Source organism: Geomicrobium sediminis (assembly GCF_016908595.1).
In the GTDB taxonomy this organism is placed as follows: domain Bacteria; phylum Bacillota; class Bacilli; order Bacillales; family Marinococcaceae; genus Geomicrobium_A; species Geomicrobium_A sediminis.
The window spans coordinates 56,178-113,848 of sequence record NZ_JAFBEC010000008.1 but is presented as its reverse complement, the minus strand read 5'-3'; the positions used below and the strand labels follow the sequence as shown (position 1 = coordinate 113,848).

The following is a 57,671-nucleotide window of genomic DNA, read 5'->3' as shown; positions in this document are numbered from 1 at the left end:
CTTCAAAAGAGAACAAGCAAATTCAGTTACCGCAATAAGGAGCTACGTTATGCGCAAAAAGGTTGGCATTCTTGGAGGTACATTTGATCCTCCACATTACGGCCATCTTGTCTTAGCAGAACAAGTCCTAGATCAAACGGAAGTCAATGAAATTTGGTTTATGCCGACAAACGTACCGCCACACAAGAAAAATGAAGGAATGGCTACAAAAGAACAGCGACTTAAGATGGCTGAGCTTGCAATTAAAGACCAGGAGCGTTTTTTTGTGAGTGATGTTGAGTTTGAACGTTCAGGTCCTTCTTACACGATTAATACGATTGCAAAACTTCAACGTGCTTATCCAGATGATACGTTTTTCTTTATTATTGGCGGGGATATGGTCAATCAACTAGAAGATTGGTATAAGATTGAACAATTAAAGAAGCTCGTGACGTTTATCGTTGCAGAACGACCCAATGATCCTCTATCACATGAACAAAAGATGAACCCTGCGTTCATTTATGTGTCGATCCCTCAATTGGATTTGTCATCATCAACGATTCGCGAGCGGGTTAAATTGAATCAGAGCATTCGTTACTTGTTGCCAGAAAACGTTCGAGTGTTTGTAAAGGAGCATGGCCTTTATGAATAACGAAGAGATTCGAAAAATAGTCGCAGACGTTTTACCAGAACAAAGATATAAACATACGCTTGGTGTCGCTGAAACGGCAATAGAGTTAGGTGCTAGATTTGCACCAACGTTATGTGAAGCTTCTTTAGAACGTGCGAGCTTAGTGCATGACTATAAAAAGCCTTTCGGTAGAGTAGAGCTTACAGAGCTATTACAGCAGTATGAACCGAATGAGGATTTTTCCAGCTACGGTGGTGTCTTATTACACGGTCCTGTAGCTGCGTATTTATTAAAGGAAGATTTTGGGATTGAGGATGAGGAAATCTTTCATGCCGTCTACTACCATACGACTGGCAGAGCGAAGATGTCCTTGTTTGAGAAGATTATCTTCCTAGCTGATTTTATCGAGCCAGGACGTCATTTCCCTGGTGTGCATGAAGTACGTAAATTAGCAGAAAAAGACCTTGATTTAGCTGTCTTAGAAAGCTTACGTAGCACGATTCATCATTTGTCAGCAAAGCATGTATTAATTCATCCATTAACATTATCCGCATATAACGATCAAGTGAGAACAGCAAAGTAAAGGAGCGTTTACGAACGTATGAATAATAAAGAATTGTTAAAGGTTGCTGTCCAAGCAGCGGACGGCAAAAACGCACAGAACCTCATGGCATTGGACATGAAAGGAATTTCCATCCTTGCCGACTATTTTATCATTGGTCACGGAGGGTCAGTAAAGCAAGTCCAGGCGATCGCCAATGAAGTGAAATCGATGGCTGAAAAAGCTGGTGCTGAAGTGAAGCGTATGGAAGGATATCAAGAAGGTCGTTGGGTACTCGTTGATCTTGGTGATGTTGTTGCGCACATTTTCCATGAGGAAGACCGCTTATACTACAACATTGAAAAACTATGGGGCGAAGCTGATCAAGTCGAGATTAGTCAAATGCTCGCATAAGGAGTGGTCACCGGTGTACCGTGAAGGTGCGAGTTATTATGATTTTCTAATGAATGAAGCGCCATATGAGCGTTGGAAAATGTGGGTCGATGAGCGATTACACATGACAAACAAAAAGGGACCGCAGTCGATTCTAGACGTTGGCTGTGGCACTGGAACATTTATGTCACTTATAATGCGTGATGGTCACGATGCGACTGGGGTAGATGTGTCAGAAGACATGTTAGCCATTGCTGATTCGAAGATTCGTCGTGAGACGGATCAAGTGCCGCAATTATCTTGTCAGAACATGACTGAGCTCTCATTGCCACAAACCTATGATGTCATTACGGTTTTATGTGATTCTTTGAATTACGTGATTGAAGAGCAAGACGTACAACAGGCGTTAATGAAGTTTTTTGAGCATCTTAATCACGATGGAATGTTATTGTTTGATGTTCATTCCATTCAAAAAATGACAGAAGAGTTTCCTGGTTTTTCTTATGGTGATAACGATCCTGCACAAAGTTTAATTTGGAACAGTTACGCCATTGAAGATGTTCATGGGGCTGTAGAGCATGAACTATCATTTTTTGAAGAAACCTCATCAGGACTATACAAACGTTATGATGAACTTCATACACAACGGAGCTTCGCTATTGATACATATGTATCTTGGTTAGAAGAAGCTGGATTTACAGAAATTAGTGTCGTTAAAGACTTCACACATGAACGTGCAAGTGATCAAGATGAGCGGATCTTTTTCATAGCTAAAAAACAAATTGATCAATAAAATGAGGCTGTAGTATACTTTTACCAAGTAACTACAGTCTTTTCCTCGTATGTCCCTTCCTTATTCTTTATTCCAACTGTTACTCACAATTTGTATCTGGAGGTGATTTCATTCGAACGTTTAAAAGAGAATTGGAAATGGTTTGTTGCTATACCGAGCGTAATTGTTATAATTGGTAGTGTTTTGTTGTGGCAATCTTTATCTGAACCGGCTGTTCAAAGTAATGACGAGGAGATGCTCTTCACATCTTTAGAACAAATTGAGGGAAAAGAAGAGCTGGAACCTGAAGAAGATCCGATGTTGCCTACAACATTATTTGTGGATGTGAAAGGAGAAGTAACTAAACCTGGCGTCTATGAACTACAACACGATGACCGCGTAGTTGATGCTATATACATTGCCGGAGGGCTTTCGGAAAATGGAAGCGATCTTGTGATTAATTATGCGCAAAAGCTTGTTGACGAAATGGTTATTTACGTTCCTCACATTGACGATGATCTTGAACAAGGAGAAATTTGGGAAGCAAATGTAGGACAATCTGAAGAATCAACGCGAGTAAACCTGAACCAAAGCAATGAAGTAGAGTTGCAAACATTACCAGGAATCGGACCGTCGAAAGCAGCTGCAATTATTTCGTATCGCGAAGAAAATGGACCGTTTCAAACGATTGAAGAATTAACAAATGTTCCTGGATTTGGAAGTAAAACGTTAACAAATCTAGAATTGTTAATAGAAGTGTAATAATTATTTGACGAATCCATAAATAGTCATTGTTTTTCGAGATTTACTATATTACAATCAGAACATCGCATTGAAGGGGGATATAGATATGAAAAAGTTTAAGCGATCTTTCGTACCACTTGCTATTGCAAGTATTGCACTTGTTGCATGTAGTTCAGATCCAACTGAAGGAGAAAATGAAGGTGCTGAAACTGATTCTACTTCGACTGAAGATTCAGAAGAGGATGAAGAAGATGGAGAGGCTACAGGTGGAGAAGGTGGTAACTTTGTTTTGGCGATGCCCGCTGACGCCGTTACTCTAGACCCACACCAAATTACAGATGTACCATCTCACATCGTAACGCTTAATTTGTACGAAAATTTAATCATGTTCGATGAGGATATGGAACTTCAACCAGTCCTTGCTGAATCATATGAGCAAATTGATGACTTGACGTGGGAATTTTACTTACGAGAAGGAATCACGTTCCATGATGGAGCAGAATTTAATGCAGATGCCGTTGTCACAAATTTCGATCGATTTTTAGATCCTGAGACTGCATCACCACGTGCATCATTATTTGAACCTGTTGAATCTGTAGAGGCGGTTGATGAATTTACCGTACAAATTACAACAGATGAGCCTTTTGCACCGTTAATCCCTCACTTAGCCCACGGTTCTGCGGGAATTATTAGCCCAGACTCTATCGAAGCTGATGAGAACATTACGGTAAATCCTGTAGGGACAGGTCCTTTCGAGCTTGAGAATTGGGAGCAAGGAAATGAAATTGTACTTGCCCGCTATGAAGACTATTGGGGTGATAGTGCGATCTTGGATAATGTCACACTCAAAGTCGTTCCTGAGCAATCAACAAGAATGGCAATGATCGAGCAAGGCGAAGCTCATTTTATGCAACAAATTGAACCAGCGAATGTTGGTAGAATTGAATCGTTAGACAACGTTGAAGTTGTTACGCAAGAAGGTTTTGGGATTGACTATATTGGCTTTAATACGTCGGTAGAACCATTTGATGATCCACTCGTTCGTCAAGCGCTTTCGATGGCACTTGATAGTGAAGCAATTGTTGAAGGGTTATATGAAGGGTATGGACAGGTTGCAACGAATCCGTTAAATGACATCGTAAACGGTGCAAGTGCAGACGTTGAAGGTCTTACGTATGATCCTGAGCAAGCAGCAGAACTACTAGCAGAGGCAGGTTATGAAGATGGATTCTCTGCTACGTTAATTACAAATGATGCAAACCCGATGCGTGTTCAAATTGCAGAGCTCGCGCAAGACCAGTTTGGTGAGTTAGGCATTGATATTTCAATTGAGCAAATGGAGTGGGGCGCGTATTTAGACCGCGTTGATAGTGGTGATACTGAAATGTTTATTCTCGGATGGTCAATTTCATCTGGAGATGCTGATAATGGACTACACCCATTGTTCCACTCAGATAACGTAGGTGCCAATGGAAACCAGACGTTCTTCGAAAACGATGAACTTGATGAGCTTTTAGACGCTGCTCGTGAAGAGATGGATGAAGATGCTAGACAAGAACTCTATCAACAAGCACAACAAATTCTAGCTGATGAAGCGCCAATGATCTATACGTTGCACACTGACTATGTAGTTGGGGTTGCCGACTCTGTGAATGACTTTATTCACTACCCGAACGGTCAATTCCCATTCTGGCAAATTTCGATTAGTGAAGAAGCTGGAGACAGCTCGTATTAATAAAAACTTTCCTTTTGGATCTAGTTCATTCTAGGTCCTTAAGGTACTTATTGGAGTGAAGTAGAATGAGCGAAACATGGAAGCTTGAAACGAAGGCGATTCATTCTGGTCAAGAGATTGATCAATCAACTGGTGCAAGAGCAGTTCCGATCTATCAAACGACATCTTACGGTTTTGACAACGCTGACCATGCTGCAAACTTATTTTCACTACAAGAGAACGGAAACATCTATACGAGGATCATGAACCCGACACAAGCCGTATTTGAGGATCGGATTGCCGATCTTGAAGGTGGCATCGCCGCTTTAGCGACGGCAAGTGGAAGTTCAGCGATTCATCTTGCCATCTTGAACATTTGCCGTAGTGGCGATGAAGTGGTGGCATCAAGCTCTTTATACGGTGGAACATACAATTTATTTAAGCATACGTTGCCTGAAATGGGCATTAATGTACGCTTTGTTGACATTGATGACCCTAACGAATATAAAGCTGCAATCACTGATAAAACAAAAGCTGTGTATGGCGAGCTAATCGGAAACCCAGATGGCAAAATCTTAGACATCGAGGCCGTTGCTAACGTAGCTCATGAAGCAGGCCTCCCGCTTATCGTGGATGCGACACTTGCTACCCCGTACTTATGCCGACCCATTGAACACGGGGCAGACATTGTTGTTCACTCAGCAACAAAGTTTATCGGTGGTCATGGAACGTCCATTGCAGGTGTGATCGTAGATAGTGGTCGTTTTGATTGGACGAATGGGAACTTCCCGATGTTTACTGAGCCCGACCCGAGTTATCACGGTGTCGTCTTTAGTGAGGCAGTAGGAGAGCTTGCGTATATTATTCGAGCGAGAGTGCGTCTGCTACGTGATCTGGGACCTGCAATTTCACCACAAAATGCATTTTTGATGTTGCAAGGCCTTGAAACGTTGCATTTACGAATGGAACGACACGTTGAAAACGCAAAGAAAGTTACAGAGTATTTGGAGAAGCATCCATCCGTAGATTGGGTGAGTTATGCGGGCTCTGCAAATCATGAAAGCTACTCATTAGCTGAGAAGTATTTCTCTTACGGTCCTGGTGCTGTTCTTACGTTTGGAATAAAAGGTGGGCATGAAGCTGGTAAAGCGTTCATCAATCAAGTGAAACTACACTCACACGTTGCGAATGTAGGCGATGCAAAGTCGCTTATTATCCACCCAGCAAGTACAACTCATCAGCAACTAACCGAAGACGAACAAAAGCAAGCGGGAGTAAGTCCTGAATTGATTCGTTTATCAGTTGGGATTGAACATGCTGATGATATTATTGCGGACCTAGAGCAAGCGTTTCGTGAGGTGTAATTGTTAACGACAATTCTTCGCCACACATTTCCGTGTAGCATTGCGATCATTATTGCTATACTCCTCGTTTTCATGAGTGCACAAAGCGCAATTGTCTTGTTGCTAGGTGCACTCCTTTTACTATTCTACTACTTACCTAAGCTAACCCCTCCATTAATTATCTCAACAGTTAGTAGCTTCTTGTTTATGTACATGTATACTCTTCATTTTGATGAACGGAATGAGACGCAATTACATGAAGATATGCAACAATTTCATGTTGAGTTGAACTCTCTCATTCAAGTGGACGGTAACCTTGCGACTTTTCAAGTGAAAACGCTAGAAGAGAACGAACGGGTTGCTGTGCGTTTGCGAATTGATTCGGAGGAAGATCAACACTTACTTAAGACTACAAAAGTAGGTGAGATCTGTCATATTACCGGAGAGCTTATAAGCCCGAGTCCTTCACGCAACTTTCATGGGTTTGACTATGAGGAGTATCTTTATTTGCAGCGTATACACTGGACTTTATCGACAACGAGTACAGAAATGAGTTGTGAGGAACGTGCAAATCTCTTTAGTTCGGACCGTATTCATGAATGGAGACTCTATGCGCTTTCTGTGATCGATGAACGGTTTAGTGAGCATGTGAGTGGTGTCATGACCGCCCTTTTATTCGGTGATCGCTCATTCATCGGCGTAGACGTACTAACTGCGTATCAAGACCTCGGTATTATACATTTACTCGCCATTTCTGGACTACACGTAGGGATCGTAAGTGGGATGGCTTACTATGTGCTAAAACGAAGTGGCATTACGAAAGAGCGATCAGCTGAAATGTTACTTGTATTATTACCTGTATATGCCGTACTTGCTGGAGGGGCACCTTCGGTAATACGGGCAGTCACGATGACCATGATCGTTTTTGCAGCGATTCGTATGCATTGGCGAGCGCTTTCTGTTCATAATTTGAGCTTCGCGGCTTGTGTAATGTTAATCGTGAATCCTTACTACCTTTTTCATATTGGATTTCAGCTATCGTTTAGTTTAACGTTTTCAATTATTCTCTCCGTACATTACATGCAACAACTTCGAACGAAACTTCTGCAGTCACTTTTTATTTGTGTTCTTACGCAACTCTTTTCATTTCCAATCATCGTTTATTATTTCCATACGTATTCCCTATGGAGTTTAGTGCTCAATATTATGTATGTTCCGTTTGTATCGGTGTTTCTACTGCCTGTTTTGTGGGGCTTGTTTTTCGTATCCTTTTTTTCAATGCCATTAATGATGTTTGGTGATCGCGTACTAGAGCATGTGCTTCAGTTTATTCATCATTTTTTTGTCTCGGTGCAACAGTGGCCTACAGGATGGACGGCATTTGGCGAGACATCAATGCCTTGGGTAGGTTTACTACTTCTATTGACGACAGTGATGCTGATTTTACTAGTACGTAGAAAGCGAAAGTTACTTGTGATCGTAACGGTTGGTTATGTAAGTAGTCTGCTTTATCCACTATATTCTCCATACTTTAGCAATGAAACCGTCATTACGTTTATTGACGTTGGACAAGGGGATAGCATTCTTATTGAACTTCCTAGGCGGGAAGGGACGATGTTAATTGATGCGGGTGGCTACTTACCGATTCCAATAGAAGATTGGGAGAGGAGGAAAGTTGCACCTGACCCAGGTAGGCAAAGCGTAGCTCCTTATTTAAAGGCGAGGGGAATCAAGACAGTTGATTATGTCGTTGCATCACATGCTGATTATGACCATGTTGGAGGTCTATTTGAAATCATAGAACAGTTCAATGTTAAGACGATCCTATACCCTCATATAGAGCTTGAAGGGGAAGTTGAACAACGGTTACTTACTCGTGCATTGGAGCGAGGAGCAACTGTAAAGCTGCAAGCAAGGGGGGATGTAATTGCCACATCTAATGCGAACTTCCAGGTGCTGCAACCGAAGAAGACAACAGGTACGATTGACAATAAGAACGATCATTCGCTCGTTTTATTCGTTGAAATTGGTGGACTAACCTGGTTGTTTACTGGCGACTTAGAAGAAGAAGGTGAACGACAGCTTATAGGGGAATACCCAACTTTGGAAGTAGATGTTCTAAAGGCTGGGCATCACGGTAGTCGAACATCATCAACAGATGCCTTTATTGAGCACATTAAACCAAGTGTAGCGGTAATCACAGCTGGTGAAGACAATCGCTTTAATCACCCTCATCCTGACGTTGTTGAAACGTTTCGAAGGCACAACGTTCAAGTTGTTGGTACTCATGAAAACGGAGCCATTCGCTTTATACACGATGGTCACTCGTGGAGCGTGGAAGTGAAGAAAAGTTCAGTACATTAAAAAAAGACCTTCTTAATAATAGGAAGGTCTTTCTTACGTGCTACATTCTACTTGCAAACTCAATGATAACTCCAATGACAAAAATCGTCGCGAAAAAGCCGAAGGAAACAGCCACTCCAACGATCGCATCGTTGAAATCGTTACGTTTACTTTGAACTTCTTTTTCAAAATCGTTATGCATTCGTGACCCTCCTCATTCATCGTCAAGTATAAGACAAGCATGAAAAAAAATCTACTCTTGTCATAAAAATACCTTAGTTTTTTAAGGGATGTGAAGTGTGATTTCTCACTTTTGTTAAGAGTTGTCACCCATAAAGAACGATGGCATAGGATACGATAAAAGCAGAAGCTCTTCATGATTACCGTTTGCCGGACAGTTCCTAGGTCTCTCTGGCAAGCGTTCATATAAATTGAGGCAGTGTAGAGAAATCTAGACTGCTTCTCCCATTTCTTATCATACATAATTGGTGATACAATAGATATGATGAAACGAATAAGCAAAGTGTATGCATGAAAGAGTGAGATCATGACTTCTTACATAGAAGCAAAAAAGGACATTAATCGAGGCAAGTTAAGTCGTGTCTACCTTATTTATGGAATGGAAACGTATATGATTGACGATCTTACACAATCGATTGTCAAACAGGTGTTACGTGAAGACGATGCAGAATTTAACTTGTCACAATATGATTTACGTGACACAGCCATTCAAGTCGGATTAGAAGATATTGAAACACCATCTTTTTTCGGTACGGAAAAAGTCATCGTTATGAAACATGCCTTCTTGTTAACTGGCCAGAAACGTAAAGATAGTGCTGAACATGATTTACGCCAATTTGAGCGGTACTTGGACAAAGAAAATCAAGAGAATGATTATGTCATTTTTACAGTTGAAGCTGAAAAGCTAGATGAACGAAAGAAAATCGTAAAAAAGCTAAAAAAGCATGCAACAGTGGTACAAGCAGCACCACTTGCCGGTACAGAGCTTGAACGATTCGTCAATTCACAAGCGAAGCAATACGACGTGACGTTTTTGGATGAGGCGATTACGTTATTTCTTGAAGTAACGACACCAGATTTGCAAGCGAGAAAAACCGAAATTGAGAAATTAGCATTGTACGTAGGTCCTGGTGGGACAATTACGAAAGATACCGTCAATGAACTCGTCTCAAAAAGTTTGGAAGATAACGTGTTTACATTAATCGATGCGATTTCAAGCGGACAAGCAGAACGAGCGCTTATGATGTATCAAGATCTTGTTTTTCAAGGTGAAGAGCCGATTAAGCTCGTTGCGTTAATTGGAAGACAAATACGGATGATGAGCCTTATTATTGATATGGAAGAACGAGGGTATTCTCAACAAAAGATGGCGCAAGGTTTAGGTGTGCCGCCATTTGTTGTCGGTAAGATTCGCAAGAAAACGACAGGGCTTAATCCTCGTGCACTTCATGAGGCGCTGTCAACTTTAGCAGAAGTCGACTACAAGATGAAAACCGGTTACGCTGATAAGGAGACCGCTATGGTTACCTATATTGCGAGGCTTAGTCAACAATTACATGAAGCTTAAAAAAGACCTCTGAACAAAGTTCAGGGGTCTTTTAAGTAATAAAACGACTCGCTAGAGTCGTTACATTATTTAGCAACAGCGTTTAGTTTACGCTCCATTTGAGACTTTTTGCGAGCAGCTTTGTTCTTATGAATAAGCCCTTTGTTCGCAGCTTTGTCTACTTTTTGCTCAGCGAGTAAAAATACTGCTTTTGCACCTTCAACATCGTTAGAATCGATTTTCTTATCGAATTCTTTGATTGTTGTACGCATCGCAGACTTAAACGCTTGGTTCTTAACGCGTTTTTGTTCGTTAACAAGAATACGTTTCTTTGCTGATTTAATGTTAGCCAAATCATTCACCTCCCCAACTTACTTCATGCTACAGATTAATACGTTTATATAAAATCATCGCATGTATCCAATGTATGACAGATGAATTGTACCAAATCCAACCGACTGATGCAAGCTGATCTTCGGATAAAAAACGGTGACTAGGAAAGCCTAAAAATACATTTGATGAAGTTGAGGTGGATAACGACATGTCTGAGCAAGAATTTGATAATAGCAAAGTCACATTTTTTCGTAGAACGGATTTGGCAGTTGAAGATGAAAACGTCTTACCGAATCGTCATCGAGATGGAATCCACGTGGAAGAACATGAAGAAGATGACATCACCATCACGAATGTAACAATCAATGAGAAAGCAGCGGAGATGACAGGGAAACAAGCGGGACGGTATTTGACGTTAGAAGCATTAGGGATCAGGCAAAAAGATCCGAAGCTACAAGGAGATTTTATTAAAGTATTTAGTAGAGAGTTGATGAAGTTTCTAGATGAAGCAGGAATTAAGAAGACGAGCACTTGTTTAATCGTTGGACTTGGTAACCGTGATGTCACGCCAGATGCATTAGGTCCAAGAACGGTTGATCAATTGTTAATCACAAGACACTTGCTAGAGCTTGGTCATAAAGAAGCAAATGACGGTTATCGTTCGGTTGCAGCAATTGCACCAGGGGTAATGGGTGTGACTGGGATTGAAACATCAGAGATTATTTATGGGACGGTCGAAAAGGTAAAGCCGGACTTTGTAATTGCGATCGATGCCTTAGCGGCGCGCTCCATCGAACGTGTTAATGCGACTGTGCAAATTTCAGATACAGGTATTCATCCAGGCTCAGGTGTTCAAAATGCTCGCAAAAAAATTAATGAGGAAACGATTCACGTACCCGTCATTGCCATTGGAATTCCAACCGTAGTAGATGCCGTTTCGATTACGAGTGATACGATTGATTTCCTTTTCAAACACTTTGGTAGAGAAATTAAAGACCAAGATAAGCCGTCTTCTTCACTTGTGCCGAGTGGTATGACTTTTGGTGAGCGAAAGAAACTAACCGATGAAGACCAACTAGGTGATGAAGAACGGGAACAATACTTTGGCATTGTCGGGAAACTACCAGAAGCTGATAAACGCCAGCTTATTGAAGAGGTGTTAAATCCACTAGGTCACAATCTGATGGTAACCCCAAAAGAGGTTGATACATTTATGGATGATATGGCTAACGTGCTTGCTGAAGGGTTAAATATCGCCTTACACGATGCCGTAACTGACGAGAACAGTGGCCACTATACTCACAATTAATTCTAGTAAATGTACAAGTTTTAGTTCTGTTCGTTCGACACGCTCATAGAATGGTAGCGTAAGGGGGAGTGCTCTTGCGTTACCAACAGTCACACGTTATTACAGTTTCGAAAGTACACATCCAGTCACTCGTCATTACAGTGATCGCGTTTGTCATCGTTTCCTTTGTTGTGATTGCCATGTTAACAACGGCAGGGAACTATAATCGTTTTGCATCGACGGCGGTTCACGATTTTACGTCAACGCTGCAAAGCGAACTGTTTATTCATGTTATTGGCACAGAGAATCGACATTACCTTGAAGCTGCATCAGAGATGAGTACACCAAGCCTATCAAGCGTCGCTTTAGAACTAGCAACGCAAGTGAACCTAGAGGACCCGAGAACCTTTCTAGGACGTGAACTCCCTGGGTTTGAAGTGTTTGATGACACGATTGTCGTAGCAGGAGAAGGAACAGATTTAACTACGATGTCTATAGAATCTTCGCCACCTCCTGATGCTTTTATAGATCAAGAAGATGATAAGGGAGAACAAGAAGAAGTAAGACCTTCGCTCTCTCATGAAGATGCGCTCGTACACATCGTCCATACACACAACCGAGAAGCCTTTCATCCATATAGTGGTGGTGAGAACTACGCCACCGAACAAAACATCGTTGAAGTTGGAAAAGAAATCGGAAGACATTTAGATGAAGCAGGAATTCCAGTGGATGTAAATGAAGATGACATTCACGGAATGCTCATTGATCGAGGTTTGCATTTTAGTAGGTCGTATGATGTTTCAAGAGACGTTGTTGTAGATGCGAAAAATAAAAATGACAACTTGGAGTTTTTCATCGATGTTCATCGTGACTCTCAGCCACACGATATTACGACCGCAACAATCAATGGCGAAGCGATGGCAAGAACGTTTTTTGTTGTAGGAACTGACCATCCTGACTACGAACGTAACAAGGCGCTTGCAACGGAACTTCATTATCGCCTTGAAGACGAGTATCCAGGTTTAAGTCGTGGGGTGTTGGAACGTGGCGGAGCAGGAACAAATGGAGTGTTCAATCAAGACCTCTCCCCAAACGCGATGCTCATTGAAATGGGTGGCATTGATAATACATTTGATGAATTAAACCGTAGTGCAGAAGCATTTGCAACGATTGTAGAAACGTATATTTATGAACAGTTAGAAGAGGAGGAAGGCGAATGAGGCTAAAGCGTGGCGCATCACTGCTAATGTTTGGACTCGTGCTGTTTTTAAGTGGCGTTTTAAGTGGTCATTATTATGCATATTATCAATGGGGAGAAGTGTACCATGATGAACGAGTCGTCGATGAAGAAGTGCTAAAAGAAAAATCTGAAAGCATGGAAGATCAAGGTATGAACCTTTCAGAACGTCAAGAACAGCTTCGTCAAAATGACTCGTCGAACTTCTTTTCAGATCTCGGTAAAACACTCGGAGGTTCGCCTCGCTGAGTGTTTTTTCTTGCTTTATAATTGCTGTATGTGTGTCGTATTGCTATAATGTAGGGTAGTTTTCAATCGAGGACGAGGTTCTTTAAGATCAGGAGTGATGGAATGAACAATCAAGAAAGACAAGAGCGACAACAGAGAATACGTAACTTCTCTATCATTGCTCATATTGACCATGGTAAATCTACGCTTGCCGATCGGATCTTAGAACAAACAAAAACCGTATCAGCGCGTGAGATGCAAGATCAGTTGCTAGATGCAATGGATCTAGAGCGTGAACGAGGCATTACGATCAAACTGAATTCTGTACAGTTGAAATATGTTGCAAAAGATGGCGAGGAATACATCTTTCATTTAATTGATACACCAGGCCACGTCGACTTTTCATACGAAGTGTCGAGAAGTTTGGCTGCTTGTGAAGGCGCCTTACTCGTTGTGGATGCCTCTCAAGGGATTGAAGCACAAACGCTTGCGAATGTGTACTTAGCGCTAGATAACGACTTAGAAATTCTGCCTGTCATTAATAAAGTCGATTTACCGAGTGCTGAACCTGAGCGCGTGAAGCAAGAGATTGAAGATGTCATTGGACTTGAAGCAGGAGATGCGGTTCATGCTTCTGGAAAAAGTGGCATTGGAATCGGCGATATACTAGAGCAAGTCGTCGAGAAAGTTCCTGCACCAACGGGTGATCCTGAAGCGCCATTAAAAGCGTTGATTTTTGATTCTCTCTATGACTCTTACCGAGGCGTGATTGCGTACATACGAATCGTAGAAGGGACTGTCAAAAAAGGCGATAAGATTCGCATGATGGCGACGGGTAAAGAATTTGAAGTCAATGAAGTAGGGATTATGACACCAAAACCAATCGCAACACAAGAGTTAACGGTTGGAGATGTTGGCTTCTTAACAGCATCAATAAAAAACGTTGGAGATTCTCGTGTCGGGGATACAATTACGTCAGTAGTCAACCCTGCAGAAGAACCTCTACCAGGTTACAAACGGATGAACCCGATGGTGTACTGTGGGTTGTACCCAATTGACGCAAGTGACTATAACGCATTACGAGACGCACTAGAACGTCTTGAGTTAAATGATAGTGCCCTTCAGTATGAAGCGGAAACGTCACAAGCACTTGGATTTGGTTTCCGTTGTGGGTTCCTCGGTCTTCTTCATATGGAGATCGTTCAAGAGCGAATTGAACGAGAATATAACATTGATCTCATTACGACGGCACCGAGTGTTATTTATGATGTGACGCTATTAGACGGATCAAAAGTTCAAATTGATAACCCGTCCAACATGCCAGATGCACAATCGATTGATTTTGTTGAAGAGCCTTACGTGAAAAGTACAGTGATGGTACCAAATGATTACGTTGGAGCTGTTATGGATCTTTGCCAAAAGAAGCGAGGCAACTTCATCGATATGACGTACATGGATGCTAATCGTGTGAACTTGATTTATGAGCTACCATTAACTGAAATTGTCTACGATTTCTTTGATCAATTGAAATCAAATACAAAAGGATATGCGTCATTCGATTATGAAATGATCGGCTATCGAACGTCTAAGCTTGTGAAGATGGACATCTTGTTAAACAGCGAAAAAGTCGATGCCTTATCGATTATCGTACACCGTGACATGGCGTATGACCGTGGGAAGATTATCGTAGATAAATTAAAAGAACTCATTCCAAGGCAGCAATTTGAAGTGCCTGTACAAGCGAGTATTGGAAACAAAGTGATCGCGAGATCCACAATTAAAGCGCTCCGTAAAAACGTCCTTTCAAAATGCTACGGAGGAGACATCACGAGAAAGCGTAAACTTCTTGAGAAGCAAAAAGAAGGTAAAAAGCGCATGAAGAACGTCGGAAGTGTCGAAGTTCCTCAAGAAGCATTCATGAGTGTTCTAAAAATGGACGACCAAAAATAAGAGGTTGATTGCGATGAAACAAGGGTTATATGTTCATATCCCATTTTGTAAACAGATCTGTCATTATTGTGATTTCAATAAAGTGCTCGTCAAAAACCAACCCGTAGATACGTATGTCAGTGCTCTTCTAACCGAAGGGCGCTTACGACTTCGCGGGAATACGTATCACTCCAATACGATTTACATTGGAGGGGGGACACCGACGGCGCTGTCAGCGAACCAATTGGATCAGTTGTTTACAAACTTGCATAAAGCAGGGATTAGCTGGGATGAAGCGAGTGAAGTCACGTTAGAAGTAAATCCTGATGGTGTAACTACAGAACAGCTTAAAGTAGTTCGTGCGCACGGCATTAATCGACTAAGTGTAGGTGTGCAAACCTTTGACACAACGTTGCTTGAGACAATTGGTCGGACGCATAGTGTTGCTGACGTTCATGCATTGCTTGAGAAGGCACGTGGTCTAGGGTTTAACAACATTTCCATTGATTTGATGTATGCTTTACCAGGACAAACAGAAGACAGCTGGCTTCAAACCGTTGATCGAGCGATCGAACTACAACCCGATCATATTTCTGCGTACGGGTTAAAAATTGAGCCAAAAACGCAATTTCATAACTGGCAAAAATCTGGTCAAATTATCGCAATGGATCAAGATGATGAAGCAGATCTTTATGAGTTGCTCATTAACAAGTTGGAGAAAGCTGGCTACTTCCAATATGAAATTAGCAATTTTGCTAAGTCAGGAAAAGAGAGCCGTCACAATCTCTTGTATTGGGAGAATGAATCGTATTTAGCGCTCGGCGCTGGTGCTCACGGCTATGTTGAGCACGAGCGTTACCAAAACATCGGTCCGATTCCCCATTATTTAAAAGCGATCGAAAATGAAGAATTACCAACGAGAAAAGTAGATCGCATTTCAAAAAATGAACAGATGGAAGAAGAGATGTTTTTAGGATTACGTCTTCGAAAAGGAGTAAGCCAAGCGAATTTCGATCGTAAATATGAAGTGACGATGCAATCGGTTTATGGTGAAGCCATTGAACGTTTGTTACGAGATGAACTCGTTGAGTGGAACGATGATTGCCTTCGTTTAACGGAGCGAGGTCAACTACTTGGCAATGAAGTCTTTGCCCAATTTTTACTACCAAAAGATGAAGAAGCGATTCGTTGACAAACCGAATCGCTTTTGATAAATTATTGAGTAGATTTAGCACTCAAGATATTCGAGTGCTAACAGGGGTGATAGGCGTATGTTAAGTCGTCGTCAACTATACATTTTACAAGCAATTGTAGATGATTACGTTCAAACAGCTGAACCAGTCGGCTCAAGAAGCATCTCCAAACGTGAAGATGTGGATTTTAGCGCAGCTACGATTCGAAATGAGATGGCGGATTTAGAAGAAATGGGTTTTTTAATGAAACCCCATAGTTCTTCTGGACGTATTCCTTCTCATAAAGGCTATCGCCTGTACGTAGATCAACTGTTAAATGTAACAGAGAACAATCATTTAGGATTGATCACTTCTGTGCAACAACTATTTGATTCAAGAGTTTCTGAAGTGGAAGCAGTCATGAGAAAAACGGCTGCGGTGCTTTCAGAGATGACAAATTATGTATCTGTCGTATTAGGTCCAGCAATGTCGAATACGAAATTGAAACAACTTCAAATTATCCCATTATCTACGACTCAAGCTGTAGCAATTCTCGTTACGGACTCTGGTCATGTTGAGAATCGTACGTTTGATATTCCCCGTAATATGTCAATAAGCGACTTGGAGAAATTCGTAAATATATTAAACGAACAGCTTACTGATAGTCCGATTAAACAATGGGAAGCTTTAATGTCGAATGAAATCGAGCGTCTCCTTAGACAGCATGTAGACCATTATGAGAAGATCCATCAAGATTTGTCTGCTGCTTTTAAACCGAAAGTAAATGAACAGATTTTCTATAATGGCATGTTGAATTTGCTTGCTCAACCAGAGTTTAAAGACGTTGAGAAGATCAGGCAAATGCTAGAGTGGCTTGAAGATAAGAAAGAAGTCTATTCATTGTTAAATGCAATGAATTCAAAAGGACTTACCGTCAAAATTGGTGAAGAGAATCGCTTTGAACTGTTCGATGACATTAGCATGATTACTGCGACGTATGCCATTGATGGTGATACGGTCGGTAGCATTGGGCTCATCGGTCCTACTCGCATGCAATATGAACGAGCGATTCAAATTATTACTCAGATGGCAGACGGTTTATCCACATCATTGACGAGACTGTATCGTCACGATGCATAACATGATTAAGTTACAATAAGAGACGTGGATACGTTTGGAGGTGCCTCGCATGACTGAAGATAAGAACAACGAACAACGAGAAGAAGAGACGGTCATCGATGAACAAGTTGAAGACTCTACGGATAAGAACGTAGAAATCTTAGACGGTGACACAGAGGTAGAAGAATCAGATAGTGACGACCCTAAAGAAGTTGAGATTACGGAGCTTCGTAACAAGCTTCTACGTCAACAAGCAGATTACGATAACTTCCGTCGTCGTACGAGACAAGAGAAGGAAGCGGATGCGAAATACCGCTCTCAACGCTTAATCGAATCTGTTCTACCTGTTATGGACAATTTCTCTCGTGCTTTGAAGCACGAAGCTGAAACAGAGGAAGGTCAGAACATCCATAAAGGGATGGCTATGGTATACGACCAACTCGTTGAGGCATTGAAGTCTGAGGGCTTAGAAGAAATTCCAACTGAAGGTGAAGCATTTGATCCAACTATTCATCAAGCAGTGATGCAAGTAGAAGAAGAAGGGTTTGAAAGCAATCAAATAGTGGAAGAACTTCAAAAGGGTTATCTACTGAAAGACCGGGTCGTGCGACCTGCAATGGTGAAAGTCAACGCGTAAGCGTTTTGGCGATAGATGAATTTGATTATGATGTAATGGAGATTCAAGGAGGACATTTGCGATGAGTAAAGTAATTGGTATTGACTTAGGAACAACAAACTCCTGTGTGGCAGTTATGGAGGGTGGCGAAGCGGTCGTTATTCCTAACCCAGAAGGTAACCGTACAACACCTTCAGTTGTTGCATTTAAAGATGGAGAGCGCCAAGTAGGGGAAGTCGCTAAACGTCAAGCGATCACGAACCCTAACACGATTTTATCAATCAAACGTCATATGGGTACAGACCACAAAGAAGAAGTAGAAGGTAAAGATTATTCACCACAAGAAATCTCTGCCATCATCCTTCAAAAGCTTAAGTCTGATGCGGAAGCATACCTCGGTGAAACGGTTTCTAAAGCAGTTATTACCGTACCAGCTTACTTCAATGACTCTCAACGTCAAGCAACAAAAGACGCTGGTAAAATTGCAGGTCTTGAAGTTGAGCGAATCGTAAACGAGCCAACAGCAGCGGCACTTGCATATGGCCTTGAGAAAGACGAAGATCAAACGATTCTCGTATATGACCTCGGTGGTGGTACGTTTGACGTATCCATTCTAGAGCTTGGCGATGGATTCTTCGAAGTTAAGTCAACATCTGGTGATAATGAGCTCGGTGGAGATGACTTTGACGAAGTAATCATTGATCATATGGTAGAAGAATTCAAGAAAGAAAACGGCATCGACTTAAAGCAAGATAAAATGGCGATGCAACGCCTTAAAGATACAGCTGAGAAAGCGAAGAAAGATCTTTCTGGTGTAACGAATACTCAACTTTCACTACCATTTATTACAGCAGATGCATCAGGTCCTAAGCACCTTGAGATGAACCTTACACGTGCGAAGTTTGATGAGCTTTCATCACACCTCGTTGAGCGTACAATGGAACCAACACGCCGTGCGATTCAAGATTCAGGTCTTTCTGCATCTGAGATCGACAAGATCATTCTTGTAGGTGGTTCGACTCGTATTCCAGCTGTACAAGACGGAATTAAGAAACTTACAGGTAAAGATCCTCACAAAGGTGTAAACCCTGACGAAGTCGTTGCACTTGGTGCTGCGGTTCAAGCAGGTGTACTTGCAGGTGACGTAAAAGACGTTGTTCTTTTAGACGTTACACCACTTTCACTAGGGATTGAGACGATGGGTGGCGTATTCACTCGTTTAATCGAGCGTAATACAACGATCCCTACGAGCCAGTCTCAAGTATTCTCAACGGCTGCTGATAACCAACCGTCAGTAGACATCCATGTTCTTCAAGGAGAGCGTGAAATGGCTGGTGACAACAAGACACTCGGTCGTTTCCAATTGAATGAGATTCCACCAGCACCACGTGGTGTTCCTCAAATCGAAGTAAGCTTCGATATTGATGCGAACGGAATCGTTAACGTTCGTGCGAAAGACAAAGGCACGAACAAAGAACAATCAATTACGATCACGTCTTCTTCAGGTCTTTCTGATGATGAGATCGAAAACATGGTTAAACAAGCTGAAGAAAATGCTGAAGCCGACAAAGCTCGTAAAGAAGAAGCAGAGCTTCGCAATGAATCGGACAGCCTAATCTTCACTGTTGATAAAACAATCAAAGATCTTGGTGAAAACGTAGAAGAAGCAGACAAAGAAAAAGCAGAAGCTGCGAAAACGAAGCTCCAAGAAACATTGCAAGGAACGGACCTAGAAGCGATCCGTACTGCAAAAGATGAGCTCCAAGAAAGTGTCCACGCTCTTTCTCAAAAGATGTATGAGCAAATGGCACAAGAGCAACAAGCGCAAGGTGCTGAAGGTGAAGAGCAAGGCACAAAGCAAGAAGATGACGTCGTTGACACAGAGTTTGAAGAAGTAAAAGACGACGAAGAAAATAAAGAGAACAAGTAACACTACGTAAAAAGTCAAAGTCAGGTTCGCTTGACTTTGGCTTTTTTACTTAGTGTCAACACCTTGCGGGTTTTTGTAATTCCCTGTAAGATAATCGTCATGTGAGAAGGAACGGGAGTGAAACGGAGAATGAGTAAACGAGACTTCTATGAAGTGCTCGGTGTAAGTGAAGGTGCATCAGGTGATGAGATTAAGAAAGCGTACCGTAAATTGGCGCGTAAATATCATCCAGATGTGAACAAAGAAAGCGATGCCGAGGATAAATTTAAAGAAGTAAAAGAAGCCTATGATACGTTGAGCGATCCACAAAAGAAAGCCCACTATGATCAATTCGGTCATACTGATCCAAACCAAGGATTTGGCGGTGGCGGTGCTGACTTTGGTGGCAGTGGTTTTGGTGATATTTTCGATATGTTCTTTGGTGGCGGTGGCGGAAGACGCGATCCGAACGCTCCACGCCAAGGCGCTGACTTACAGTACACGATGACGCTTGAGTTTAAAGAAGCGATTTTCGGTAAAGAAGAAGAAATTGAAATTCCGCGAGAAGAAAGCTGTAATACGTGTTCAGGTTCAGGTGCGAAACCAGGAACATCACCTGACACGTGTAACCGATGTGGCGGTAGCGGCCAGTTAAACGTTGAGCAAAACACTCCGTTTGGGCGTGTTGTTAACCGTCGAGTGTGTGATACGTGTGAAGGTAAAGGACAAACGATTAAAGACAAGTGTACGACGTGTGGTGGCGATGGTCGTGTGCAAAAACGCAAAAAAGTGCGCGTAAACATTCCAGCAGGAATCGATCACGGTCAACAAATGCGTCAAGCAGGGCAAGGTGAAGCAGGTGTTAACGGCGGACCTCCAGGAGACCTGTATATTGTCATTAACGTAAAGCCTCATGAATTCTTCGAACGTGATGGCGATGATATTCGTTGTGAAATGCCACTGACGTTTACTCAAGCGGCACTCGGGGACGAGATTGAAGTGCCTGCCTTAAGTGGTAAAGTGAAAATCAAAGTGCCTGCAGGAACACAGTCTGGGCGTCAATTTAGACTTCGTGGTAAAGGTGCAAGAAATGTACATGGCCGTGGTACTGGAGATCAAATTATTACGGTGCGTGTCATTACGCCAACGAAGCTTACGGACAAACAACGAACATTGCTTAAAGAGTTTGCTGAGGAAAGTGGAGAAACCGTTGATGAGCATAGCGACAGTTTCTTCGATAAGGTAAAACGAGCATTTCGTGGTGATTGATGAATGAAGAACGAGGCTTCCTTTTAGGAAGCCCCGTTCTATTTTTTAAGTGAAGAAACGAGGGATTGTTGATGCAATGGATTGAATGTCGTGTACATACAACACATGCAGCACATGAATTGATCGCACAACTGTTTATAACGCATGGAGCGAATGGAACCGTATTGGAAGATAGTCGCGGGAAAGATTTTACCCCGGAGCCGTGGACCGATATTATTGGAAAGCCAAAGACTGAACATTTACCGACCGATGGTGTCGTTGTAAAAGCTTATTTCCCTGATGACGGTACGCTCGAAGCGACATTAAGCGCTGTAAAAAAAGATCTCGTCCAGTTAGAAGTAACAACAAATCAACCGGTTGCACAAACTGAAATTCTGCTTACGACAGTGCATGAAGAAGATTGGGCTGAGGCGTGGAAAGCGTATTACAAACCTGTGCAAGTTAGTGAGACGATGAGCATTGTACCGACTTGGGAAAGTTATGAGAAACGTCGAGAAGATGAACACGTCATCACAATGGACCCTGGTATGGCATTTGGGACAGGTACACATGAAACAACCTTACTTTGTTTACAAGCTTTAGAACATATTGTGAACGATGGGGATACAGTCATTGATGTCGGTACAGGTTCTGGTATACTTAGCATCGCAGCGGCTAAACTAGGAGCAAAGGCTGTTCATGCCGTTGATCTTGATCCACTAGCGGTTCAAGTAGCAAAGGAAAATAGTGAAGCGAACAACGTAAGTGAACGTATAACGATTGAACAACGTGATTTGTTAAGTGAATCATCAAACGAACAAAAAGCAGACATTGTCGTAGCCAATCTTCTCGCACATCTTGTCATCGCGCTTGCTCCTGATATTCACCGTCACTTGAAAGTCGGTGGAAAGCTTGTAGTTAGTGGAATTATTAAGCAAAAAGAACAAGAAGTCATTGACGTTTTAAAGCAGGAAAACTTTCAAATTGATGACGTCTTAGAGCAAAAGGATTGGGTCGCTATTCGTTGTAGACTAACAGAAGTTGGAGGCGAATAATGCAGCGGTATTTCATCGAGCAAAACGAGTGGACGAAACAAACGGTGACGCTCACTGGTGAGCAAGCAAAGCATATTGCAAAAGTGATGCGGATGCGTGAAGGTGACAAAGTCGTTTGTGTTAATAAAGAAGACCAACTTGCAGGTGTATTTCGGATTCAGTCAATCGCTGAACAACACGTCATTGCCGAATTTGAAGAAGAATTGTTATCTGACGTTGAACTTGGAATTCATGTTACAATAGCTCAAGCTGATATTAAAGGTGACAAGTTTGAATATGTCCTCCAAAAAGGCACGGAACTTGGTGCAAGTCGTTTTCACGGTTTTTCTGCAAAGCATTCGGTCGTTAAATGGGATCACAAAAAACAAGATAAGAAGCTTTCTCGATATCAGAAGATCGTTCAAGAAGCTGCCGAGCAATCGGAACGCTTAGTGCTTCCTTCAGTTATGCATTTTCCTAACGTTGATTCACTCTTAAGTGATTCATATGACCATCGTTGGATTATTTCTGAAGTCGCAGCAAGAGACGGTAAGCATGATGCTTTACATGGAGCAATGCAACAGTTGCAACACGGGGACCGTTTGCTCGCAGTGTTTGGTCCAGAAGGCGGCTTTAGCGAAGAAGAGCATGAGCGACTCGTTAAGGAAGGCTTTCAGCAGGTGAGTTTAGGTCCGAGAATTTTGCGTGCCGAAACGGCATCTCCTGCATTACTTAGCATGATCAGTTATCAATTTGAATTAATGAGGTGAAGTTTTATGCCAAGTGTGGCATTCCATACACTCGGTTGTAAGGTCAACCATTACGAAACAGAAGCAATTTGGCAGCTATTCAAAGAAGCGGGTTACGCGCAACGTGAAGGTGAAGATGAAGCGGATGTTTACGTAATTAATACATGTACAGTAACGAACACAGGTGACAAAAAGAGTCGCCAAGTCATTCGACGAGCGATTCGTAACAACCCTGAAGCTGTTATTTGTGTAACAGGGTGTTATGCACAAACATCTTCAGCAGAAATTATGGATATTCCTGGCGTCGATATCGTCGTTGGTACACAAGATCGTAAGAAAATGATCGGATACATCGATGAGTTCAGGAAAACGCGTGAGCCGATGAATGCAGTCGGCAACATTATGAAAACACGTACGTATGAAGAACTCGGTGTGCCAGCATTTCGTGATCGTACGCGTGCGAGTTTGAAAATCCAAGAAGGTTGCAATAACTTTTGCACATTCTGTATTATTCCATGGGCAAAAGGTTTACTTCGTTCGCGCGAACCAGAACAAGTGTTATCTCAAGCGAAGCAACTCGTAGAAGCAGGGTACAAAGAGATTGTACTAACAGGCATTCATACTGCGGGTTACGGCGAAGACTTTAAAGATTACAACTTTGCGGCACTTCTTCGAGAACTTGAGCAAGTTGATGGGATTGAGCGTCTACGTATTTCGTCCATTGAAGCGAGTCAAATTACAGACGAAGTCGTAGAGGTCGTTAAGCAATCTGATAAGATCGTTAACCATTTCCACATTCCTTTACAAGCGGGCTCTGATACGGTGTTAAAGCGCATGAGAAGAAAGTATACGACGGAATTCTATCGTGAACGAGTTGCGCGTTTGAAGCGTATTTTCCCAGATCTTGCAATTACAACAGACGTCATTGTCGGATTTCCTGGTGAAACGGAAGAAGAATTCCAAGAAACGTATGCATTTATTCAAGAGATTGGTTACTCTGAGCTTCACGTGTTTCCATACTCCAAGCGTACAGGCACGCCTGCAGCGAGACACCAAAACCAAGTAGACGATGAAACGAAGAACGAACGTGTGCATAAACTCATTGCGTTGTCTGAGCAAATGGCAAAAGAATATGCATCAAGGTTTGAAGACGAAGTCGTTGAAGTCATCCCAGAAGAAGAAGACAAAGAGCAACCTGGAAAAGGCATTTACGTCGGCTATACGACGAACTACTTGAAAGTTAAAGTACAGGCGACAGAAGAGATGGTCGGTCAAATCGTAAAAGCAAAGATTACGAAAGCAGGATATCCTCATAACGAAGCAGAATTTGTTCGTGTGATGGACGTTAAAGCGCCAGCTTCAATCTAACACTTGTATTCATTAAGAAACCTTTTGATAAAGGAGCAATGAAGCGCTCCAAGCATCAAAAGGTTTTTTGTATGAAACATTGAGATAGGTGTTTGTTGGATATAGTAATTTTCTATACTCTACCACCTGTCATTCGCTCAATAAGCGTTGCAAAAGGGTGAATGAACGGCAACAGTACGAGAGAACAAACTAAATTAAAAATCACCGATGCGTGAGCAACTTGTGCCGCAGGATCACTCGTTAAGTGCATAACAATGTCAGAGAAGAAGCCAACAAACGGCAAAAACAATAGTGCCCCACCAAGATTTAGCACGACGTTTGCCATTGCTGTTTGCATCGCGCCTCGTCCAGCTCCGATTGCGGCAATGACTGCCGTTAAACAAGTTCCAACGTTTGAACCCATCATAATTGAGATGGCTTCATTTAAATTTAACAAGTCATTCGCATACAATTGAATGGCGATGGCAATGGTTGCCGTGCTTGATTGAATAATAGATGCGATTACAGTACCACCAAGTAACGAAGATAAATTACTAAAATCTTGGTTTAGAAATGCTTGGAGAATTGAGGTTGTTGCCAAGTTTTGACCCCAATTGCCCATACCATCCATCGCAAGAAACATACAACCGATCCCACTGAAAATCATCCCGAATAGAAAAAGACCTCTATAGCGAGAAAGCAAACAAACAAAGCCGAGTGCCAGTGCGATAATTCCGAGTGTTTCTCCAGATAGTACGAGGATTTCTAGCGTAATCGTCGTACCGACATTTGCGCCGAGTATAATAGCAATCGTTTGCCTAAAAGGAATTAGCCCAGCAGCGACGAGACTAACTGCGAGAACCATGACAGCAGTGGAGCTTTGTAACGTTGCAGTTACAGCGAAGCCGACGATAAATCCGAGCAATGGATGGCTCGTACTCGTATAAATCATCGTCTTCACCCGTGCGGGTGTGGCTCGTTCTAATCCTAAGCGAATTAGTGCAATCCCAAATAAGAAAATAAAAATGTAAACGACAATCATCATAAACGAAGATTCCATAGCCCGTCCTCCATAATTCATCTATATGAGGACAAGAAGAGAATATTCAAAAACTGAAATAACTCTTGCAAACTGACTAAGTATGCAGTACAATTTAGTAAAATGACTTCACTAGTACAAGATCTTTTTACGAAGAGGTCATGATTGTGAGCGGTACTGCGGAGGGAGGGATTCAAAATGGCTGAAACACGTATTAGAAAGAATGAGTCGCTCGATTCAGCGTTGCGCCGTTTTAAGAAAAATGTTTCGAAAGACGGTACTCTAGCTGAGGTCCGCAAGCGTAAACATTATGAGAAGCCAAGCGTTAAACGAAAGAAAAAATCAGAAGCTGCGCGTAAGCGTAAGTTCTAAGTTTTTCTAAACGAGCGTATGAAACCCTCGATACAATTGTATCGAGGGTTTTTCACATTTTAGTACGATTTTTTGAAACCCTTAAGGGTGTTATTACGTAAATAGTGTAAAGCAACAAGTGGCAGCGCTTGTCTTCGTGCTTCTTCGTTGTGTAAAATGGTGATAACGGTTACGTAAGCGATAGAAGGGTGGGAACAAATGAGTAAGGTGCACCGAATTTCTCTGTTTTTGTTGCTGCTCGTTGCAGGAATGTTTTTGCCGTTTTTATCAAGTGCGCAAAGTGATCAAACCGTGCATGTGATCCCTGTTGAACAGACGGTAGAGCGGGGGCTTGAAGCCTTTTTAGATCGAGCGATTTACACTGCCGTAGAACAAGGCGCGGACCATATTCTACTAGAAATGGATACGCCGGGCGGCGCTGTGAACGCAGCAACGAATATCGTAGGGAAAATACAAGAGACAGAAGTTCCGATTACTACATTTGTGCTAGGTGAAAATTACGGCGCGATTTCAGCGGGTGCTTATATTGCATTGTACACAGACAACATCTTTATGCAGCCAGGTGCTCAAATTGGAAACGCGAGTGTGATTGACGGTGCTGGTAATGCAGCAGATCAAAAGGTTGCTCAAAACTGGGCAACAGAGATGCGGACAGCAGCGCAAAGTAGTGATCATGACCGACCACCAGATATTGCAGAGGAAATGGTGAATCCAGATAAACCCATTTCTTTATCTGCTGATGAAGCTGTTAACAATGGCTACGCTGAAGGGAAAGTCGATAATCGGGAAGAAGTGCTTGCGAAATTAGATCTTGCTGATGCGGAAATCGTAGAGCAAGAGATTACATTTTTTGAGACGCTAACGAGGTGGATTACTCATCCAGCGATGATTTCGGTTCTACTTGCAGTAGGTGCAGTCGGCTTAATTGCCGAGTTTTTCACTCCTGGATTTGGCATTGCCGGTTTAATTGGCCTTTCATCCTTAGGGTTATTTTTCTTTGGTCATTTGTTTGCAGGATTTGCAGGATGGGAAAGTTTAATCCTTCTCATAGTCGGATTAATTCTTATAGTTATTGAAATAGTGTTTACAGGCTTTGGATTGTTTGGTTTACTAGGTGTTGGAGCTATTATCGGCAGTATTTCCCTTGCCTCCTTTGATACGTCGCAGATTTTTGTTTCGATCGGAATTGCAGTAGCAGCTGCAGCAGCGGCGGCTTTCGTGTTATTTAAATACTTCGGTCGAATTGGTTTGATGAAACGATTCGTCTTGGCCGATCAGTTGTCAACGAAAGAATCTGAAGAGCGACACCTGACCCAAAAGCAACTCGTTGGAGAAGTTGGCGTTGCTTTAACCCCACTACGTCCAGGTGGAATCGGTGAATTTAACGGTCAGAATATTGACGTTGTCACAGAGGGAAGCTTTGTAGAGCAGGGAATAGAAATTCAAGTCGTTCGGACGAACGGGGCAAGTATTGTTGTACGAGAAAAGCTGTAAACTACAATTAAGGGGGATTTAGTAACATGGATGAACTATTCAACACAGGTAACATTATGATTATTGTAGTTGTTGCAATTGTAATCATTTTGTTCGCGATTTTGTTTACTTTCGTTCCAGTTCGTTTATGGATTGCAGCGGTTGCTGCCAATGTAAAAGTAGGGATCTTCACGTTAGTCGGGATGCGACTACGTAATGTTGTTCCAAAACGAGTTGTAGAACCATTGATCAAAGCAAAGAAAGCAGGCCTTGATGTAACGATTAACATGCTTGAAGGGCACTATTTAGCTGGTGGTAATGTGGACCGCGTAATTAACGCTTTAATCGCAGCTCACCGAGCAAATATTGAACTTACATTTGAGCGTGCAGCAGCAATTGACTTAGCGGGTCGTGACGTACTTGAAGCGGTTCAAATGAGTGTAAACCCGAAAGTAATTGAAACACCATTTATTGCAGGTGTGGCGATGGACGGGATTGAAATTAAAGCGAAATCACGTATTACGGTACGTGCGAACATCGACCGCCTTGTCGGTGGTGCTGGTGAAGATACAGTAATTGCCCGTGTAGGTGAAGGTATTGTATCAACGATCGGTTCAAACCACGATCATAAGAAAGTTCTAGAGAATCCTGACATGATCTCACAAACCGTTCTTAGTAAAGGATTGGATTCGGGTACAGCATTCGAGATTCTATCCATTGATATTGCGGATATTGATATCGGTAAGAACATTGGTGCAGAACTTCAAACAGATCAAGCTGAGGCAGATAAGAACATTGCACAAGCAAAAGCAGAAGAGCGTCGTGCGATGGCCGTTGCCAAAGAACAAGAAATGAAAGCTCGTGTTGAAGAAATGCGTGCGAAAGTTGTTGAAGCAGAAGCTGAAGTACCAATGGCGATGGCTGAAGCATTCCGAGCTGGTAACTTAGGTGTTATGGACTACGTTAATTTCCAAAACGTGCAAGCTGATACAGATATGCGCGAGAGCATCGGTAAAGCAACACATGATGAAACCGATCAAGATCCTCACCAAAATCGGTAACCGCAACTAACGTAGCGGCTCTCGAATAAAAGGAGGGGTCACCTGTGGATTTTATATGGATTGTGTTGATTATGTTCATCGTATCGAGTTTGATTAACATGTTCACGCAAAAACAACAAAAGCAACAACAAGAACGTCAAAAGCCTGGTACAGGTGGTCAACCACAAGATGCAAGTAGGCAACCATCGCAAGGTAATCAACGGGAGCAACAACCAACACAAGAGCAGGACAATCCGTTTGGTGACCTAGGCCGACAACTTGAAGAAATGTTTGGTGGTGGACAACAACAGCGGACAGACCACCCTACAGAGCGTCAAACCGAAGCGAATACTGAGATGTATTCTGAAGCGAGACAAAATGACGAAGTTGTTGTTAGTGATGAAATGAAAGAATATGAACGTAAACGTGAAGAAGCGAGAAAACGTCGTCTTGAAGCTGAACAACAGTTAAAAGATAAAGTTGTCAATCTCGAATCTAAGCGTCGAGTGGCTGATGCGTCTCAAGCGGTCTCCTTTAAGAACATTACGTCAAAAGACGTCGTTCAAGGTATGATTTGGTCTGAGATTTTAACCGAGCCGCGTGGTACAAAGCCACATCGCATAAGAAGAACACGTTCAAGATAAGTGTCATAAGATAAAGCATCCTCATCGTTGAGGGTGCTTTTTCTTTTGTTACAAACGAAGTGGTAAACAGCCAGTTACATACATACGAATAGATATAGGAGGGAATGTTTGTGAGCGCTATCTCAAAGAAGTTTCGCAAGCTAATTAGCAAAGGGATGCAAATTCCTATTGATGTTACGTTAGGATTGCCGAGGGTGACAATGATCGGTCAATTGCATGTCTATGTTGAGAATCATCAAGGCATTCTTTCCTTTACACCAGAGCGCGTACACTTGCGTCTTACTGACGGCGAGTTAATCGTTGTCGGGCAAAACATCATCATTAAAGCAATTTTACCAGAGGAGCTCATCCTCGAAGGAACGATTGATGAAATAAAACATGTGTAATGAAAGAAGGAGGACGTGTTGATCATGAGCAAAAAAACGTGGCTCGGCACGGTTGTTACGACGGTTGAAGGAGAGGGAGTTGAATCGTTTATTAACGCATGTACGTCTCAAAACATTCAATTTATGAATGTTGAAAGGACGAGCATGACAAGCGTACGCGCAGTTATTCTAATCGAAGACGTAAGAAAGTTAAGAAAAATCGCACGTAAACGTGGACTCGTTATTCGTTTTTTAGAGAGAGATGGCATGTACTTGATCAAAGAGCGGAGTAAGAAGCGATTTGGGTTCATCATTGGAATTGTTGCTTTTTGTGTTGCGCTAGGTTTGCTTTCACAGCTCGTGTGGAAGGTTGATATTGAGGGGGCTTCTCCTCTCGTTGAACAAGACGTTCGTGAGTGGGCTGAACAAGAAGGCTTAAGAATCGGACAGCCTCAATGGCGATTAGCTCCAGAAGCAGACATTCAACAACGTGTAACAGAGGAAGTGCCTGGCGCTACTTGGATTGGTGTTGAAAAGATTGGGACAAAGTATCAATTCAGAGTCGTTGAACAACATCTTGCTGAAGAACAAGAACAGCTTCCCCCTCGTCATTTAATTGCGAATAAAAATGGTGTTATTCAACAGATGTATGTCGAAAATGGTCGTGCCGTCGTAAAGAGCAATGACGTCGTTCAAAAAGGAGAATTGCTCGTATCTGGATTGATCGGAAGAGAAGGAGAAGAAACTGCAATTGCTGCAAAGGGTGAAGTGATGGCTGAGACGTGGTATCAAGGAACAGTAGAAGCTCCTCTTCAATTAAGCGGCACTGCATCAACAGGTGAAACGAAAAATCAATACACGTTTACATGGAACGATTATTCATTTGTGTTTTGGAACAAAGATGCTGAAGTGGAATATGAGCAATTCCATAGAGAGACCGATCAGTTAACGTTACCACTCGGATTTGTAACTGTTCCATTACCGATCGAAAAAACGACGTATGAACAACGAGACACGATGACAATTGAGTACAGTGAAGAAGAAGCGATTGAGCATGCGGTATCAATTGGGAAGAATCATCTAGAGCAACAATTGGACAACGATGCGAAGATCATCGCTGAAAATATTTTACAGACACAAACAGACAATGGTAAAGTTAAGCTATCCATACATTATCAAGTCGTTGAAAATATTGTACAAGTTGCGCCTATACAACAAGGAGATTGAGTAATTTGACAGAACGAAAAGTCATTGATTTGCACGTAGAAGATTCCACAGAATTGCAAACTTTGTTCGGTCCGAATGACACACATCTTAAACGGGCAGAAGAGCTTCTTGGCGTTTCCATTGTTACTAGGGGCGAAGCGCTCGTTGTGACTGGCAAGGAAGAATATATCAATCGGATTGAACGCGTCTTTTTAAAGCTGCTGTCACTGCTTCGACAAGGTACGCTCATTAGTGAGCGGGATGTAATTTATGCATTGCAGTTGGACGAAGATAAGCAGCTCGATAAGTTAAACCACATGTATCAGGAAACGATTGCGATTAATGCAAAAGGCAAACCGATCGTTGTGAAAACACTCGGACAACAAAAGTATGTTCGTGCGATTCGTAACCACGACCTAATCTTTGGTATCGGTCCTGCGGGTACTGGGAAAACGTATTTGGCAGTCGTTATGGCTGTAAGTGCCTTGAAAGCTGGACAAGTAGAACGCATCGTTTTAACGAGACCAGCCGTTGAAGCGGGTGAGAACTTAGGATTTTTACCTGGTGACTTGAAAGAGAAAGTTGATCCATATTTACGCCCGCTTTATGATGCGCTTCATGACATTTTTGGTACAGAGCATACGGCAAGGTTAATGGAAAGAGGGACGATTGAAGTTGCACCTCTTGCTTATATGCGTGGTCGTACGTTGGATGATGCGTTTGTGATCTTAGATGAAGCTCAAAATACGACCCCTGAGCAGATGAAGATGTTCCTCACGCGTCTAGGCTTTGGTTCAAAAATGATCGTTAACGGCGACCTTACTCAAATTGATTTACCAAAAGGTAAGAAATCTGGTTTAGGAATTGCGAAAGACATTCTTGGTCATGTGAATGGAATTAGCTTTATTTACCTCGAAGGTGCTGACGTCGTTCGTCATACACTCGTTAAGCGGATTCTTGAAGCCTATGACACGAACGAAGAATCGTCACTATAGGGCGAATGGAGGAGAATCGCCGTGTCACAGAAATCCAACAAAAAGCAGACTGCTCTTAACAATCGTTACATTCGACTAGGGTTGTTTCTGTTACTCGGGGTTCTTCTTTACGTATCAACATTTAACAATGTTGTACCTGAGCAATTGGACATCTCATTGTCTGAACCAGCTCCACAAGACATCCGTTCTCCTATTACAATTGAACACGAAGAACAAACAGCAGAACGAAGGCGAGAAGCTGTCGCGACGATCGATCCTGTCTATACACTTCAAACGCATTATGCAACAACGCAAACAGATAAAGTGAATGCAATCTTTGATTTGGCAATCACACTTCAATCAGAGATGGAAGAAGAATCTGAAGAAGCTGACGAGCCTCCTAGTACCGATGAACAAGTCGAATATATGCAAGATGCACTAAGTGAAAATGTAGATCAATCCATTTCTAGCGCAACGATTGAGACGCTTTTAACATCTTCAAATCAAGAGTTAAGAACAGCAAGAGATGTGGCTAGAAATGCGATCTTTGAAGTTATGAACGATGGCATTTCTGTTGATCAAGTTCCGACGGCGCGTGAAGAAGCAGAAGAGCGGGTGTCCCGTTCTATTACAAGCAGTCGAATGCAAAGTGCTGTGTCTGAGATAACGACGTCTCTTGTAACCGCGAATTATATTTATGATGATGAAGCGACAAACGAGCAAGTCGAACTGGCGGTTAGTGAAGTCGACCCAGTGTTGATTCGAGAAGGGCAACTTCTTGCGCAAGAAGGAGAAGTCATTGGTCCGGAAGCTTATGAACAAATGCGACTCGTTGGGCTTCTTGATGATAGTACGTCTTTGTATCCATACATAGGGTTGTTAATCTTTGTAGGTCTTCTTTTACTTTTGTTGCAATTGTACATGATGCAAACGAGTGCTCCGATTCATAACAGTAATAAATATTTGCTTTTGTATGTTATTGTATTTGTCGTGATGCTCGTAATCATGAATTTGCAAAGCTTAATCATTCAATTCGACCTAACAGGCGTCATGTGGTTAACGCCGATGGCACTTGGACCGATGTTGCTTGCACAATTGATTAATTACCGTGTCGCGCTCTTTTCTGCAACGTTGTTTGCGATTACTGGTAGTATTATTTTTAGTCATGCAGCGGCAAGTTCGTTCCATTCTTCATTCTTAATTTACGCGATATTAAGCGGATTTGCGGGTGTGTTTTTTATCGGTAAGCAACCGCGGATCTCAAAAGTGCTCCAAGCAGGGATCTTTGTTGCGTTAATTAACGGTTTAGCGGTTACGTTGCTCCACATGCTGAACAATCAGCAAGTTGTTTTTCAAACGTACGGCAATGAAGTAAGCTTTGCAGTGCTCTCTGGCTTTTTATCAGCAATTTTGTCTCTAGGCCTCTTGCCGTTTTTTGAAACAGGCTTTAATATATTATCGAAAACGAAACTCATTGAATTAACGAATGCAAACCAACCGCTACTTCGGAAGATTTTGCTTGAAGCTCCGGGAACGTATCACCATAGTGTAATGGTTGCTAACCTTTCTGAAGCGGCATCTGAAGCAATTGGTGCAAATGGTCTGCTTGCTCGTGTAGGTGCTTATTATCACGACTTAGGTAAAACGAAAAATCCGATGTACTTTATTGAAAACCAAATGCAAATTGAGAATCCGCACGATCGATTACCGCCAGAGCGAAGCAAGCAAATTATTATTGATCATCCGTATGACGGGGCAGCGATCCTTGAAAAACACAACTTCCCGAAAGAGATTGTTGATATCGCAAAGGAACATCACGGTACAACTTTATTGAAGTTCTTCTACTATAAGGCGAAAGAACAAGGCAAAGAACCTGTAGAGTCAGAGTATCGATATCCTGGACCACGGGCACAATTTAAAGAATCGGCGATTATCGGAATTGCAGATAGCGTTGAAGCTGCAGTCCGTTCAATGCCTAATCCAACAGAAGAGAAAATTCGGAACCTCGTCGATGCGATCATTCGTGATCGTCTTGTTGACCAGCAATTTAACGAATGTGATATTACATTAAAAGAGTTAGCGACTGTCGCAGATTCAATGTGTGAAACGTTGAAAGGGACGTTTCATTCTAGAATTGAATATCCAGACGATGAGCAAGGAGAAGTAAAGGAAAATGAGTGAAAACATTGATGTGATTGATGAAACAAATACGTTAACTGACGAACGAATAGAGCTCGTCAAAAATGTAATCTTGTTCTCGTATAAGCATCTTGAGCTTGATGAAACGACGGAATGTTCCTTGGTGTTCGTGCATGAAGATCGAATCCAAGAACTAAATCGTGACTACCGGAATAAAGATGCGGTTACAGACGTATTGTCGTTTGCATTGAATGACGATGAACAAATGCCAGGAGACGAGCATGTACTTGGAGATATCGTTATTTGTGTAGAACGAATGAAAGAACAGGCTGAAGAATATGAGCATTCAATTGAGCGTGAACTAGCGTTCTTAAGCGTGCACGGTCTATTGCATTTACTCGGATATGACCATATGGATGAAGAAGAAGAACGTGAAATGTTTACGTTGCAGGAGGAACTGTTAAGCGCTTATGGGTTGGGGAGAGAAGCGTAAACGTAAAGGCTTTCGCAGGTTACTACATTCTTTTGTATACGCCTTTCAAGGATTATACTATGTACTTCGTCATGAACAGAACATGCAAATCCACTTAGGCGTATCGCTTTTGATTATTGTGTTCGGCCTCATGGTCGAATTATCACCATTAAGATGGGCGATTTTAATGATCGTCATCGGTGGAGTGATTGCTCTTGAAATGGTCAATACGGCAATTGAACGAATCGTTGACCTCGTGTCGAGTGACTTTCATCCACTTGCAGGAATCGCAAAAGATGTGGCAGCATCAGCGGTCCTTATCTTTAGTATGATTGCTGTCGTTGTTGGTATAATTATATTTTTTGAACCACTATTGCAATGGATCTCATAGAGGAGGAGCATACATTGACGAACCAATTACAACAATTAGCAGAAAATGCTCGAACACACGCATATGTCCCTTATTCCACATTTCAAGTAGGTGCAAGCCTTGAGACGGAAGATGGTACGTTATACAGCGGGTGTAACATTGAAAATGCGTCTTACGGATTGACGAATTGTGCCGAAAGAACGGCCATTTTTAAAGCGATGTCAGAAGGGCATCGGAAAATCAAAAAACTTTATGTAACAGCAGATACGAAAGGACCAGTTTCGCCGTGCGGAGCTTGTCGTCAAGTGATTGCTGAATTTATGGACCAAGATGGAGAGGTTATTCTCGCCAACGTAAACGGAGAGAAGCGCTCGGTTACGATCCAACAATTATTGCCAGGTGCATTTGAAGCAGGAGATATGGATGAACAAAAATAATCAATTTAAATCGGGATTTGTCTCATTAATCGGTAGACCGAATGCAGGGAAGTCGACATTATTAAATCAAGTTATCGGCCAAAAGATTGCGATTATGAGCGATAAACCCCAAACGACACGTAATAAAATCCAAGCGGTTTACACGACAGAAAACGAACAGCTCGTATTTCTAGATACACCAGGCGTTCATAAGCCAAAACATAAGCTCGGTGAGTTTATGGTCAATCAAGCGCTAGACACGTTAAAAGAAGTTGACGTCGTCTTGTTCTTTATCGATGTTGCCGAACCATTTGGAAAAGGCGAAGAGTTTATCCTTGAATCGCTTAAAAAGATTCAGACACCAGTGTTTCTCGTAATGAACAAAATCGATAAAGTCCACCCAGAGCAATTGCTTGAGCGAATTGAAGAATATCGTCATCATTATGATTTCAAAGAGATCATTCCAATCTCAGCGTTAGAAGGGCAAAATGTTCCTGTCTTAGTGGAGAATCTCGTAAAGTACATGCCAGAGGGGCCGCAATATTATCCTGATGAGCAAATCACAGACCACCCTGAACGGTTTATTATTGCTGAGCTTATTCGTGAGAAGGTGCTTTATCATACTCGTGATGAAATCCCTCACAGTGTTGCGGTTGTCATTGATCAAGTGAAGGAACGCCCTGATCGCAAAACATATGTACAAGCAACGATTGTTGTTGAGCGGAATTCTCAAAAAGGAATTGTCATCGGAAAACGTGGGGCGATGTTAAAACAAGTCGGACAAGAAGCGCGAAAGGATATTCGCAAATTACTTGGAACAGACGTGTTTCTAGAACTATGGGTTAAAGTGCAAAAAGATTGGCGAAACAAAGCGCGATTTTTGAATGAACAAGGCTATTCGAATCGAGAATAAGTAAATGTCGTGCAAAAACAATAAGATTTACTCGAAACAATGGTGATCTACTCGAAGCCATTGTTTTTTTTCGTTGGACAACTTATAGTCAACATAACGATTATGAACGTCAGATAGCGGGTAATAACCCAAGTATTACTACTTATGAAGAATTGCACTTATGCTCATTCTAAACATATGTTACTTTAAAAGGGGTGCTTTCTTATGTTGAGTTATTGGAAGTTATTTTCTTTAACCGGGAATTTGGATTCGTACCTATTGCATAAAGAAAATGAATGCGTTGATGATGGGGAAGAAAGTCTACACGAAATAGAAGAACAAGATAGTGAATGATTACTGAGGAAGAAGCGACGACATGTTAGACAAAAGCGAAGGGATCGTCATACGGACTATTCCATATGGCGAGTCCCATATCATTGTAAAAGTGTACACGAAAGAGCGTGGCAAAATTGCTTTAATGGCGAAAGGCGCAAAGAAACCAAAGAGCCAATTTGCTGCAATTGCTCAACCTTATGCACATGCATATTTTACGTTTTATTATCGGCAAAGCATGAGCACGTTGTCACAAGGAGAAATGTTACATTCGTTCCGTCATTTGCGTGAGAATTTGGATAAAGGGGCTTATGCTGCGTATTTACTCGAGTTGCTCGATGCAGCGACAGAAGAACACGTGCCAAGTCCAGCTACGTTTTCTCTTATCTTATCGATGCTCGGTCGATTAAGAGACGGTGATGACCTTGACGTAATTAAGATGTTATTTGAACTGAAGATGACGCATTTGTTAGGCATACGCCCACAATTAGACGCTTGTGTAAACTGTGGCAGAACGTCAGGTGTGTTTTCGTTTTCAGTTCGAGAAGCTGGATTTCTATGTCATCATTGCATAGAGATTGATCCGTATCGTTATTCACTGGATGATAAACAAGTCAAGTTGTTACGAATGTTATATTACGTAAAGCCAGACCAACTCGGTCAACTCGCATTAAACGACCAGAATAAGATTGCGTTAAAGACAGTGATCGACGGCTATTATGAGTCGTATGCTGGATTAAATTTAAAAACGAAACGTTTCTTAGATCAATGGGTGAATTGGAACCCTGATCTACCTAAGTAGCTTGCTCTTTAGAGTTGACAGTCTTTAATTTTTTATGTATGATAACTTTTACGACTAACTACATAATTCACGATGAGAAAGAGGAGTACACAGAGACTTGTCGTTTTTAGCGAGTGTGGGAAAGTGCAAGCCACGTAACGATAACTGTGGAAGGAACTTTTGAGTGAATAGAACTTAAGTGGTGCGATTTGCACAATTAGGGTGGAACCGCGGTTATTAATCGTCCCTAGCTCAAAAATGAGCTAGGGGCGTTTTTTGCTTTTACGTAGATGAAGAAAGGGTAGGGATTAAACACATGAATGTTCAACAAGTCATTCTTAAATTACAATCGTTTTGGGCTGAACAAAACTGTTTTATTATGCAACCGTACGATGTAGAAAAAGGCGCAGGAACGATGAACCCAATGACATTTTTACGAAGCATAGGGCCAGAACCGTGGAATGCGGCGTATGTCGAGCCTTCAAGAAGACCATCAGACGGCAGATACGGAGACAACCCAAATCGTCTGTATCAGCATCATCAATTTCAAGTCATTATGAAACCATCGCCTCCAAACATTCAAGAGTTGTATCTTGAAAGCTTAAAGGCACTTGGCATTGATCCTTTAGAACATGATATTCGGTTTGTTGAAGACAATTGGGAAGATGCCACGCTAAATGCATGGGGTCTTGGTTGGGAAGTTTGGCTTGACGGAATGGAGATTACGCAATTCACGTACTTCCAGCAAGTAGGTGGGCTTGATGCGGATCCAGTCGCGGTTGAATTAACGTACGGTTTAGAACGACTCTGCTCTTACATTCAAGACAAAGAAAATGTGTTTGATCTAGAATGGGAAGCAGGCTATACGTATCGTGATATCTTCTATCAACCAGAATTTGAGCATTCGACGTACACGTTTGAAGTGGCCGATCATGATATGCTTCAGAAGTTGTTTGTGACGTACGAAAAAGAAGCAGGGATTGCACTCGATAAAAACCTCGTCTTCCCGGCTTATGACTATATTTTAAAGTGTTCACATACGTTTAACCTGCTTGATGCAGGTGGTGCAATTTCAGTAACAGAACGAACGGGATACATTCGAAGAGTGAGAAACCTTGCTAGAAAATGTGCATCCATTCATTATGCTGAACGTGAACGTTTAGGATTCCCACTACTAAAAGCAGAGAAAAAGGGGGAAGCGTAACGATGGGTAAGGCATTAGTACTTGAATTAGGTGTTGAAGAAATACCAGCACAACTTGTTGATCTCGCACAGAATACATTTGAAGCAAACATTCGAACTTGGCTAAAAGAAAATCGCTTAGATTACGATCAGTTACAAGGCTTCTCGACTCCGAGGCGTTTTGGCGTTACCGTTTCCAATTTAGCAGAAGAGCAACCAGATGCAGTTGAAAAGTCTAGAGGTCCTGCAGTATCCATTGCTAAAGACGAAAACGGTGAGTGGACGAAAGCTGCAATTGGCTTTGCTAAAGGAAAAGGCTTAGACGTTGATGACCTTACAGTAGAAGAAACAGAACAAGGCACGTACGTGTATGCGGTGAAAAAAGTAAGTGGTGTAAAAACGATTGATTTGTTAAAAGAAACATTTCCGTTGTTTTTAAACATTCCATTCCCTAAAAGCATGCGTTGGGGCTCAAATAAAACGAGATATGTACGACCAATTCATTGGCTCGTTGCATTGTATGGGGATGCGGTCGTTGATGGCAGTGTTGCAGGCATTAAAGCTGGAAGAACGACGAGAGGACACCGCTTTTTAGGAGAAACAATTGACGTTTTGCACGCCGATGAGTTCGAAGAAAAACTTTTGAGCGAGTATGTGATCGTTGACCCAACGAAGCGCCAAGATGCAATTCGTCAACAGATCGGCTTACTAGAAGAAGAGCACAATTGGAACGTTGATGTTGAGGAAGGCTTACTACAAGAAGTCACGAACCTAGTTGAATACCCAACAGCATTGTTTGGCTCATTCTCTGAGGAGTTTTTGCAGCTTCCGGATGAAGTGTTAATTACATCAATGCGTGAGCATCAACGTTATTTTGCAGTACACAGTCAAGCAGGTGAGTTGTTGCCTTACTTTATTACTGTTCGTAATGGGGATCATCGTCATCTGGAGAATATTCGCCGAGGCAACGAAAAAGTGCTACGTGCACGACTTTCAGATGGTGTGTTTTTCTACAAAGAAGATCAAAAGCACTCTCTTGACACGTTAGTTTCCCGTATGGACGTTATTGTTGAACACGAGAAAATTGGAACGATCAAAGAGAAAAGTGAACGCACGAAGCAGTTGGTTGAGAAGTTATCAAGTGCAATTAGTGAAAGTGGCGATGTGTCATCAAACGCGGCACGTGCTGCTGAATTTTTAAAGATCGACCTATCTACGAATATGGTTGATGAATTTCCAGAGTTGCAAGGCTTAATGGGTAGTGATTATGCAAATCGACTTGGGGAAAATGAAAAGGTAACAACGGCAATTCGAGAGCATTATTTGCCACGATTTGTCGGTGATGACTTGCCAACAGCCGTTGAAAGTGCGCTAGTTAGTGTATCTGATAAGCTTGATACGATTACGAGTTCGTTCGCAATTGGACTCAAACCAACGGGTTCACAAGATCCTTACGGTTTAAGAAGGCAAGCAGCGGCAATTGTTAACGTAACACGCCACTTTAAGCTTTCCTTTACGTACGAAGCGTTACGTGATTATGCAATTGAGATTTCTAATGCAGCTGCATATCCATCAGAAACCGAGTCGTTAAAGGATGACTTGGATGAGTTTTTCAAACTTCGCTTTAAAGCAGCACTAGAGGAGCGAGGCATTTCTTACGATATTATTGAAGCGATTCTCGTATCGCCATTCGGACGAATTGATGTACTATTTGATAAAGCTGACGTATTACAAGAGCTTCATCACACAAAGCGTCTTAAAGACGTAACTGAAGCATTAAGCCGTGTGAATAACATTGCAAAGAAGCAAGAAGGACCAGCCGATGTTCAAGTTGCTTTGTTTGAAAAAGACGAGGAACGAGAACTGTACGATGCTTACGTTTCATTGAAAGATGCACTCAGCGTGAAGCTTTTGAATGGTGAAGTATCAAGTTCATTTGAAGAACTAGAAAAACTTGCACCAGTCATTCACCGTTACTTTGAAGGTATTATGGTTATGAGCGACAATGATCAATTGAAGCAGAATCGTTTAGCACAAATGCAAGTTCTCTCATTGGAGATCAGTCGCTTTGCGCAGTTCCAAGCCCTCGTTTTACCTTCTTGATGAATACACTAAGCGGTAAAGGCGGTGATGAGCCATCGAATTGACGAGTCGACAAGAAAAGATACTAGAAATTGTAAAGCAAGAAGGTCCGATTACTGGTGAGAAAATCGCTGAGAAGTTGTCGCTTACCCGTGCTACATTACGTCCAGACTTAGCCATTTTAACGATGGTCGGGTTTCTTGGGGCAAGACCTCGTGTCGGTTATTACTACACAGGTAAAGCTGGTGCGGAAATCCCTTTAGAACAGCTAAAAAATATCCGTGTAAAAGATTATCAATCCATTCCAGTCGTCGTTAAGGAGTCAGATTCGGTTTATGATGCCATTAGCACGATGTTCCTTGAAGACGTTGGGACCATTTTTGTGTTAGATGCGAAGTCAAACCTTGCAGGAGTGCTTTCTAGAAAAGACTTACTTCGAGCAAGTCTTGGTAATCAAGAATTAGAATCGATGCCAGTAAGCATTATTATGACGAGAATGCCTAATATAACAGTTTGTTATAAAGATGATTTAATGATTGAAGTATGTAAGCGACTCATTGAAAAACAAATCGATGCCTTGCCGGTCGTTAATCGTAAAAGTCCTAGGGAGTTTGAAGTCATCGGCCGTATTACAAAAACGACGACGACCAAGCTTCTCGTGGATCTAGTGAATCGAGATCTGCCGCTAAAGGAGGAGAAATATGACTAAATTTCAGGCGCACCCGATCGTTTATGTTGTCTCAGATTCTGTGGGAGAGACTGCGGAATTAGTCATTCGAGCGGCTGCGAGTCAATTTGGAGAGACGTCAATTGAAGTTCGGAGAATTCCTTATGTTGAAGATGAGGCAACCATCAATGAAGTAATCTCACTTGCAAAAGATGTAGGCGCAATGATTGCGTACACGCTCGTCGTTCCTGAGATTAAAGCGTACATGCAAATGTCTGCAGAACGTGAGAAAGTAGAAGCGGTTGATTTACTCGGTCCGATCCTTGACAAATTAACGACGTTGCTTCAGTTGCAGCCAAAGTATGAGCCAGGTCTCGTCTATCGTTTAGATGAAGATTATTTTCAAAAGGTCGAGGCGATTGAGTTTGCCGTGAAGTATGATGATGGTCGTGATCCACGTGGTGTATTGCATGCAGATATCGTCTTAATCGGGGTGTCAAGAACTTCGAAAACGCCGTTATCCCAATACCTTGCACATAAACGATTAAAAGTGGCCAACGTACCGATCGTACCAGAACTCGATCCCCCTGAAGAACTTTTTAAGATTTCACCTGAAAAATGTATCGGCTTGAAGATTTCACCGGAAAAACTCATTGAGATTCGTTCAGAACGCTTAAAGTCACTTGGCTTAAAGGCAGAAGCGAACTATGCAAGCTTAGAGCGAATTAAGAGTGAATTAGAGTATTCAGAAGCGATTATGGAACGCATCGGATGTCGTGTCATCGATGTATCTAATAAAGCAGTTGAAGAAACTGCCAATATCATTTCGAGCTACTTTAAAGCTTAAAATAAAATCGATGCGGAAACGAACCATTCACTTTCCGCATCTTTTCACTTGAAATCGACGAAATTCGAGCTTTTTTTTAGACAAGTATAGTCAACGAAATAAAATTCAATTATAATAGTGTAATGCGTAGAAGTGACGTCTATTATATTTTTTAACGAATAGACGTTTTTTATAGAGGTATAATGCAGTTTTTGTAGAATTGGTTTGCAATGTAGGCAAGTTTGGGTAAAGAATACGAGTTAGCGATCGTCACCCTTAGCTATTATTGTCAGAACTTATTTGCAAACTTTATTCATTTTTTGATGTGCCAAACAATAAAATCGAACGATGTGGTGGTGATCGTTGATTGTCTCATCCAATACCGGAATCGCTCATCCAAGAAGTTCGTGAACGAGCGGAGATCGTCGATGTAATTGGTGAAGTCGTTCAACTGAAGAAGCAAGGGCAAGGGCGTTACGTCGGACTATGTCCTTTCCACGGTGAGAACACACCTTCTTTTTCAGTATCAAAAGATCGACAGCTGTATTATTGTTTTGGTTGTGGGGCGGCTGGGAATGTCATTTCATTTATGACAGATTACGAAAAGCTGTCTTTTCGTGATGCCATTATCCGCCTAGCTGAAATGACAAATGTTGATGTATCTGAAGTGGCTACAGATGAAGATAGTTCGGACGTTCATGATCCGCTTAGGCGCGCTCATGAGTTAGCTGCCCGGTTTTATCACCATTTGTTTATGAATACAGAACAAGGTCGCAATGCTTTTCAATATATGGAAAACCGTGGTCTTACTGAACAAGCGTTACTTCATTTCCAAATTGGTTACGCGCCAAATGAACGTTCGTCACTTACAACGTTACTCGAAAAGCGTGAGTTTGATGTTCAGTCACTAGAATCTGGTGGACTGTTACAGTTTCCTGAAGACGGACGAAAAGCGTATGATCGTTTTCACAACCGGGTAATGTTTCCTTTGCATGACCTTCAAGGTCGAGTTATTGGCTTTAATGGGCGAACGCTTCACAAAGAATCGAAGCCGAAGTATTTAAATAGCCCTGAAACCGAACTGTTCAAGAAAAATGAAATCTTATACGGGTTTCATTTGGCGAAACAAACGGTTCGAAAGAAAGATCAACTCGTATTGTTTGAAGGTTGCATGGATGTGATTTCTGCCTGGATGGCAGGTGTTGATCACGGCATGGCAGCGCTTGGGACATCGCTTACGACGCGGCAAGCGAAATTGATTCGCAAGTTAACAGAGAACGTCGTTCTCTGTTATGACGGTGATCATGCCGGGCGCGAGGCGGCTTTTAAGAACGCACAAAGCTTACAGAGCGTCGGTTGCAACGTTTTAATTTGTCCAATTCCAGATGGTAGCGATCCTGATGAATATATTCAGACACAAGGTCATGAAGCATTTCGAACACTCGTCTACGAACGTTCTCAATCGGTAACGTCGTTTAAAATCCAATCGTTAAGACGTGAGAAAAACTTACAGCGAGAAGGAGAACAACGCTTATATATCGAACAGGTATTAGAGATACTTTTAGACATCGAAAGTGCCATTGATCGAGAATATTATTTAAAGGAGCTTTCTTTTGAATTTAACCTTTCGATGGAGGCGTTGCACACTGAATTAAATGATCTTTCCAGGAAACAACACGTTCACGAACGGAGCAACCATCAGAATCGATCTGTAACGACTGAGCAGCGACCAGCTCCAATGAAATCGAAGCCTAAGCCCGAAACCGGGTTAATGCCTGCGTTTCATAACGCAGAACGCATGTTATTAAAAGCGATGATTGAAGAAGAGGAATGGGCGCAAGCGGTTGAAGAAGCAATCGGTGGTAACTTCAATGTTGATCAGTACGCAGCCATCGCGGCTTATCTGTATGCCTATTATGCAGAAGGTCGTCAAGAAGGCGGTAATGAGTTTGTTATGTATGTAAAAGACCCTGACTTGGCAAGAATTGCAACAGAAATTGTTTTTGAGCCAAGTGTAGAAATGACCAAAGAAGCCTTTGAAGATTATATCAACTTGGTTAAGAACTATCCAACTTGGGTAGAAATAGAAGGAAAAGAACAAGAACTTAAGAATGCTGAACAACGAAAAGATATAGAAGCCGCGGTACAAATTGGGAATCAATTGATTGCTCTTAAGAAGAAATTCGGGAGCAAACTCCCATTTAAGCGTACGAGAGTACGCTAAAATACACGCATTTTTGTTAAGTGTTTTCGTTTGGAATTGGAAGGAGGGAGATCGAATGGCAGAGAAACCATCTCGCTTAGCTGAAGGTGAATTGTCGATCGATCAAGTCAAAGAGCAGCTCGTTGAAATTGGAAAGAAACGTGGTGTACTATCCTACACCGAGGTTACCGAGAAATTAGCACCGTATGATCAAGACTCAGACCAAATGGATGAATTTTTTGAGTATCTTGGTGAGCAAGGTGTCGATTTGCTCAACGAAGGCGAAGAAGTCCCTAGTATGGATCAAGTGGCAAAAGAGACAGATCTTGATCTAAATGATTTAAGTGTACCACCAGGTATTAAGATTAACGACCCTGTTCGTATGTACCTTAAAGAAATTGGACGTGTTCCATTGCTTTCTGCAGAGGAAGAAATCAATCTTGCCAAGCGGATTGAAGAAGATGATGAAGAAGCAAAGCGTCGTCTAGCAGAAGCAAACTTGCGTCTCGTCGTTTCCATTGCCAAACGTTATGTAGGGCGAGGAATGTTATTCCTTGATCTCATTCAAGAAGGTAATATGGGTCTTATTAAAGCGGTAGAGAAGTTTGACTATAATAAAGGGTTTAAGTTCAGTACGTATGCAACTTGGTGGATTCGTCAAGCGATTACGCGTGCGATTGCTGACCAGGCGCGTACAATCCGAATCCCAGTTCACATGGTAGAAACAATTAACAAGTTGATCCGTGTGCAACGTCAATTGTTGCAAGATCTTGGACGCGAACCAACTCCAGAAGAAGTATCTGAGGAAATGGACCTTACACCAGATAAAGTGCGTGAGATCTTAAAGATTGCACAAGAGCCAGTGTCATTAGAAACACCAATTGGTGAAGAAGATGATTCTCATCTTGGTGACTTTATTGAAGACCAAGAAGCGCTAGCACCATCTGATGCTGCAGCTTATGAGCTTCTTAAAGAGCAACTTGAAGACGTCCTAGATACACTTACTGACCGTGAAGAGAACGTACTGCGTCTACGCTTCGGTCTAGATGACGGTCGTACGCGTACACTTGAAGAAGTAGGTAAAGTGTTCGGCGTAACACGTGAGCGAATTCGTCAAATTGAAGCGAAGGCCTTGCGTAAGTTGCGTCATCCTAGTCGTAGTAAGCGTTTGAAAGACTTTATGGAGTAGAAAGTTCGTTATGCGGGTTGCACTCCTAATACTGCAACCCGTTTTTTTCATATTACCGAGCTTTCAATCGAAATGCAAATTACGTCAAAGTAAAAATGACAATTTACGAAAACAAACGGCGGAAGACTTTTCTTTCATCTAGTTTTCGTATAAAATAAAAACCGAATCGTTTTTCTACGTATACATAAAGTTATGTTTGAGGAGGAAGGCTCGTGAAGGGACAACCATTAATACCATTCGCTATTATTGCGGGGGTTGGTATCTTGTTAATCATTACGTTTTCGTTCATCGGTTTAGGTGCTGGTGGCGACGATGCTGATGATAATGGAGATTCAGGATCTGGCGATCCAGTCGAGATGGCTGATGCATTGTTTGAAGATAACTGTCTAAGCTGTCACGGCGATAATGGAGCTGGAGGTTCTGCACCACCAATCGCTGGTATGGATTCAGAAGCAGTACTTCAAGCGATTGAAGAAGGACCAGGAATGATGCCTGCAGATTTAGTAACTGGTGAAGAAGCTGAAGCTGTAGCTGAGTACGTTGCAAATCAATAACAATGAAAAAAGGAGCCCTGTAAGGCTCCTTTTTCTATGATTGGCGTTTTTTCGTCAGGGAAAGAGGGTACAAACATGATGCACGTTGAACAGCTATCTGAGCGTTTACGTTTTATTGCCTTGAACACTCCGAGAAATACGACAGTTGCAGATATCGGAACCGATCACGCGCAACTGCCTGTTGCATTAGCTCTTGACGGATTGATAAAAAAAGCAGTAGCAAGTGATGTAAATGGTGGACCATTCCAAAATGCACTTCGAAATGTAAGCAATCATCAGTTAACAGAACTGATTGAAGTACGACATGGTAATGGTTTAACGACGATTAAAGAAAGTGATGAGGTAGATGTGATTACGATCGCTGGTATGGGTGGTGGTCTGATCTGTGACATTCTAACTAAAGGAAAGCGGCACTTATTTAATGCTAAGACGTTAATATTACAAGCGAACGTTGCAGCAGAGCTCGTTCGATCATGGTTGCATAATCACGGTTACAAGCTTCAAAATGAAACGATGATTCAAGAAGGTGAACACTTCTATGAAGTAATCGTTGCAGTGAGTAACGATGAAGCAGTCGTTGATCCTTACGAAGGTGTAGACGAAACGTTAGCGATGCGTTTTGGACCGTTGTTAATGAAAGAGCAGTCAGATGCGTTTATGCAAAAATGGCACAATGAATACGCGCATTTACAACGAATTAAAGAGCAAATTGCGATTGCGAACCATCAAGATTTAAATAGCAACGAAGCTTACGTAAGAATTCAAAAGCAAATCGATCAAATTGAGGAGGTCATTCCGAATGTCAGCAACAGTACAAGAGGTCATTAACATCGTCGAAGGCTTTGCGCCAAAGTCATTGGCTGTTGATGGAGATCCTATAGGGCTTACGGTTGGGGATGCCAATGCAGTCGTTACACGAGTGATGACTACGCTTGATGTGACCGAGCAAGTCGTCGATGAGGCAGTAGAAAACGGAGTGAACATGATTGTCGCTCATCATCCACTTCTATTTGTCCCTTTACAAGCCATCGATGTGAACGCACCTAAAGGAAAGATTGTGCACAAATGTTTAACGAATAACATTAGTGTTTATTCAGCTCATACGAACCTTGATATCGCTGAAGGTGGCGTGAACGATTGGTTAGCAGAAAAGTTAGGAATTGAAGACACAGAGGTACTTGTACCAACGGAAAGTGAAAAGCTATACAAGCTCGTAGCGTTTGTGCCGAGTGAAGATGCAGAGAAGGTGCGGGACGCGATTGGTGATGCTGGCGCTGGTCATATCGGCAACTATTCCCATTGTTCATTCTCTGCCGCAGGGACAGGCTCCTTTTTACCAGGCGATGAGACAAACCCGCACATTGGACAACAAGGTGTAAAGACGAAAGTAGATGAAGAGCGAATTGAAACGATCGTTCCTGAGCCGTTACATCAAGCTGTCATTCAAGCTCTTCATCGTGCTCATCCGTATGAAGAAGTTGCCTACGATCTTTATCCATTGGCACTTGATGGCAAATCGCTCGGTTTAGGTCGAATTGGCAAGCTACGTGAACAAACGACACTGAAACAATTTCTCGGAGAGATGAAAGAAACGTTTAAGATAGATGGACTTCGTTATGTTGGCGAGTTGGACCAACCGATAGAAACGGTCGCTGTACTAGGCGGCGATGGCAACAACTATTGGAAGAATGCCAAACAAAAAGGAGCAGATGTGTACGTGACTGGAGATTTAAAGTTCCATAACGCACAAGATGCTCAGATCGAAGGGCTTGCACTCGTTGATCCTGGTCACCATGTCGAAGAAGTGATGAAGCGTGGGCTTCTAGAAGTAATTCAAAACGAAGCAGAGAAGCGTGGACTAGTGATTGAAGTGATTGATTCTAAACTGAATACGGATCCCTTTTCATTTCTATAAAAAATCACCCCGGTTATGTCTAAAAAGGACAACTGGGGTGTTTTTCGTTATTCGTATTCTTTTTCAAACGTGATCGTGCTTCGAGTCGTATCGATGTGACGTACGGACTGTTCAATACTTTCTCGTTTCGGCTCTAAGAAAGGAGGTAAGGACAGTTTTTCACCAAGTGTTTCGTATGGCTCATCGCCCATAAAACCGGGACCGTCTGTAGCAAGTTCAAATAAAATGCCTTGTGTGACACGAGCATATAGGGAAGCGAAGAAGTGTCGATCAACAAAGCCTGAGTTTGGAATTTTATGGTTGTTGAGACGGTCGATCCATTCTTTTAAGACGGTTTGATCTTCAACGCGAAAGGCCGCGTGGTGTACAGTCCCATATCCTTGTCTTCCAGAAGGTAATACAGTATTGTGTTCAACGATCACTTGTGCGCCGTTTCCACCTTCACCGACTTCAAATAACGTGTGTGGAGATTCTTCTTTTACTTCACTGAATTGAAGCACTTGCTCTAGAAATGCGCCCATGCCTTCTTTTTGTGACGTTCGTATATGAACAGGCCCAAGTCCTGTAATTGCGTACTCTAATGGAATCGGACCTTCTTGCCAAGGAGTACCACTTAAAACGCCTTCGTTGTTCTCGTCCGAGATGAGTTGATACAACTGCCCGTCAAAGTCAGTGAAGTCAAGCACTCGTTTACCAAATTGTTGTGTGATTGCTTTATGCTCGACACCTAAGCGAGTGAACCGTTTTTCCCAATAGAGTAAAGCATCGTCGCTCGGAACGCGAAAAGAAGTTTTGTAAATCTCATCGTTTCCGTGTTGTCCTTTAGGAATTCCAGGGAAATCAAAGAATGTCATATCCGTTCCTGCTTGACCACGATCGTCAGCAAAGAATAGGTGATACGTTTGAATATCGTCTTGATTGACGGTTTTTTTTACGAGTCGCATTCCGAGTGTATACGTAAAAAACTCATAGTTTTTCTCAGCACTGCTCGTTATTGCTGTAACATGGTGGACGCCTTTAAGAGAATTCACGTCTAATCACACCTTTCAGGTTATCAGTTTAATTATAAACTAACAAATTGAATAAAAAAAAGCAAGTCAGAAGACTCGCCTTTTATCGTGCTCTAGATTTCATGTTTTTACGTAATGGTGGTAAAATCTTCGCACCAGAAATCTTACGTTCTCTCGTCCACGTCGATTCATCGTTAGGATCGTATTGGTCTAAAAAGAGAACAACTTCACGCGCAATACCTGTTGGGGTAGAAGCCCCTGCAGTAACAGCGACTTTGTTCACGCCTTCTAACCATTCAAGCTTTAATTCGCTAATGTCAGCAATACGATAAGCATTCGTTTCTGCAATGTCTTTTGATACTTGAGCAAGTCGGTTTGAGTTGTTACTCATCGGATCACCAACAACGATAAGAAGATCAGCGTCTTTCGCTTGATCACCGACAGCTTCTTGTCTCACTTGTGTTGCAAGACAAATCTCATTGTGAACTTCTGCATGTGGGTACTTCTCTAACGTACGTTCCATGATGTTCTTAACATCCCATTGACTCATTGTCGTCTGGTTTGTGATGATCACATTGCCTCGTGTAAGTGCAAGGTTCTCAACGTCTTCTAACGTTTCAATGAGGTGTACGTGTTCTGGAGCGACACCAATTGCACCTTCAGGTTCTGGATGACCGCGCTTTCCGATATAGACGATATCGTATTCAAGCGCTTTTTTCTCAAGGATTAAGTCGTGGGTAACGGTAACGTCAGGACACGTCGCATCAATGGTCGTTAACCCTTTTTCGTCAGCAAGTTTGCGAACTTCTGGTGAAACGCCGTGAGCTGTAAAGATCACAGTGCCTGTATCGACTTGCTTTAATATTTCAAGACGGTTTGGCCCATCTAAAGAGATGACCCCTTCTTCCTCAAAGGCATCCGTTACGTGTTGATTGTGAACGATCATGCCAAGAATATAGATTGGTCTTGGTAAACTTTCATCATTTGCTGCTTGGCGAGCAATAACCATAGCGTCTACAACACCGTAGCAGTACCCTCTCGGGGTGATTTTCATAACTTCCATCGCCAAGTCCTCCAATGCTTTTAGGCTACATGTAATTATACAGGTAGATGGAGAGATTGAAAAGGAAACTGACTGCTAAATGTACAGTTTTGGAGGAGGATCATCACCGGTATACCACTGATTGGCACGTGTTTGTGACAAATCAATGTCAGAAGTCTCATTTACGTGTTCATGCGAGTCTACAAATTGAGTGTGCTCACTCTCTATTCGATCGTCTTGTAATGGTGGTTCAAATTGCTGCGACTCTTCAATCATTAATTCTTGTTCATTGTTTGCTAAGGGAGATTGTCGTGAATTTCTTCGCATCTGATTTACTTGACGAACGACACCAGGAATTTGACGCACCATCGGACCGTATCGTCGAATAACAGGGATCCATTTGGCGCCACCTTGAATAATTGGCATAAAGCGACTAATTGAAGCTAAAGCGCCACCACCTGAGGCGAGTGCTGACCCTCCAAGTCCAGAAGACAAGGCGCCACCCATTGCAGCGGGAGCGGCTCCTCCGGCAAACGGAAATGCACTTGCCATAGGTAGCGCCGAGCGTGCAGCTAAAGCACTCATCGGTGGTCCCATAGGCAAAGGCATGGGAGGATATCCATACATTTTTATAAGCCCCTTTCATTACAGAGTTATCTTCAGTTAGGATATGCAACGAAGAGGCGTCGGTTCTTCTTTGGGGCATGCTATTCTTTTTAAGTTCATCTATGGTAAAATAAAATGATGTGTCGAACGTATACAAGACACGAGAACTTTGAGGTGAACACACAATGAGTGCATGGAAACGATTAAACATTCACGAGGAATTAGCAGAAAAGCTTGAAGCAGATCGGATTACCCGTCCAACTGAAATTCAAGAACGCTTAATTCCGGCTATTATAAATGGGAAAGATGCGATTGGACAATCGCAAACTGGAACTGGAAAAACGTTGTCTTTTGTTCTACCAATTTTAAGCAAACTTGAAATGGATATGGATGAATTACAAGTCGTCATTGCTGCACCAACGCGAGAGTTAGCGGAGCAAATTTACAAAGTGACGAGAGATTTAATCCAAACGGATGCTTACGCTGGTGTAAGAATTCAGCGTGTAATTGGCGGTACAGATAAAGATCGTTCGATTGACAAGCTAAAACGTCCGCCACATATCGTTGTAGCAACACCTGGACGTTTAAATGATCTCGTTTGTAAAGAGCGTGCCTTAAGCGTTCATCAAGTACGAACATTAATCATTGATGAAGCCGATCAAATGCTTGATATGGGCTTTATTAAAGAAGTGGATCAAGTGGCGTCGTACATGCCTGATGGTCTACAAATGCTCGTATTCTCTGCCACGATTCCAGAGAAATTACAGCCGTTTTTGAAGAAATATATGAACAATCCTCGCCACGTACATGTGCAACCAAATACACCGTCTCCAAAAGGCTTAAAGCATTACTTAATGCCACTAAAGAGTCGTAATCGCGAGAAGTTCGCTGTAGAGATTGCACAAACGCTTCGACCATTTCTTTGTTTAGTATTCGTGAATACGAAGAAAGAAGCAGACAGCTTAACAGAACTGTTCATTGAAAACGGAATTGAAACGGAGACGTTACACGGGGATTTAAGTGCTAGAGAGCGAAAACAAGCGATGCGTAAGATCGTCAAGGCATCTGTACCATATGTTGTTTGTACAGATCTAGCTGCAAGAGGAATGGATATTGAAGGTGTGTCTCACGTGATCAATGTTCGCATTCCAAAAGAGTTGGAGTACTATCAGCATCGCGCCGGTCGTACCGCGAGAAAAGATTTAAGCGGGGATGTATATACGATTGTTGATAAAGAAGATTATCCTGCGCTTCATAAGCTTCAACAACAACGATTTTTCTTCCATTATCTTGACCTAAAGAACGGCGAATGGAAAGAAATTGAACAACTCGGTAGCGGTTATGCTCCTGGAAAAACGAAGCGTAGAACTCGTACAGACCAAGCGCCACTCCCAACGGTTAAGAAAAAAGATATCAAACCAGGATATAAGAAAAAGTTACGTGAAAAGAGCAATAGCAGGAGGAGAAAGTAAATGGCGTTACAGAAGATTGGTTCGCACGTCTCTATGAACGGAAAGAAAATGTTGCTCGGTTCAAGTGAAGAAGCAGCAAGTTATGGCGCAAGTGCTATGATGATCTATACCGGTGCTCCTCAGAATACACGTCGCAAAGCGATTGAAGAGCTAAACATCGAAGCAGGACGAGCACACATGAAAGAAAACGGCATCGAGGAATTGGTCGTTCACGCGCCTTACATTATTAACATCGGCAATTCTGTTAAGCCAGAAACATTTGATCTTGGTGTACGGTTTTTACGATCAGAGATTGAACGAACAGATGCACTAGGTGGAAAACAAATCGTGTTGCACCCAGGGGCGCATGTCGGGGAAGGTGCTGACAAAGGGATTGCCAAGATCATTGAAGGTTTAAACGAAGTAATTGACCCAAATCAAAACGTAAACATTGCGCTTGAGACGATGGCTGGCAAAGGCTCAGAGTGTGGGAGAAGCTTTGATGAGTTAGCACAAATCATCGACGGTGTGACACACAATGAGAAGCTAACGATTTGTTTTGATACGTGTCACGTTCACGATGCAGGTTATGATCTTGTCCATAACTTTGACGGAGTCATGGAACAGTTCGACTCCATCATCGGCCTCGATCGCCTTGCAGTTTTACATGTGAATGACAGTAAAAACCCACAAGGCGCTCGTAAAGACCGTCATGAAAACTTAGGCTTTGGTCATATCGGTTTCGATGCATTAAATTACATCGTTCATCATGAGGTTGTCAAAGACGTTCCTAAGATTCTTGAGACACCGTATGTTGGGGAAGAGAAGAAGGACAAGCGTCCTCCGTACCGTTTTGAAATCAACATGCTTAAAGAAGCGTCTTTTGATGAGCAAGTCAAAGAAAAGATTATGGGCGTGTAAAAACGCTATAATCGATGACCAAATTGCGCATATAAGTCATGAAGCAGCATCGCATGTTCTTTCGATGTTGCTTTTTCGACTTTATTAATAAAGGCATGCACAGAGGCTTGGTCTTTGAGGTTGACTTTTTCGGTTCGTGCTAAGTGTAGCAACTTACTAGCCTCATCAATCGTAATGTCAATTCCTCGTTCATGTGCCATACTAACTAACTGTTGAGGTGACATGTTTTTAATGTATTGTTGAATAATACCCATCCACATTTCGATCACATCCTTTAAAAGTAGTGTATGCAATAATGGGCTTGGCTAGTAACAAAGAATTCCAGAAAATCGCATAATTTAGCAAATATGCTATTCATAAAATTGAAGATTTAGTATACTTACAATATACAGATTCAGGAATTGTTCATATGAGGAGAGAATAAGCATATGAAAAGTCCAGCACAACTACAAGTGATCGATGAAGAAAAGGATATTTTTCAAGCATTAAGTAGAGAATTACGCGTCATTGTAGAACAAAATGGAAGCATTAATTATAAGAATCATGATGCTCGTAATTTTTTTAATGAAACAGAGCCGTTTTTTCATTCACTAATTGGTGATGAGTGGGTAAAGGCGATGACTTTTCTTAAGCGCATGTTTGAGGATGGTAAGTCGCATGAAGCAACACTCGTTCATCGGTTTCATGGCGAAGAGTACCGTGTTTTTTATCGTGGTCAATATGCTTCTGGTCGTTTTTATTTAGTTGGACAAAGTCAACCGAGAGAACAATTAGAAGAAGCGAATGCGTTTACGCAATTAATGAAGCAACTTCCGTGTGGGATTATACGAGTGAATCACCAGTTAGCGATTACCGATTTAAATCATCAATTTGAGAACTTAGTCTTTTCTCAAAATACGTATTTACTACCAGAGTTGCCAATTGCATCATTACAATCAGAATCGGAATATGGTCGAATTATGTATGAATGCATTATGGAGACGTTATGGACGCGTAAAGATAGTACAAAAAGGTTCGTATCTGGTGAAGATGTAAGAATAGTTGCACATAGTGTGTATTTGGCTGGACATCAAGAAGTGGTCGGTTTTATCTTTGATGAAAGTGCAGAGTTAAAGTATGAAAGTTTACTCGCATATCGCCAACAGATGGAATCGGTTTCGCACTTAGCAGCGGGAGTGGCTCATGAGCTTAGAAACCCTTTGTCTGTCATTCGTGGTTTTTTGCAACTGTCAGAGCTTACGGACAGTTTTCACAAGTACAGTCATACGATATTCTCAGAAGTTGATCGTATGAATGTAATTATTGAGAACTTCTTATCTATGTCTAGACGGAAGTTTGAAAGGAAATTGCAAGCGCCAATGGGGGTCATGCGCTCAGTAGAAGACATCATACGTTCAGAATGTCTTTTGAAAGATGTCGTCTTTGAAGCGAAGTTCGAAGAAACAGATCGGAAAATTCTAATGAATGAGACGATGATTAAACAGGTAATCTTAAATTTACTTCGTAATTCAATAGAAGCTTATTCTGAAGAGGCTTTGAACAAGCGTTTTAACATTCATTCTGACATCGTTAGTAACCATTATCGAATTAAAGCAGCCGACAATGGTTCTGGAATTCCAGCCGAGATCCTCAATAAGCTCGGAGAGCCGTTCACAACGACAAAAGACAAAGGAACAGGCATCGGGATATCGTTATCGAAGAAGCTAATTGAAGATCATGGCGGAACGTTTAAGATTGAGAGTGAAGTAAATGTTGGTACGGTCGTAACGTTAATGTTACCGTTTTACGATTGATCTTCTTCGGTGAAGATCATCCGGTATTTCGTTTTTGTTGCCCGCTCTAACTGTCGTAACGAAAGGGTGGCATGTTGTTGCTCGAAGTAATAACTTTCCCCTTTTTTTACATGAAAGACGAATTGCAAGTAACGACTACGACCGACATTTTTAAGTTCTACTTTAGCGATGATTTCTCGCCCAGTAACGTAAAGTGAAGCGGCCATTCGTATAATAGCACCGAGAATCTCGAGTTTCCTGATCCAACGCCCGTGTAGAATGCGCTTATACTGTAGCGCTTTTTTTCTTAGTCGTTTGATCGATGTGAAAGAACTTAAAAGCGCTAAAGAAATTCGTTCTTCGTGAGTGAAGCCATCGAGTGACCGATTAATGAGGACATTCAACGTATGGGCATGGGCATGCTCTTCATCGATGTAATGCCCGAGCATCCGCAGATGAGAACTAAATAAAAGCAATTGCTCAATTTGCGCTCGTTCTTCATCAGTGTCATTAGGGAACAGCAAGTGGTAGTAGGAACGAGCGAGAGAGTATACGGCTTTCCCATACGTGTCCGATAAGTTGAATTCTCTCATCAGTTGATAGATGGTTTCTCTTTTTACGTTGACGAAGCGCCTCGTTTGTCGGTCTTGCAAGAGCTTGTCATAGAGGATTCCGTCACGTAACCCTTTACGACTAATAATGAGGTTTTTGCCTTCTGTGTGCCTCATCAACTCTGCAATAAAGAGTCCAGCAGGGACGATATTTCCTGCTCGTTCTTGTGATAGTCCGGCAATTTCACTACGTTTAACCGGTGGAATTTTGCGTAAGTAGTGAAACGTATCATGAAGTTGAGTGTCCGTCATTTCATATTGGTGTAATCCCGACACGGGGTACTGTTGGCGTTTGCGGTGAACCGCCGCTAATTGACGAACACTTCCGCCGACACCGATTAAAGGGACACCCAGTTTCTTTAACCATGAAAGTTGCCTGAAGTGTTCATGAGCAACGTGCCGGATCCGCTTCATGGAAGCTTGATCTTCGTTCCACATTTTTGCAAGTGTTAGCGCACCAATCGGGAAACTATACGATTCGACAATTTCACGATTTTTAAAATAGACAACTTCTGTGCTACTTCCTCCCATGTCAAACATGAGTCCGTCCTTAATATTTGTACTGTTAATTGTGGCTAAATACCCGTAATAAGCTTCCTCTTCCCCCGAAAGGACACGGATTGTAATCCCCATTGATTGATTAATATGTTGCAATATATCTTGTTGGTTCGTTGCTCGTCGAATGGCAGCAGTTGCGACAGCTTCCACATGATTTACATTCTGAGCATCCAAAACCGCTTTAAATTGTGTAAACACTTGTGTTAATACGATAAAACCCTCGCGTTTTAATGCATCTTCTTCATTTAAATACTCGCTTAGACGTGCAGCAATTTTTAAATTGTATAACGATCGATAACGTCGTTTTGCATCAATTCCATAAATAACGAGGCGAATGGAGTTAGAACCAACATCAATAATGGCCATTCGCTCTTGTTCAATCATACTTAAACCTCCAATCAACCATTCCGTTTACAAAGATGGCGATGTGCGTTATACTACTAAAAGTAAATCGTAATGATTACGTTTGTAGTTCTTTGCTTTTTTGAAACTAGGGGGAAATAATGATGGCAAAAGCATCAACCATCGTTGAAGTAAACAATTTAACTTACCAATATACAGATCGACCCGTATTACAAAACTTGAACTTATCGATCGAAGAAGGGTCGTTTTTAGGACTCGTCGGTCCAAACGGTTCCGGAAAATCTACATTAATCAAGTGTATACTGGGCTTAATAAAACCGCAAGCTGGAAAACTTTCGTTATTCGGTTCAGAACTTCATCGTTTTGATGATTGGTCAAAAGTCGGCTACGTTTCTCAACGCGCGAATCGATTTAATGCAGGCTTTCCAGCAACTGTTTTTGAAGTTGTATCTATGGGGCTTTTTGGCCAACTTGGTTTATTTCGTTTTATGAAACGCAATGACCGGAATAAAGTGATGCAAGCACTAAAAACAGTTGAGATGGATGCTTATGCAAAACAACCAATCGGGAAGCTTTCTGGTGGACAACAGCAACGGGTTCTAATTGCGCGTGCACTCGTTAGCGAACCAACATTACTCATCTTAGATGAACCGACAGTTGGGATCGACGCGACTTCTGCAAGACGATTTTATGATTTGCTTCGTAAATTAAATCAAGATCAAGGACTAACACTTTTACTCGTTAGCCATGATGTTGGGACGATGACAAAGTACGTCACAAATGTTGCTTGTTTGAACAAGTCCATTCATTTTCACGGTACTGCGCATGAATTTGAAACGAATCCTAATTTATCTTCTCTTTACGGTTATGATGTCCAACATATCATTCATGAACACGAGGAAATTGCGAAATGATCGATGTTTTTTTTCAATATGACTTTTTACGAAATGCATTAATTGCTGGAGTATTAATTGGCCTTATTGCACCAATGCTCGGTGTGTTTCTCGTTGTAAAACGGATGTCACTCGTAGCCGATGCACTCTCACACATTACGTTAACAGGGATCGCCTTACACTTATTATTAGCGAACTTCTTTGCCATATTTTCGTTATATGATCCGATTTATATGGGAATGGTATTCGCAGTAATTGGCTCTCTCTTTATTAATCAGTTACGCACGGTTTATGGGCACTTTAAAGAGTTAGCGATTCCGATTATCTTGTCTGCTGGCGTTGGACTTGCTGTTATTTTTATTTCTTTGGCAGATGGATTTAACACGGACTTATATTCTTATTTATTCGGTAGCGTTGCAGCGGTGGGTAGCAATGACTTAATGACGATTATCATTATAGCGGTCATCGTATTAGTGTTATTGTTTGTCTTTTATAAAGAATGGTTTTTCTTATCGTTTGATGAAGAGCAAGCAGCTATTTCAGGACTAAAAGGCAAATGGTTGGAGTTATTATTTTCGATTTTAGTAGCGCTCGTTATTGCAGCGTCAATCCGTATCGTCGGAATTCTACTCGTATCGGCATTGATGACATTACCTGTCGCAAGTGCGATGCAGTGGGCGAAGAGCTTTAAGCAAATGTTCGTGTACGCTGCCATATTCGGTCAAATCTCGGTTTTAAGCGGGATCTTTCTCGGTTTTCACTTAGATTTAGCTCCAGGTGGGGTCATTGTCGTCTTTGCAGTGATCATCTTGCTTCTAAGCTTACTTAAAAATAAAATCGTAAAAGCATCTTTAAATCGAAACGTTCAAAATCGATAAAGTTTGTATCATTTGCTATAATTGTGATGAAATGTTTGATCTTGGAGGTACAAAATGAATGTAACTAAGGCAATTCACTCGTTGAAGTCTTCCGGATACAAGTATACTGACAAACGTAAAGATATCATTGAGTTTTTAAGTGAACGTGATGGGTATACACCAGCTAAAGAAGTGCTCGTGTTTATGCAAGAAAAAT

59 protein-coding genes (2 of these 59 cut by a window edge) are annotated in these 57,671 nt (G+C 41.9%); 51 read left to right on the top strand and 8 right to left on the bottom strand.

Features of this window, described 5'->3' with window-relative positions; genetic code table 11:
- From yhbY to JOD17_RS13985, 9 genes are all read left to right on the top strand, one after another.
- Window positions 1-38 carry the 3' portion of a ribosome assembly RNA-binding protein YhbY gene (gene yhbY / locus JOD17_RS14025; protein ID WP_204698501.1) on the top strand. The gene continues 259 nt to the left of window position 1, outside the view, so only the last 38 of its 297 coding nucleotides appear in the window; its start codon lies off the left edge, out of view; the stop codon is at window positions 36-38.
- Between the two features lie 11 nt (window positions 39-49).
- On the top strand, window positions 50-631 hold the full coding sequence (locus JOD17_RS14020; protein WP_204698499.1) for a nicotinate-nucleotide adenylyltransferase: 582 nt from the start codon (window positions 50-52) through the stop codon (window positions 629-631).
- The gene (yqeK, locus tag JOD17_RS14015) at window positions 624-1,193 is read left to right on the top strand and encodes a bis(5'-nucleosyl)-tetraphosphatase (symmetrical) YqeK (protein WP_204698497.1); all 570 of its coding nucleotides are present in this window, start codon (window positions 624-626) and stop codon (window positions 1,191-1,193) included. Before JOD17_RS14020 ends, yqeK begins: the two co-directional genes overlap by 8 nt.
- An 18-nt stretch (window positions 1,194-1,211) precedes the next feature.
- Window positions 1,212-1,565 (top strand): ribosome silencing factor, encoded by a 354-nt coding sequence (gene rsfS / locus JOD17_RS14010; protein WP_042359460.1) that lies wholly within the window; start codon window positions 1,212-1,214, stop codon window positions 1,563-1,565.
- A gap of 13 nt (window positions 1,566-1,578) precedes the next feature.
- A complete protein-coding gene (locus JOD17_RS14005; RefSeq protein WP_204698495.1) occupies window positions 1,579-2,337 on the top strand; it encodes a methyltransferase domain-containing protein in 759 nt (252 codons plus the stop codon).
- Window positions 2,338-2,523: 186 nt separating this feature from the next.
- On the top strand, window positions 2,524-3,078 hold the full coding sequence (locus JOD17_RS14000; protein WP_204698493.1) for a helix-hairpin-helix domain-containing protein: 555 nt from the start codon (window positions 2,524-2,526) through the stop codon (window positions 3,076-3,078).
- Window positions 3,079-3,166: 88 nt separating this feature from the next.
- Window positions 3,167-4,795, top strand: a complete 1,629-nt coding sequence (locus JOD17_RS13995) for a glutathione ABC transporter substrate-binding protein (protein ID WP_204698492.1) — start codon at window positions 3,167-3,169, stop codon at window positions 4,793-4,795.
- A 65-nt stretch (window positions 4,796-4,860) separates the two neighbouring features.
- Window positions 4,861-6,138, top strand: a complete 1,278-nt coding sequence (locus JOD17_RS13990; RefSeq protein WP_204698491.1) for a homocysteine synthase — start codon at window positions 4,861-4,863, stop codon at window positions 6,136-6,138.
- Window positions 6,139-8,481, top strand: a complete 2,343-nt coding sequence (locus JOD17_RS13985; RefSeq protein ID WP_204698490.1) for a DNA internalization-related competence protein ComEC/Rec2 — start codon at window positions 6,139-6,141, stop codon at window positions 8,479-8,481.
- 40 nt (window positions 8,482-8,521) lie between these two features.
- Here the strand turns inward: JOD17_RS13985 and JOD17_RS13980 are convergent, their stop codons facing one another.
- Window positions 8,522-8,662, bottom strand: a complete 141-nt coding sequence (locus JOD17_RS13980) for a YqzM family protein (RefSeq protein WP_042413435.1) — start codon at window positions 8,660-8,662, stop codon at window positions 8,522-8,524.
- Between the two features lie 345 nt (window positions 8,663-9,007).
- Between JOD17_RS13980 and holA the strand changes: the two genes are divergently transcribed.
- On the top strand, window positions 9,008-10,048 hold the full coding sequence (gene holA / locus JOD17_RS13975) for a DNA polymerase III subunit delta (RefSeq protein ID WP_204698489.1): 1,041 nt from the start codon (window positions 9,008-9,010) through the stop codon (window positions 10,046-10,048).
- Window positions 10,049-10,113: 65 nt separating this feature from the next.
- Here holA and rpsT read toward each other — a convergent pair whose 3' ends face one another.
- Window positions 10,114-10,380: a 30S ribosomal protein S20 gene (rpsT, locus tag JOD17_RS13970; RefSeq protein ID WP_042413442.1), complete on the bottom strand. Its 267-nt coding sequence runs from the start codon at window positions 10,378-10,380 to the stop codon at window positions 10,114-10,116.
- Window positions 10,381-10,568: 188 nt separating this feature from the next.
- Between rpsT and gpr the strand changes: the two genes are divergently transcribed.
- The 12 genes from gpr to mtaB all read left to right on the top strand — a co-directional run bounded on the left by gpr (window position 10,569) and on the right by mtaB (window position 24,257).
- The gene (gpr, locus tag JOD17_RS13965) at window positions 10,569-11,669 is read left to right on the top strand and encodes a GPR endopeptidase (protein WP_204698488.1); all 1,101 of its coding nucleotides are present in this window, start codon (window positions 10,569-10,571) and stop codon (window positions 11,667-11,669) included.
- Window positions 11,670-11,743: 74 nt separating this feature from the next.
- Window positions 11,744-12,868 (top strand): stage II sporulation protein P, encoded by a 1,125-nt coding sequence (spoIIP, locus tag JOD17_RS13960; RefSeq protein WP_204698487.1) that lies wholly within the window; start codon window positions 11,744-11,746, stop codon window positions 12,866-12,868.
- The gene (locus JOD17_RS13955) at window positions 12,865-13,134 is read left to right on the top strand and encodes a hypothetical protein (RefSeq protein ID WP_204698486.1); all 270 of its coding nucleotides are present in this window, start codon (window positions 12,865-12,867) and stop codon (window positions 13,132-13,134) included. The genes spoIIP and JOD17_RS13955 overlap by 4 nt, the downstream gene beginning before the upstream one ends.
- 102 nt (window positions 13,135-13,236) lie before the next feature.
- Complete coding sequence (lepA, locus tag JOD17_RS13950; protein WP_204698484.1) at window positions 13,237-15,063, top strand: translation elongation factor 4; 1,827 nt, start codon at window positions 13,237-13,239, stop codon at window positions 15,061-15,063.
- Window positions 15,064-15,076: 13 nt separating this feature from the next.
- Window positions 15,077-16,234 carry a radical SAM family heme chaperone HemW gene (hemW, locus tag JOD17_RS13945; RefSeq protein WP_204698483.1) on the top strand — a complete coding sequence of 386 codons (1,158 nt, stop codon included), beginning with the start codon at window positions 15,077-15,079 and terminating at the stop codon, window positions 16,232-16,234.
- A 79-nt stretch (window positions 16,235-16,313) separates the two neighbouring features.
- Complete coding sequence (hrcA, locus tag JOD17_RS13940) at window positions 16,314-17,354, top strand: heat-inducible transcriptional repressor HrcA (protein ID WP_204698482.1); 1,041 nt, start codon at window positions 16,314-16,316, stop codon at window positions 17,352-17,354.
- 49 nt (window positions 17,355-17,403) lie between these two features.
- Window positions 17,404-17,970 (top strand): nucleotide exchange factor GrpE, encoded by a 567-nt coding sequence (grpE, locus tag JOD17_RS13935; RefSeq protein WP_204698481.1) that lies wholly within the window; start codon window positions 17,404-17,406, stop codon window positions 17,968-17,970.
- A 61-nt stretch (window positions 17,971-18,031) separates the two neighbouring features.
- Window positions 18,032-19,879, top strand: a complete 1,848-nt coding sequence (gene dnaK / locus JOD17_RS13930; RefSeq protein WP_204698480.1) for a molecular chaperone DnaK — start codon at window positions 18,032-18,034, stop codon at window positions 19,877-19,879.
- A gap of 129 nt (window positions 19,880-20,008) precedes the next feature.
- The gene (gene dnaJ, locus JOD17_RS13925) at window positions 20,009-21,127 is read left to right on the top strand and encodes a molecular chaperone DnaJ (RefSeq protein ID WP_204698479.1); all 1,119 of its coding nucleotides are present in this window, start codon (window positions 20,009-20,011) and stop codon (window positions 21,125-21,127) included.
- Window positions 21,128-21,198: 71 nt separating this feature from the next.
- The gene (gene prmA, locus JOD17_RS13920) at window positions 21,199-22,161 is read left to right on the top strand and encodes a 50S ribosomal protein L11 methyltransferase (RefSeq protein ID WP_204698478.1); all 963 of its coding nucleotides are present in this window, start codon (window positions 21,199-21,201) and stop codon (window positions 22,159-22,161) included.
- Entirely contained in the window at window positions 22,161-22,910 is a 750-nt protein-coding gene (locus tag JOD17_RS13915; RefSeq protein WP_204698477.1) for a 16S rRNA (uracil(1498)-N(3))-methyltransferase, read from the top strand. Before prmA ends, JOD17_RS13915 begins: the two co-directional genes overlap by 1 nt.
- 6 nt (window positions 22,911-22,916) lie before the next feature.
- On the top strand, window positions 22,917-24,257 hold the full coding sequence (mtaB, locus tag JOD17_RS13910) for a tRNA (N(6)-L-threonylcarbamoyladenosine(37)-C(2))-methylthiotransferase MtaB (protein ID WP_204698476.1): 1,341 nt from the start codon (window positions 22,917-22,919) through the stop codon (window positions 24,255-24,257).
- 112 nt (window positions 24,258-24,369) lie between these two features.
- On the opposite strand, the gene JOD17_RS13905 is transcribed toward mtaB, so the two are convergent.
- Window positions 24,370-25,296 carry a Na/Pi symporter gene (locus JOD17_RS13905; RefSeq protein ID WP_204698474.1) on the bottom strand — a complete coding sequence of 309 codons (927 nt, stop codon included), beginning with the start codon at window positions 25,294-25,296 and terminating at the stop codon, window positions 24,370-24,372.
- A gap of 177 nt (window positions 25,297-25,473) precedes the next feature.
- Here JOD17_RS13905 and rpsU point away from each other — a divergent pair, with 177 nt between their 5' ends.
- The 23 genes from rpsU (at window position 25,474) to JOD17_RS13790 (ending at window position 47,370) form a co-directional block, all read left to right on the top strand.
- On the top strand, window positions 25,474-25,647 hold the full coding sequence (rpsU, locus tag JOD17_RS13900) for a 30S ribosomal protein S21 (protein ID WP_042413460.1): 174 nt from the start codon (window positions 25,474-25,476) through the stop codon (window positions 25,645-25,647).
- A 198-nt stretch (window positions 25,648-25,845) separates the two neighbouring features.
- Window positions 25,846-27,141, top strand: coding sequence for an NfeD family protein (locus tag JOD17_RS13895; RefSeq protein WP_204698472.1), 1,296 nt, complete (start codon window positions 25,846-25,848; stop codon window positions 27,139-27,141).
- A 56-nt stretch (window positions 27,142-27,197) separates the two neighbouring features.
- A complete protein-coding gene (gene floA, locus JOD17_RS13890; RefSeq protein WP_370543064.1) occupies window positions 27,198-28,181 on the top strand; it encodes a flotillin-like protein FloA in 984 nt (327 codons plus the stop codon).
- 44 nt (window positions 28,182-28,225) lie between these two features.
- Window positions 28,226-28,804 carry a hypothetical protein gene (locus JOD17_RS13885; RefSeq protein ID WP_204698470.1) on the top strand — a complete coding sequence of 193 codons (579 nt, stop codon included), beginning with the start codon at window positions 28,226-28,228 and terminating at the stop codon, window positions 28,802-28,804.
- A gap of 155 nt (window positions 28,805-28,959) precedes the next feature.
- The gene (yqfC, locus tag JOD17_RS13880) at window positions 28,960-29,190 is read left to right on the top strand and encodes a sporulation protein YqfC (RefSeq protein WP_239575578.1); all 231 of its coding nucleotides are present in this window, start codon (window positions 28,960-28,962) and stop codon (window positions 29,188-29,190) included.
- Between the two features lie 24 nt (window positions 29,191-29,214).
- On the top strand, window positions 29,215-30,396 hold the full coding sequence (gene yqfD, locus JOD17_RS13875) for a sporulation protein YqfD (protein WP_204698466.1): 1,182 nt from the start codon (window positions 29,215-29,217) through the stop codon (window positions 30,394-30,396).
- Window positions 30,397-30,401: 5 nt separating this feature from the next.
- On the top strand, window positions 30,402-31,370 hold the full coding sequence (locus JOD17_RS13870) for a PhoH family protein (protein ID WP_204698464.1): 969 nt from the start codon (window positions 30,402-30,404) through the stop codon (window positions 31,368-31,370).
- A gap of 21 nt (window positions 31,371-31,391) precedes the next feature.
- Window positions 31,392-33,530, top strand: a complete 2,139-nt coding sequence (locus JOD17_RS13865; protein WP_338028800.1) for an HD family phosphohydrolase — start codon at window positions 31,392-31,394, stop codon at window positions 33,528-33,530.
- The gene (gene ybeY / locus JOD17_RS13860; RefSeq protein ID WP_042413471.1) at window positions 33,523-33,981 is read left to right on the top strand and encodes an rRNA maturation RNase YbeY; all 459 of its coding nucleotides are present in this window, start codon (window positions 33,523-33,525) and stop codon (window positions 33,979-33,981) included. Before JOD17_RS13865 ends, ybeY begins: the two co-directional genes overlap by 8 nt.
- On the top strand, window positions 33,959-34,351 hold the full coding sequence (locus JOD17_RS13855) for a diacylglycerol kinase family protein (protein ID WP_204698462.1): 393 nt from the start codon (window positions 33,959-33,961) through the stop codon (window positions 34,349-34,351). The genes ybeY and JOD17_RS13855 overlap by 23 nt, the downstream gene beginning before the upstream one ends.
- A 14-nt stretch (window positions 34,352-34,365) precedes the next feature.
- A complete protein-coding gene (locus JOD17_RS13850; protein WP_204698461.1) occupies window positions 34,366-34,767 on the top strand; it encodes a cytidine deaminase in 402 nt (133 codons plus the stop codon).
- Window positions 34,754-35,659 carry a GTPase Era gene (gene era / locus JOD17_RS13845; RefSeq protein ID WP_042359479.1) on the top strand — a complete coding sequence of 302 codons (906 nt, stop codon included), beginning with the start codon at window positions 34,754-34,756 and terminating at the stop codon, window positions 35,657-35,659. Before JOD17_RS13850 ends, era begins: the two co-directional genes overlap by 14 nt.
- A gap of 204 nt (window positions 35,660-35,863) precedes the next feature.
- Entirely contained in the window at window positions 35,864-35,992 is a 129-nt protein-coding gene (locus JOD17_RS13840; protein WP_081831508.1) for a YqzL family protein, read from the top strand.
- Between the two features lie 22 nt (window positions 35,993-36,014).
- Complete coding sequence (recO, locus tag JOD17_RS13835; RefSeq protein WP_204698459.1) at window positions 36,015-36,773, top strand: DNA repair protein RecO; 759 nt, start codon at window positions 36,015-36,017, stop codon at window positions 36,771-36,773.
- A gap of 295 nt (window positions 36,774-37,068) precedes the next feature.
- Complete coding sequence (gene glyQ, locus JOD17_RS13830) at window positions 37,069-37,956, top strand: glycine--tRNA ligase subunit alpha (protein ID WP_042359481.1); 888 nt, start codon at window positions 37,069-37,071, stop codon at window positions 37,954-37,956.
- Window positions 37,957-37,958: 2 nt separating this feature from the next.
- Window positions 37,959-40,037 (top strand): glycine--tRNA ligase subunit beta, encoded by a 2,079-nt coding sequence (glyS, locus tag JOD17_RS13825; protein WP_204698457.1) that lies wholly within the window; start codon window positions 37,959-37,961, stop codon window positions 40,035-40,037.
- 34 nt (window positions 40,038-40,071) lie between these two features.
- Window positions 40,072-40,725, top strand: coding sequence for a transcriptional regulator CcpN (ccpN, locus tag JOD17_RS13820; RefSeq protein ID WP_042413476.1), 654 nt, complete (start codon window positions 40,072-40,074; stop codon window positions 40,723-40,725).
- A complete protein-coding gene (locus tag JOD17_RS13815) occupies window positions 40,718-41,530 on the top strand; it encodes a pyruvate, water dikinase regulatory protein (protein ID WP_042359482.1) in 813 nt (270 codons plus the stop codon). The genes ccpN and JOD17_RS13815 overlap by 8 nt, the downstream gene beginning before the upstream one ends.
- Before the next feature lie 346 nt (window positions 41,531-41,876).
- On the top strand, window positions 41,877-43,733 hold the full coding sequence (gene dnaG, locus JOD17_RS13810; protein ID WP_204698456.1) for a DNA primase: 1,857 nt from the start codon (window positions 41,877-41,879) through the stop codon (window positions 43,731-43,733).
- A gap of 55 nt (window positions 43,734-43,788) precedes the next feature.
- Entirely contained in the window at window positions 43,789-44,901 is a 1,113-nt protein-coding gene (rpoD, locus tag JOD17_RS13805; protein ID WP_042413484.1) for an RNA polymerase sigma factor RpoD, read from the top strand.
- A 212-nt stretch (window positions 44,902-45,113) separates the two neighbouring features.
- The gene (locus tag JOD17_RS13800) at window positions 45,114-45,455 is read left to right on the top strand and encodes a c-type cytochrome (RefSeq protein ID WP_204698455.1); all 342 of its coding nucleotides are present in this window, start codon (window positions 45,114-45,116) and stop codon (window positions 45,453-45,455) included.
- Window positions 45,456-45,530: 75 nt separating this feature from the next.
- Window positions 45,531-46,283: a tRNA (adenine(22)-N(1))-methyltransferase gene (locus JOD17_RS13795; protein WP_204698454.1), complete on the top strand. Its 753-nt coding sequence runs from the start codon at window positions 45,531-45,533 to the stop codon at window positions 46,281-46,283.
- The gene (locus JOD17_RS13790; protein WP_204698453.1) at window positions 46,255-47,370 is read left to right on the top strand and encodes a Nif3-like dinuclear metal center hexameric protein; all 1,116 of its coding nucleotides are present in this window, start codon (window positions 46,255-46,257) and stop codon (window positions 47,368-47,370) included. Before JOD17_RS13795 ends, JOD17_RS13790 begins: the two co-directional genes overlap by 29 nt.
- Before the next feature lie 47 nt (window positions 47,371-47,417).
- On the opposite strand, the gene JOD17_RS13785 is transcribed toward JOD17_RS13790, so the two are convergent.
- From JOD17_RS13785 to vrrA, 3 genes are all read right to left on the bottom strand, one after another.
- On the bottom strand, window positions 47,418-48,401 hold the full coding sequence (locus tag JOD17_RS13785; protein ID WP_204698452.1) for a VOC family protein: 984 nt from the start codon (window positions 48,399-48,401) through the stop codon (window positions 47,418-47,420).
- A gap of 82 nt (window positions 48,402-48,483) precedes the next feature.
- Window positions 48,484-49,443: a 4-hydroxy-3-methylbut-2-enyl diphosphate reductase gene (locus tag JOD17_RS13780; protein WP_204698451.1), complete on the bottom strand. Its 960-nt coding sequence runs from the start codon at window positions 49,441-49,443 to the stop codon at window positions 48,484-48,486.
- Window positions 49,444-49,518: 75 nt separating this feature from the next.
- The gene (gene vrrA / locus JOD17_RS13775; RefSeq protein ID WP_204698449.1) at window positions 49,519-50,049 is read right to left on the bottom strand and encodes a VrrA/YqfQ family protein; all 531 of its coding nucleotides are present in this window, start codon (window positions 50,047-50,049) and stop codon (window positions 49,519-49,521) included.
- A gap of 164 nt (window positions 50,050-50,213) precedes the next feature.
- Here vrrA and JOD17_RS13770 point away from each other — a divergent pair, with 164 nt between their 5' ends.
- Both JOD17_RS13770 and JOD17_RS13765 read left to right on the top strand, forming a co-directional pair.
- Window positions 50,214-51,500, top strand: a complete 1,287-nt coding sequence (locus tag JOD17_RS13770) for a DEAD/DEAH box helicase (RefSeq protein WP_204698448.1) — start codon at window positions 50,214-50,216, stop codon at window positions 51,498-51,500.
- Entirely contained in the window at window positions 51,501-52,400 is a 900-nt protein-coding gene (locus tag JOD17_RS13765) for a deoxyribonuclease IV (protein ID WP_204698446.1), read from the top strand.
- Window positions 52,401-52,405: 5 nt separating this feature from the next.
- Here JOD17_RS13765 and JOD17_RS13760 read toward each other — a convergent pair whose 3' ends face one another.
- Window positions 52,406-52,660 carry a DUF2624 family protein gene (locus JOD17_RS13760; RefSeq protein WP_169963175.1) on the bottom strand — a complete coding sequence of 85 codons (255 nt, stop codon included), beginning with the start codon at window positions 52,658-52,660 and terminating at the stop codon, window positions 52,406-52,408.
- A gap of 168 nt (window positions 52,661-52,828) precedes the next feature.
- Between JOD17_RS13760 and JOD17_RS13755 the strand changes: the two genes are divergently transcribed.
- On the top strand, window positions 52,829-54,193 hold the full coding sequence (locus JOD17_RS13755; protein ID WP_204698445.1) for a two-component system sensor histidine kinase NtrB: 1,365 nt from the start codon (window positions 52,829-52,831) through the stop codon (window positions 54,191-54,193).
- Here JOD17_RS13755 and JOD17_RS13750 read toward each other — a convergent pair.
- Window positions 54,184-55,725 (bottom strand): Ppx/GppA family phosphatase, encoded by a 1,542-nt coding sequence (locus JOD17_RS13750; RefSeq protein ID WP_204698444.1) that lies wholly within the window; start codon window positions 55,723-55,725, stop codon window positions 54,184-54,186. The two genes, JOD17_RS13755 and JOD17_RS13750, sit on opposite strands and share 10 nt — an antisense overlap.
- A gap of 122 nt (window positions 55,726-55,847) precedes the next feature.
- Between JOD17_RS13750 and JOD17_RS13745 the strand changes: the two genes are divergently transcribed.
- The 3 genes in view from JOD17_RS13745 to JOD17_RS13735 are tightly spaced (at most 54 nt apart) and all read left to right on the top strand, a layout consistent with a single transcriptional unit that may run on beyond the window.
- Window positions 55,848-56,618 carry a metal ABC transporter ATP-binding protein gene (locus JOD17_RS13745; protein WP_204698443.1) on the top strand — a complete coding sequence of 257 codons (771 nt, stop codon included), beginning with the start codon at window positions 55,848-55,850 and terminating at the stop codon, window positions 56,616-56,618.
- Window positions 56,615-57,475 (top strand): metal ABC transporter permease, encoded by an 861-nt coding sequence (locus tag JOD17_RS13740; protein WP_204698442.1) that lies wholly within the window; start codon window positions 56,615-56,617, stop codon window positions 57,473-57,475. Before JOD17_RS13745 ends, JOD17_RS13740 begins: the two co-directional genes overlap by 4 nt.
- Before the next feature lie 54 nt (window positions 57,476-57,529).
- Window positions 57,530-57,671: the start of a Fur family transcriptional regulator gene (locus tag JOD17_RS13735; RefSeq protein ID WP_042359492.1), read on the top strand. The gene runs 266 nt beyond the window's last position; 142 of the gene's 408 nt are visible here — the first part of the coding sequence; the start codon lies at window positions 57,530-57,532; its stop codon lies beyond the right edge, outside the window.

Excerpts from the sequence above, each read along its gene's own strand:
- JOD17_RS14020 (WP_204698499.1), top strand. The coding sequence starts at position 50 with ATGCGCAAAAAGGTTGGCATTCTTGGAGGTACATTTGATCCTCCACAT.
- yqeK (WP_204698497.1), top strand. The coding sequence starts at position 624 with ATGAATAACGAAGAGATTCGAAAAATAGTCGCAGACGTTTTACCAGAA.
- rsfS (WP_042359460.1), top strand. The coding sequence starts at position 1,212 with ATGAATAATAAAGAATTGTTAAAGGTTGCTGTCCAAGCAGCGGACGGC.
- JOD17_RS13995 (WP_204698492.1), top strand. The coding sequence starts at position 3,167 with ATGAAAAAGTTTAAGCGATCTTTCGTACCACTTGCTATTGCAAGTATT.
- JOD17_RS13990 (WP_204698491.1), top strand. The coding sequence starts at position 4,861 with ATGAGCGAAACATGGAAGCTTGAAACGAAGGCGATTCATTCTGGTCAA.
- JOD17_RS13980 (WP_042413435.1), bottom strand. The coding sequence starts at position 8,662 with ATGCATAACGATTTTGAAAAAGAAGTTCAAAGTAAACGTAACGATTTC.
- holA (WP_204698489.1), top strand. The coding sequence starts at position 9,008 with ATGACTTCTTACATAGAAGCAAAAAAGGACATTAATCGAGGCAAGTTA.
- gpr (WP_204698488.1), top strand. The coding sequence starts at position 10,569 with ATGTCTGAGCAAGAATTTGATAATAGCAAAGTCACATTTTTTCGTAGA.
- JOD17_RS13955 (WP_204698486.1), top strand. The coding sequence starts at position 12,865 with ATGAGGCTAAAGCGTGGCGCATCACTGCTAATGTTTGGACTCGTGCTG.
- lepA (WP_204698484.1), top strand. The coding sequence starts at position 13,237 with ATGAACAATCAAGAAAGACAAGAGCGACAACAGAGAATACGTAACTTC.
- hemW (WP_204698483.1), top strand. The coding sequence starts at position 15,077 with ATGAAACAAGGGTTATATGTTCATATCCCATTTTGTAAACAGATCTGT.
- hrcA (WP_204698482.1), top strand. The coding sequence starts at position 16,314 with ATGTTAAGTCGTCGTCAACTATACATTTTACAAGCAATTGTAGATGAT.
- grpE (WP_204698481.1), top strand. The coding sequence starts at position 17,404 with ATGACTGAAGATAAGAACAACGAACAACGAGAAGAAGAGACGGTCATC.
- dnaK (WP_204698480.1), top strand. The coding sequence starts at position 18,032 with ATGAGTAAAGTAATTGGTATTGACTTAGGAACAACAAACTCCTGTGTG.
- dnaJ (WP_204698479.1), top strand. The coding sequence starts at position 20,009 with ATGAGTAAACGAGACTTCTATGAAGTGCTCGGTGTAAGTGAAGGTGCA.
- prmA (WP_204698478.1), top strand. The coding sequence starts at position 21,199 with ATGCAATGGATTGAATGTCGTGTACATACAACACATGCAGCACATGAA.
- JOD17_RS13915 (WP_204698477.1), top strand. The coding sequence starts at position 22,161 with ATGCAGCGGTATTTCATCGAGCAAAACGAGTGGACGAAACAAACGGTG.
- mtaB (WP_204698476.1), top strand. The coding sequence starts at position 22,917 with ATGCCAAGTGTGGCATTCCATACACTCGGTTGTAAGGTCAACCATTAC.
- JOD17_RS13905 (WP_204698474.1), bottom strand. The coding sequence starts at position 25,296 with ATGGAATCTTCGTTTATGATGATTGTCGTTTACATTTTTATTTTCTTA.
- rpsU (WP_042413460.1), top strand. The coding sequence starts at position 25,474 with ATGGCTGAAACACGTATTAGAAAGAATGAGTCGCTCGATTCAGCGTTG.
- JOD17_RS13895 (WP_204698472.1), top strand. The coding sequence starts at position 25,846 with ATGAGTAAGGTGCACCGAATTTCTCTGTTTTTGTTGCTGCTCGTTGCA.
- floA (WP_370543064.1), top strand. The coding sequence starts at position 27,198 with ATGATTATTGTAGTTGTTGCAATTGTAATCATTTTGTTCGCGATTTTG.
- yqfC (WP_239575578.1), top strand. The coding sequence starts at position 28,960 with ATGCAAATTCCTATTGATGTTACGTTAGGATTGCCGAGGGTGACAATG.
- yqfD (WP_204698466.1), top strand. The coding sequence starts at position 29,215 with ATGAGCAAAAAAACGTGGCTCGGCACGGTTGTTACGACGGTTGAAGGA.
- ybeY (WP_042413471.1), top strand. The coding sequence starts at position 33,523 with ATGAGTGAAAACATTGATGTGATTGATGAAACAAATACGTTAACTGAC.
- JOD17_RS13855 (WP_204698462.1), top strand. The coding sequence starts at position 33,959 with ATGGGTTGGGGAGAGAAGCGTAAACGTAAAGGCTTTCGCAGGTTACTA.
- era (WP_042359479.1), top strand. The coding sequence starts at position 34,754 with ATGAACAAAAATAATCAATTTAAATCGGGATTTGTCTCATTAATCGGT.
- JOD17_RS13840 (WP_081831508.1), top strand. The coding sequence starts at position 35,864 with ATGTTGAGTTATTGGAAGTTATTTTCTTTAACCGGGAATTTGGATTCG.
- recO (WP_204698459.1), top strand. The coding sequence starts at position 36,015 with ATGTTAGACAAAAGCGAAGGGATCGTCATACGGACTATTCCATATGGC.
- glyQ (WP_042359481.1), top strand. The coding sequence starts at position 37,069 with ATGAATGTTCAACAAGTCATTCTTAAATTACAATCGTTTTGGGCTGAA.
- glyS (WP_204698457.1), top strand. The coding sequence starts at position 37,959 with ATGGGTAAGGCATTAGTACTTGAATTAGGTGTTGAAGAAATACCAGCA.
- JOD17_RS13815 (WP_042359482.1), top strand. The coding sequence starts at position 40,718 with ATGACTAAATTTCAGGCGCACCCGATCGTTTATGTTGTCTCAGATTCT.
- rpoD (WP_042413484.1), top strand. The coding sequence starts at position 43,789 with ATGGCAGAGAAACCATCTCGCTTAGCTGAAGGTGAATTGTCGATCGAT.
- JOD17_RS13795 (WP_204698454.1), top strand. The coding sequence starts at position 45,531 with ATGATGCACGTTGAACAGCTATCTGAGCGTTTACGTTTTATTGCCTTG.
- JOD17_RS13790 (WP_204698453.1), top strand. The coding sequence starts at position 46,255 with ATGTCAGCAACAGTACAAGAGGTCATTAACATCGTCGAAGGCTTTGCG.
- JOD17_RS13780 (WP_204698451.1), bottom strand. The coding sequence starts at position 49,443 with ATGGAAGTTATGAAAATCACCCCGAGAGGGTACTGCTACGGTGTTGTA.
- vrrA (WP_204698449.1), bottom strand. The coding sequence starts at position 50,049 with ATGTATGGATATCCTCCCATGCCTTTGCCTATGGGACCACCGATGAGT.
- JOD17_RS13770 (WP_204698448.1), top strand. The coding sequence starts at position 50,214 with ATGAGTGCATGGAAACGATTAAACATTCACGAGGAATTAGCAGAAAAG.
- JOD17_RS13765 (WP_204698446.1), top strand. The coding sequence starts at position 51,501 with ATGGCGTTACAGAAGATTGGTTCGCACGTCTCTATGAACGGAAAGAAA.
- JOD17_RS13760 (WP_169963175.1), bottom strand. The coding sequence starts at position 52,660 with ATGTGGATGGGTATTATTCAACAATACATTAAAAACATGTCACCTCAA.
- JOD17_RS13755 (WP_204698445.1), top strand. The coding sequence starts at position 52,829 with ATGAAAAGTCCAGCACAACTACAAGTGATCGATGAAGAAAAGGATATT.
- JOD17_RS13750 (WP_204698444.1), bottom strand. The coding sequence starts at position 55,725 with ATGATTGAACAAGAGCGAATGGCCATTATTGATGTTGGTTCTAACTCC.
- JOD17_RS13745 (WP_204698443.1), top strand. The coding sequence starts at position 55,848 with ATGGCAAAAGCATCAACCATCGTTGAAGTAAACAATTTAACTTACCAA.
- JOD17_RS13740 (WP_204698442.1), top strand. The coding sequence starts at position 56,615 with ATGATCGATGTTTTTTTTCAATATGACTTTTTACGAAATGCATTAATT.